Below are 56,991 nucleotides of genomic sequence, written 5' to 3'. Positions count from 1 at the left end.
GAGCGAGTCAGTAGCGAAATCATTGCCGCCGTCCGTGATGGATTAACCGATATCGGCATTTTTGCCGGGCATGTGGCGGCGCCTGACCTCCAGCAGCTCTCCTATCGACATGACCGACTCGTGTTAATGACGCCCATTGATCACCCCTTGGCTGAGCGTGAAAGCATCGCTTTTAATGAAGCGCTGGCTTTCGACTTTATTGGCTTACAGCAGGACGCCTCGCTGCAATCGCTGTTGAATGAACAAGCTAACCTGGCAGGCAAAGTGCTGCGTATGCGCATTCAGGTACGTAGCTTTGACGCTATTTGCCGGATGATTCACCACGGTATGGGCGTTGGCGTACTCCCCGAGCAGACCATCTATCGTGATCTGGGGGATTTGCAGCTCAAAAGCATCCCGCTTAGCGACCCTTGGGCCCAGCGTGAGCTGGTGATTGGCATGCGCCGCTACGCCTCTTTGCATGTCACTGCGCGACACTTGGTAGACCACCTTACCCAGAAGGCGGGCGAGGACTAATTGCAAAAGTCTGCAAATGGCTTCGTGCTTCGTGAAAGCTGGCAAATATCTTGTGGTGGCAAAATGCCTTGAGCAGCGGCGCTGAAGTATGCCTTCACAGCCTGTTGAGAGGGCTTTTGAAAGAGCAGCGAAGGCGGTCAGGTATTCATCTTTGGTCGTATGGCTGCAAGCACCTCGGTCAAAAAGCGCGTCATACCGACGTTTCTAGCCATCGTATTTAACGAAGTCATCCTTCTTGAACGTCGATTTGAGCCCGTCGGCTGCTTGTTTCAAGATCAGGCAAGCGACATAAAGCTCTTGCCTACAGGAGCTATAAAGAACCACACCCAATAACGACAACCGTAGAGAGTCATCCCATGCGGAAACAACTGTTTGCCACGCTGGCTACCCTAGGCATGCTAACGACGGCCCCGTTCGTTTTAGCTAACCCAATCGAAATTCAAGTTAACAACACCATGAGTGAAGGCGGCTCGGAAAGCGCCGCGGTGGAACGCTTTGCGGAATATTTAGAGGAACAGGCCCCCGGGCGCTTTGAAGTTCGCCCCTTTTTAGCGGGTTCTCTGGGCGGTGAGAATGCCGTGTTGGAACTGCTTAACCTGGGCCAAACCCAGCTATCCCTAACCGGTGGTAACTGGCGTCAACAGTATGCGCCTGAATACGACGCTATTACGGTTCCCTTTGTGTTCACTACCTGGGATGAAGTCGACGCCTATATGGAGAGCCCTTCCGGCCAAGCGCTGGTCGAGAAAGCAGAAAGCCAGGGCGGCCTGAAATATTTTGGCCTGCAGCATCGCGGGCCCCGCCACATGACCGCCAATAAAGAGATACATACCCCAGATGATCTGGATGGCTTCCGCCTGCGCCTGCCTTCGCTGCCGGTATGGCTGGAAGTGTGGGAAGAGATTGGAGCTCAGGTAGTCAACGTACCGGCACCAGAGATTTATCTCGCCATGCAGACCGGCCAGGTCGATGGCCACGAGAACTCGCTCTCCTCGCCTTATACCCGTCGTCTATGGGAAGTGCAGGACTACCTGATCATGACCAGCCATGTGCAGTTTCCGTGGAGCTGGGTAGCTAGTTCTCGCTGGTGGGATGGCCTAGAAGAGGAAGATCAAGCGCTGATCGAAGAAGCCATTGAGGTGGCACGCCAGTATGGTTCAGAGCAAGAACGCGAACTCGACGAGTTCTATCTGGAAGCCCTGCAGGATGAAGGCATGACCGTCATTGAGCCGGATGTTGCGCCTTTCCGCGAGGCAGCGTTACCGGCTATCGATCGTGTCATGGCTGACATGGCCGAGGGCGTTCGTGAAGATGCGCTGGGTAACGACAGCGAGTAAAACGCGCTGAACAGAAATTGCGGCGGCCCATCGGGCCGTCGCTTTTCTTCATTACAAATAATTTTTCATGTAAGACTAAAAAGCAGTCAGGGTAAGGAGTTCTCCAGTGGAAGACGCGGTAGCGCCCAGCAAGGGGCCAGATCGAATTGCTTTCTATACGCTGCGCGGCGTTACACGCCTGTGCGATGGGGTGGGCGTGGCGCTTATGGCAGCCATTCTGCTCCTGATCGTGGCGGCCGTAATTGCCCGTGACCTGCTGGGGCTGGGGATGCCCTGGACCGAAGAGGTGGCGTCTATGCTGGCGATTTACGCGATTGGCTTCGGGTCGCTATCCGCCTGGGTACGCAGCGAGCATCTGGTGGTCGACCTGTTCAGCCACAAGCTTTCTGGGCTGGGTAAGAATATCCAGTACCGTCTCACTGCGCTGATCTCCTGCGGCTTTTTTGCACTGGCCGCCTGGGGGGCTTGGGTCATGTCGGACATGAGCGCCAACAATAAAACCGTCTCGTTAAGTATCAGTTTCAGCTATCTCTATTACGGCATCTTTTTCAGCTTTGTGGGCATGGCACTCATTGCCTTTTGGCAAACGTTGCGCGGCCCGGTGGTGTGGTTGGAAACGTCCCATGAAGAGGAGGTCTCACAACCATGACCGAACTACTGATTTTCGTCGGTGGCTTGTTAGTTCTGATGGCCATTGGCTTGCCCGTGGTGGTCGCCATTGGCGTGACCTCGTTTATCGCGTTATTCGCCACCGGTGCCGGCGGGCTACCCGTCGAGTTACTCCCGCTGCGCATGGTGCAAACCCTCAATAACTTTACCCTGCTGGCGATTCCGCTGTTCATCCTGGCCGCCAATATTATGAATATTGGCTCCACCACCACGCGCATTTTCGATTTCGCTACCGCGCTGGTGGGCTTTACCAAGGGTGGTTTGGGACACGCCAACGTGGTGGCCAGCTCTATCTTTGCCACGATGTCGGGCACCGCGGTGGCCGATGCCGCCGGGCTGGGTAGTATCGAAATCAAGGCGATGAAAGAGCGTGGCTACGAGTTGGGTTACTCAACCGGCATCACTGCCGCCTCCAGCGTAATCGGGCCAATTCTGCCGCCCAGTATCGCGCTCGTCGTTTATGGCTGGCTGGCCAATGTGAGTATTGGTGGGCTGTTTATGGCGGGGCTACTGCCAGGTATCTTGATGGCACTGCTGCTGATGGGAATGACCGTGCTGCTGTCTGCCAGCGGTAGGGTGGTGATGCCTAAACCCACGCCTTTTGACGCCTGCGAAGTTGTCCGCACCGGTAAACGCGCTATTTTGCCGTTGATGATGCCAGCGATTATCGTCGGCGGTATCTGGGGTGGTTTTTTCACCCCGACGGAAGCTGGCGCCATTGCATCGCTTTACGCAGTGATTCTGGGCGGCCTGGTGTACCGTGACTTGAATTGGCGGGACCTTTTCAGCGCCTTTCGCCGCACCCTCATGTTCAGTGCGGTCATTCTGCTGATTATCGCGGTCTCCAGCTTCTACGGCTGGATATTGGTACGCATGGGGATTCCTCAGGCGTTAGCGGGTCAGGTCGCCAGCATCGATATGCCGATGTTTGCGTTGCTACTCTGTTTTGCGCTGTTCTTTTTGCTGATCGGCTGCTTTATGTCAGTGATCGAAAGCATCCTGATTTTTACCCCCATTGTGGTGCCCGCAGCGCTAAGCGCCGGATTAGACCCTGTTCACTTCGGTATCGTGATGGTGATCACGCTGTCGGTGGGGGTCATTACGCCGCCATTTGGCACGGTGCTGTTTTTAATGGTGGGCATTACACGGCTGCGTTATGGCCAAGTGGTGACCGCGATACTGCCGTTCCTGCTGCCGATCATAGCAACTATTTTGCTGTTGATTGCCGTGCCAGGGTTGGCCACTTGGCTGCCAGATATCATGGGGTACTAATTCAGAAGGAGCCCGTATGAAAATGCCGCACAACGCGTTTAAGCAACAGCTACTGGCGGGCCAACCCCAAACAGGAATTTGGCTCGGCTTGACCAGTGCTTACACCGCTGAGATTGCCGCCACGGCGGGCTTCGACTGGCTACTGATCGATGCGGAACATTCCCCTAATGATCTAGCCAGCCTACTTGCTCAGCTGCAGGCGCTGGCCCCCTATCAAAGCCACCCGGTGGTACGTCCACCCACTGGCGATGCGGTGCTGATCAAGCGTTATCTGGATATTGGCGTGCAGAACCTGCTCATCCCCATGGTCGAGACTGCCGAACAAGCGGCTGAACTGGTGGCGGCCACACGCTATCCGCCCCACGGTATTCGTGGGGTTGGTCATGTGCTGGCACGCGCCTCGCGCTGGGGGCAGGCAGAAGATTACCTCTCCCGCGCTGATGAGGAAATCTGCCTCATGCTGCAGGTGGAGAGCCCCCAGGCGCTTGCTAACCTGGAGGCTATCGCTGCAGTAGACGGTGTCGATGGGGTGTTTATTGGTCCGGCGGATTTGTCGGCGTCTATGGGGCATCTCGGCAATGCCAACCACCCTGAAGTGACAGACGCGATTAGTGACGCCATTAACAAGATACGCGCTGCGGGCAAGGCAGCGGGTATCGTCACGGTGGACGAGCAGGCCGCCCGCGGCTATCTCGCCGCGGGCTGTACCTTCGTTGGTGTCGGGATTGATACGCTGCTTTACGCCAATGCGCTGCGCGGTCTAGCGGGGCGGTTCAAGCACGAATGAACCAAATAGTGGTGAACCATGCTGGGGATTACTCCCCAGCAGGCAAAATCCTGCCTGGGTTCATCAATCCTTTGGGGTCGAACAGCGCTTTAACGCCGCTGACCATCTCCCGCTCAATCGGCGATAGCCGCGCCAAATAAGGCGCTTGCTTGGTGCGGCCAATGCCATGCTCGGCGCTGATGCTGCCGTGAACACCGTCGAGCACCTCAAAAAGCCGCTCCTCTAGATCATGCAGGTGGGCTTTCTTATCGCTATCCGCTATGGCCGTGGGCGGTAGGATATTGAAGTGCAGATTGCCGTCGCCCACATGGCCGTAGGCAATAATGTCGCACTCGGGTGACGCCGCCATCACCACCTCGCTGGCCCGGCTAACGAAGTCGGGAATCGATGAGATGGGTACCGAAATATCGGTGCGCAGATGCTCGCCGCGCCGCCTCTGGCCTTCCAGCATGCTTTCGCGGAACTGCCACAGCTGGGCGGACTGGGTGTCACTGCCAGCCAGCGCGCCGTCCAGCACCAGCTCGCGTTCCATGCCGGTTTCCAGCAGCGCTTCCAGTAAGGCGGTCAGGTCCACGGGGCCCGTGGCGGCGACTTCCATCAGCACGTACCAGGGGTAGGCGCTATCCAGCGGGTCGCGCAGTTCCGGGGTCGCTTCGATCGCCAGCTCAATACAGCGGCGGGGAATCAGCTCGAAAGCCGTTAGCAGATCGCAGCACTCTCGGCGTGCCAAACCATAAAGGTCAATCACCGCCTGAACGGAGGGCAGTCCCAGCAGCGCCGTCCGGTTTTGGGTGGGGCGCGGTGATAGTTTTAACACCGCCCCGGTGACGATGCCCAAGGTGCCTTCGCTGCCGAGGAACAGCTGCTGAAGGTCGTAACCGCGATTGTCTTTGTGCAACGCATTCAGGCTTTCCCAAACGCGTCCATCAGGCAGCACTACTTCAAGGCCCAGCACCAGCTCGCGCATCATGCCGTAGCGCAACACGTTAAGTCCGCCTGCGTTCGTCGCGATATTGCCGCCAATCTGACAACTGCCTTGAGCCCCTAGCGAGAGGGGAAAGTCGCAATCATGATCAAAGGCGGCCAGCTTAACGTTCTCAAGGATGCAGCCCGCGTCTACTGTGATGGTGAAGTTGACGGGATCAATGGCGCGCACATTGTTTAGGCGTTCCAAGCTGATCACCAGCTCCTGGCCATTGGCGGCGGGCAAGGCGCCTGCCACCAGGCCGCTATGGCCGCCCTGGGGTGTCATCGCGACACCTTGTGCATAGCAGCGCTTTACTACCTCGGCGACTTCAGCGGTATTGGCCGGGCGAGCCACGGCCAGCGGCATGCCCAGCGTATCGCCTGCCCAGTCGCTCACGTAGCGCGCCATGGTGTCCGGTTCGCGCAGTAACCCCCGCTCGCCGAGCAGGCTGGTTAACTCATTTAGAAAGGTGGTGGTGTCGGTCATTAACGTTCTTCCTGCCAGGCTGCACCCTCAGGGAAGCGGTGCTGTGCTTGGGATTCTACGTGCATGGCAATGCTGTACCCCGGCGCTTCGGGCACCTGGTAGCGGCCACGGTTGATGACTACCGGGTCGATAAAGTGCTCGTGAAGGTGGTCTACGTACTCCAGTACGCGGCCTTCAAGGCTGCCGGATACCGCAATGTAGTCGAATAGTGAGATATGTTGGGTGTATTCGCATAACCCAACGCCGCCGCCATGGGGGCAAATCGGCACGCCGAATTTAGCGGCCATCAGTACCACCAGGATGACTTCGTTTAGTCCGCCCAAGCGTGCTGCATCAAGCTGGCAGTAGTCGATGGCATCCGCCTGGAAGAACTGCTTGAACATCACCTTGTTGTGGCAGTGCTCGCCAGTGGCGACGCCGATAGGCGCAACCCGGTGGCGGATTTCGGCGTGGCCGAGAATATCGTCAGGGCTAGTGGGCTCTTCGATCCACAGCGGATCAAACTCGGCCAGTCGGCGCATCTTGATGATCGTCTCGTCGACTTCCCACACCTGATTGGCGTCCATCATCAGCACGTTGTCCCAGCCGATCTCTTCGCGCAGTAGCGCCGCACGGCGGGCATCCTCTTCGATGTCGCCGCCAATTTTCTGTTTGAAGTGAGTCCAGCCTTCGGCCAGCGCTTCACGCGCCAGGCTGCGCACTTTTTCATCGCTGTAACCCAGCCAGCCTGCTGAGGTCGTGTAGCCGGGGTAGCCTTCACTGCGCATTTCAGCTTCCCGTGCTGCTTTTCCAGGAGCTTGGCGGCGTAGCAGGCAGATCGCTTCTTCTGGGGTTAGTGCATCCGTCACAAAGCGGAAATCAAGGCAGCGCACCAACTGCTCCGGCGTCATATCCACCAGCAGTTTCCACACCGGCTTGCCTTCTTTTTTCGCCCACATATCCCACACGGCGTTGACGATGGCCGCTGTGGCTAAGTGAATCGCGCCTTTATCGGGGCCGATCCAGCGTAGTTGGCTGTCGCCGGTGATTTCCCGCCAGAAAGTGCCCATGTTGTCGGTAATTGAGGAAAGCGTTTTCCCTTCAATGAGCGGCGCCAGCGATTGCAGTGCTGTAACGACAATTTCGTTACCGCGACCAATCGTGAAGGTCAGGCCATGGCCTTCGGGGCTGCCGTCATCGGTGTGCAGGATGACGTAGGCGGCGGAGTAGTCTGGCGCGGCATTCATGGCATCCGAGCCATCCAGCGAGCGCGAGGTGGGGAAGCGAATGTCTTGAATCTCGACGCGAGTAATCGTTGTCATTGTGCTCTCCTTGGCGGTGTCATGAGTGGTGTGTTGAGTGTCAGTATCAGCGGCGCGCTAAGTGGCGCATCAGTTCGCGAATGCCGTAGGTCCAGGGCGGTAGCTGATCGCTTCTGCCTACCCGGTTGACCAGTGCGCCCAGGGCTGGGGTGGCGATGGTGACGCGATCACCCAGGTGATGGGTAAAGCCCTGGCCCTGGCCGTCGCGGTCCTGAATGGGTGAAAACATGGTGCCCAAAAACAGCATAAAACCATCCGGGTATTGGTGGTGGGCGCCGATGGTTTGGCTAACCAGATCCAACGGGTCGCGGCTGATCTCACGCATATCGCTTTCGCCCTGGAGCAGGAAGTCGTCGTCTTCGCCCTCGATACGTAGCGATACCTGGCAGTTGCGAACGCTGTCGATATCGAAGTGATCGTCAAACAGCCGAATGAACGGGCCGAGTGAGCAGGAGGCGTTATTGTCTTTCGCCTTGCCGAGCAGCAGGGCGCTGCGCCCCTCGACGTCACGCAGATTGACGTCGTTGCCCAGCGTGGCGCCGCGAACTTTCCCATGGCTATCGACGGCCAGCACGATTTCGGGTTCAGGATTGTTCCATTGAGAGGAGGGGTGCAAACCTACAGGCGTGCCAAAACCCACCGATGAGAGCGGCTGGGATTTGGTGAACACTTCCGCATCGGGGCCGATGCCGACTTCCATGTATTGTGACCAACCTCCGCGCGCCTGAAGCGCCTTTTTCAGCGACATCGCCTCTTCAGAGCCCGGGGCGATCTTGGAAAGGTCGGTGCCAATCAACGACTGTAGATCGTTGCGCAGATCAACAGCGCGCGCCGGATCACCGCCTGCTTGCTCTTCGATCACACGCTCCAAAAGGCTGACGGCAAAGGTGACGCCGCACGCTTTAACGGCCTGTACATCGCAAGGCGCAAGCAGGTAGGGCGCCTGGGGTTGGGATAACTGAGAGTTTTCCAGCAGTGCTTCGACACTGCACAGATGGGGCCCTTCCGCCCGTTGCACGACTTCCTGTAGATCGTCGCGTTCCAGCAGGTCAGCCATGGTGGGGCCAAAGGCGGTAATGTCGATGACCTGGCCGTTGTTAACAGTTACCAGCGCGGGGCCGGGGTGGCTGCCCTCGAGCCAAACGCGGCCAACCAGCAGCGCGTTACCCAGGTCGGCGGGAAGTGTGTCCGTCGATGAAAGTGGCTTCATGTGCTTCTCCATTCGTTCTTAGAATTAGTTTATTAGCAGTGGTAGGCGGCTGGCGCTAAACACGTCATCGCCTATCATGTTATAGATGTCGTGTTGTATGACAGGTATGCCAGTTAATGGCTTACTTTAGCGCACCGTTCCATTTCGGGTCGATAGTTAAATCTATCGCGACGACGCCGGTGCGCTAAGTACAACGCTCACCATAAAACAAAAAGTGGTCAGGAGAATGGCATGTTAGACGAGTGGAAAGGTAAACGCGTATTGATCACCGGCGCCAGCCGTGGCATTGGCGCGGCGGTTGCGAAACAGCTGGGGGCGTTGGGAGCGCACGTAGCGGTGCACTATCACAGCAGTGAAGCGCCCGCGGAAGCAGTAGCCAAGGCGATTTGCGATGCGGGTGGCGACGCTTTTACCCTGAAAGCTGACGTTAGCCACACCAGTGAGACCCAAAAACTCGTCGACGATGCCGCCGAGCGTCTGGGCGGTTTAGACCTGTTGATCAATAACGCGGGGGACATGATGGGCCGTGTTGGCTTAGAAGAGATGGACGATGACCAGTATGACCGGGTCATGGATCTCAATGTTCGCTCGGTTGTCATGGCCAGCCGCGCAGCGCTGCCGCATTTTCGCCGCGCAGGCGGCGGCAATATCATTCACACTACCTCGATTGCCGCGCGTAATGGTGGCGGGGGTGGCGCTGGGTTATACGCCTCTGCCAAAGGCTTTGTGAGTACCATCACCCGCAATATGGCCAAGGAGCTGGCGGGAGATAATATCCGCGTTAACGCCGTTGCCCCTGGCACGATTGCCACCGATTTTCATGATCGTCACTCAAGCGAGGCGCACCTCAACGCAGCGCGGGCATCGATCCCGATGGGCCGGTTGGGCACGTCGGAAGAGTGTGTCGGGGCTTATGTTTTCCTCGGAACAGAGACGCTAAGTGGCTATGTCACCGGCCAGATCATCGAGGTCAACGGCGGGCAGCTAATGCCATGAATAGCTCGCCACCTGTTAAACGTCAAAGCTGTTACGACATTGCGATCACCATGGGCGATCCTGCCGGTATTGGCCCGGAGATCATTTGCCGCGCCTTGAGTGCTATGTCCGCTGCTGAACGCGCCACAGCGATGGTCATTGGTGACCCGGCGATTTATCGCCGGGCGGCGGCAAGTATAGGCGCCGCGCTTGAGTTCGTGCCACTAGAGCAGGCAGAGAGCGGTAAGGATCATGTGGCGGTCGGTGTGGTCGAGATGCCGGAAGGCGTTGAGATTCCCGATGGTCAAATCAGTGCCGGGGCGGGTGATATGGCGTTTCGCTGCGTTCAAAAGGCCGTAGAACTCGTGCAAGCGGGGCGGGCGCAGGTGATTGTCACCGCGCCGCTGAACAAGGCCGCGCTGCATGAAGCCGGGCACCATTACGATGGCCATACCGGGATGCTGGCATCGCTGACCGGTGCGCCCTCGTCGTTTATGCTGCTGGCATCGGAAACGCTCTCAACGCTGCATGTGTCTACTCACGTGTCGCTGCGCGAAGCGATCGACCGAGTTACCCCCGAGCGCATTATCGCCACCGTTGAGGCGGGGCATGCGCATTTGGTCGCGCTGGGCATGCAAGCACCGCGCATTGCCGTGGCAGGCCTTAACCCGCATTGCGGTGAAGGCGGTATTTTTGGCGACGAAGATAGCCGCTGTATCGCTCCGGCAGTGGAGCGCTTACGTGAGAGCGGTTTCGATGTGAGCGGGCCTATCTCGGCGGATACGGTGTTTTACCGCGCCTCAAAAGGCGAGTTCGATTTGGTCATCGCCCAGTATCACGATCAGGGCCATATCCCCGTCAAGCTGATCGCCTTTGATACCACGGTGAATGTCAGCCTCGGCTTGCCGCTTCAGCGCACCTCGGTAGATCACGGCACCGCTTTTGATATTGCCTGGCAGGGCAAAGCCGATGCTACCAATATGGGGTCAGCGATTGCCTACGCCCGTCGATTAGCCAGTGGCGCCAAGGCATGAGTAGCTGTCGATTGGTGATTATTGCCGACGACCTCTCAGGCGCGCTGGACACGGCCGCCCCGTTCGCCGCGCGGGGCGCAGCTGCCCGCGTGGTGATCAGCCTGGAGGCCTTAGCAACAACGCTGGAGGCCTGGCAAGGCCAGTGGCCAGCGGTTATCGCCGTGAATACCGAATCGCGCCATCTGCCATCCGGGGAGGCGGCGCTTCGAGTGAGCGAAGCGGTGCGTTTGCTTACGCGAGTAGCGCCGCAGCAGTGGTTCAAGAAAGTCGATTCCACCCTGCGTGGCCAGGTGGTCGTTGAGTGTAAAGCGCTGCGAGAGGCGCTTGGTTTGCCCCTGCTGCTGGCGCCTGCGGTGCCCGCCCAGGGGAGAACCGTTCGCGATGCAGAAGTATGGGTGGATGGTCTGCCCCTGGCAGAAACAGGCTACCAGCAGGATGCCCGCTCAGCGCCGCTGGCAGGCCCCATCGATGTCGCGTTTGCCGCCGGTGGTTTGCCCCTGCAGCGCTATCGCCCAGGGCGGGAAACGCCGCTCCCTGGCGAAGACTGTATCGCTGATGCCGCCAGTGACGAGGAGATCGCCGCCATTTATGCCCTTTTCGATACCGACAGTCGCCATGCCATGGCGGGGGCGGCGGGATTGGCAACGGCGATGGCTCAACGCTGCTTTGGAGCACCTGAGTCGCCGTGTCGAACGCTCCACAACGTCAATAAAGTGCTTTATGCCGTGGGTTCGAGAAGCGCTCGCGCTGCGGAGCAACTGATACAGCTGCGCCAGCATTTCTCCCATTTGGACGTTATTGAAGCGAGCGCTGATAAGTTCGCTACCAGTGCCTCAAATGCCTGCGTGGTGGTGCCTGAAACTGGCACCCAGCGTACGGCCGGGGAAGTGTCCAGGGCGATGGCCGCTCAGGTGGCGTCGATCACCTCGCACTGGCAGCAGGACGACGAGGGGCTGCTGTTTTTGACCGGTGGGGATATCGCCATGGCAGTGCTCACTCGGTTAGGTGCGCACTATATTTGCGTTGAAAACGAGTGGTCACCCGGCGTGGCGCTGGGGTATACGGATGGCGACAAGCGGCGGCGAGTGATGACGAAAGCGGGAGGTTTTGGCGATTCACACCTGCTGGTGCGTTTACATGAGCAGTTCAGTTTGCCGTCTGAACACTCATAAGCACGACTAAAATCCTTATCTGGATGGTTGCGCGATTGAGGGCGACCAACTAGGTTTGAAAAGGGTGGTATGACACGTATACAGCACTATGATCGGTTACGTTGATTGCCTCCGCTTAAAAAATAACCAATACATCACAATAAGTAGCAGCAAATCACACTATCCAACAATAAATTCAATGGTTGTGAGGAGTACACGATGAGTCACAAAAGCCAACACCAACGCAATATGCCCTACCTGCTGACGGCCACGCTAATTGCCGGTGGTCTCTCAGTGGCCGGTGCAGTGCATGCACAAGAAGAACTCAACTTCGCTCACGTCTATGAGACATCAGAGCCCTACCACGAGTGGGCGCTTTGGGCAGCAGATGAAATCGAGGAGCGCACAGACGGCCGTTATTCAATCAATGTGCATGCGGCGTCTTCGCTCGGTAAAGAGTCGGATATCAACGAAGGTCTGCAGCTGGGTACCGTTGATCTGATCTACACCGGCAACCAGTTTGCTGGACGTTTCTATGGCCCGGTAGGCATCGCCGGTGCGCCCTATATGTTCCGCGATTTTGAGCATTGGCAGGCCTACGCCGATAGCGACCTGTTCGATGAAATCGCCCAGGGCTACCAGGATGAAACCGGTAACGTACCGTTAGCCATGAACTACTACGGCCGCCGCCATGTAACCTCCAACGAACCGATTAATACGCCTGAAGACATGGAAGGCCTAAAAATTCGTACGCCCAATGCGCCCATGTACATGATGTTCCCCGAAGAGGTGGGCGCTAACCCAACCCCGATTGCTTTCTCTGAAGTCTATTTGGCGCTCCAGCAGGGCGTCGTGGATGCCCAGGAGAACCCGCTGCCGACCATTCGCGCCAAAGCGTTTCATGAGGTTCAGGATTACATCAACCTGACCGGGCATATTACCGATTCGCTGATTACCATTGCCGGTGGCCCGCTGTGGAACCGTCTTTCCGAGGAAGACCGCGAGATTTTCCGTGAGGTCTACACCGAAGCGGGTCAGCGCATCACTCAGGATATCCTTGAATCCGAGGAAGAGCTGGTGGCTTGGTTCGAAGAGCAGGGTGTGACCGTCAACGAAGTGGATATCGAACCCTTCCGCGAAGCCACGATTCCGGCCCATAACGGGGAAGCGGCGACGTGGGATCAGGAAACCTACGACCGTCTCCAGGCGATCGGCCAGTAATACCGTGAGGCCTGGTTTTTCCAGAAACCGTACGTTGCCAGGATCGTTTTTTTCGTAGACCAAGACTCGTCCCGCCCAAGCCTTGGGTGGGGCGAAGCGGGAGCCTTCCATGAGCCAAACTGAGCCCACTGACGAGACCAGCCTCGCAGGTCTCGACGATGATTCCTTCAACATCCATGACTATGCCGTGGAGGATTTCCTGACGCTTGGGATCTTCTGGCTGCTGGCACTGGATGTCTTTATGCAGTTTTTCAGCCGCTATGTGCTGGGTAATTCCATCGCCTGGACGGAGGAGATGGCGCGCTATCTATTGGTCATGGTGGGCTTTATGGGCAGCACCATGGCCGTGCGAAAGGGATCGCATATCGCTGTGGAATTTTTCTACCGCTACATGCCGGGGTGGCTGGGACGCGCGATGTCGACGCTGGTAGACCTGATCAACATTGCCTTCTTCGCCAGCATGGCCTGGATCACCTTCAAACTGGCTGATCGCACCAGTGCCATGATGGCCTCGGTGGATATCCCTAAAAGCTGGCTTTACTACCTAGTGATGGTGGGCTTTATCGTCATGCTGGTGAGAGGGGTGCAGGTGGCTATTCGTCACTGGCGCTCGGGCACCAGTGAACTGCTCAATACCCAATAACAATACGCCAACACGCTACTCTCTCGGAGATCACCCCTATGCCCAACATTCTGGCTGTGAGGCGCGGCGGTGCGATAGTGCCGCCATTGGTTGCGGCTGTCGCGATACTCGGCTGTATCGCACTGGCCGTCACCCAGCACTATTTACTGTTCCTGTTTGCGGCGCTCTTTACCTTGCTGGTGATGGGGGTGCCGATTGCCATTAGTCTTGCCGGCTCGTGCCTGCTGTATGTGCTGCTGACCGGCAGAGTGCCCGATGTGGTGGTGATGCACCGCATGATCAACGGCGTCGACAGCTTTCCCCTGTTGGCGATTCCGTTTTTTATACTCGCCGGTAACCTGATGAACAACGGCGGCATTACCGTGCGGATATTTGACTTTGCCAAGGCGTTGATGGGTTGGATGCGAGGCGGTCTGGGTCACGTCAATGTAGGCGCCAGCATCGTTTTTTCTGGTATGTCCGGCGCCGCAGTCGCCGATGCTGGGGGGCTTGGTACCATTGAAATCAAGGCCATGAAAGATGCCGGTTACGACGAGGAATTCTCGGTGGGGATCACCGCGGCGTCTTCGACCATCGGCCCGATTATTCCGCCGAGTCTGCCGATGGTCATCTACGGCGTAATGGCCTCGGTGTCGGTCGGCCAGCTGTTCGTCGCCGGCCTGGTGCCGGGCCTGTTGATGGGGCTGGTGCTCATGGCCATGATCACGATCATATCCCGGCGCCGCGGCTATACCCGCGATGCGGTGTTCTCGCTTCCGGTGCTTGGTTATACGTTCAAGCGTGCCTTCCTGTCGCTATTAACGCCGGTCATCATCGTCGGCGGCATCATGACGGGGGCCTTTACGCCTACCGAAGCGGCGATTGCTGCGGTGGTTTACGCCTTGGTGCTGGGTGGAGTGGTTTATCGTAACCTGACCTGGCGCCGCTTGCTCAAGGTGAGCATGGAAACGATCGAAACCACGGCCGTGATCCTGTTGATCGTCGCTGGCGCCTCGATATTTGCCTGGATATTGACAAGCAACCAAGTCACTCAGCATGTGGTCACCCTGCTTGGGCCATTTGCCGACAATCCTATCGCCACGCTGATCATTATCAACTTGGTGCTGATCGTAGTGGGCTGCTTTATGGAGACCATTGCGGCGATCACCATCCTGGTGCCGGTATTGTTGCCGGTGGCCGTTACTGCGGGTGTCGATCCGGTGCACTTCGGCGTAATCATGGTGCTCAACCTGATGATTGGCTTGTTAACGCCGCCGGTAGGCATGGTGCTGTATGTACTGTCGCGGGTGTCCGGAATTTCCTTCGAGAAATGCATGCGTGGCACGCTGCCGTTCCTGGTGCCGCTGGTCATCGCATTGCTATTGGTCACCTTCATTCCAGCCATCTCGCTGTGGCTGCCGACACTGCTTTATCGTTAAGCATTACCGAGGCTGGCCACTGGTCAGCCAATAGCCCGACTGAAACCAGGAGCTATCGATTAATGAGAGATACATCGTCAAATTATCGCGTCGCTCGTGAAGACCTTGCCCGCTTCATGCAAGCCGTTCTGAAGGCGGCAGGTGCTGATCAAGCATCGGCGAACGCAGTCACTCACGCGCTTATTACCGCCTCACGTATGGGCACCGACAGCCACGGCCTGCGCCTGCTGCCCCACTATCTGCAGGCGCTCAAGGGCGGGCGGATCAACGGCGCGCCCGACATGCAGTTCCACCAACGCCTGGCGGCGACCGGTTTTCTGGACGCTGACGACGGGTTGGGGCACCTCGCGGGGTATACCGCCATGGAGCACGCGATGGCGATGGCCGAGACGGTGGGGATGGGCGCCGTCGCGGTGGGCAACTCGTCGCACTTCGGGGCGGCGGGATGCTATGCGTTGGCAGCGGCCGAGCGCGGTTATCTCGGCATGGCGTTCTGCAATTCGGACCCTTTTGTGCTGCTGCATGAGGGCGCCAAGCCCTTTCATGGCACCAACCCCATCGCCTTTGCGGCGCCGGTGGCGGGCGAGTCGCCTTACCTGCTGGATATGGCGACCAGCTCGGTGCCCTGGAATCGCGTGCAGCAGTTCGGTGCGATTGGCCGCGAACTGCCGGATCAAGTCGCGGCGGATGCTGCCGGGCAGGTAAGCCGCGTTCCTAGTGAAGTGGCCGCACTGTTGCCGCTGGGCGGCAGCGGCTTCGGCTTCAAGGGCGCGGGATTGTGTGGCATGGTGGAGGTTCTGAGCTCGATGCTGTCGGGCATGCAGCATGGCTTCAAGCTGCTGCCCATGGGCGGGCCAGACATGTCGACGCCACGCGGGGTAGGGCATTTCTTCCTGGTCATGAAGCCAGATGCGTTTGTGGAGGCGGGCACCTTTGCGCACGGAATGGCCGAGTACCTAGCCGACCTGCGTGCCCAGCCTGCTGCACCCAATGCCCAGGTAATGGCGCCTGGGGATCGTGAATGGCGCTGCCAAGCCCAGCGCGACGCCGAAGGTATTCCGCTCGATTCTGCCAATCAAATAGCCTATGCCGAGATCGCCGAGCAGTACCAAATAACGCCGCTCTCTCAGCTGGTTTGAAGGATAATGACGAGAAATGCAGTAAAATGGCGGCGAATTCCAGGTTAACCAGGGGTGACTGCCTATGAGCAGATACCGGATCGAGCGTAAAACGCTGTCCGAACAGGTCGCTGAACAGCTCGAGGCGGAGATTCTCGAAGGGCGGCTAAGTGAAAATGATCAATTGCCGTCAGAACGGGAATTGATGGAGCAGTTTGGCGTTGGCAGGCCGGCGGTACGTGAAGCGCTTTTCCACCTGCAGCAGCTTGGACTCATCGCCATCAACAGCGGTACACGGGCCCGGGTGATTCGTCCTACCGCCGAGGCGGTAATGGCGAGACTCTCCGGCGTTACCCGGCAACTGCTTTCCAAGCCCGATGGTCAGCAGTATTTTCAGGAAGCGCGGGCCATGTTCGAGATATCCCTGGCACGCTATGCGGCTCGCCACGCCAGCGAGGAGGACCTTGCTAGGCTTCATGCTGCGTTGGCGGATAATCGCGATGCGATTGGCGACGAGGCTCGCTTCAAACGCTCTGATAACGACTTCCATGGCGTGTTGGCGAGTATTGGCCGTAACCCCATCTTCGATGCCATTCACGTGGCACTTTCCGAATGGCTGGATGATCGCCGTGCGCTCGTGTTGCAGCAAAAAGATGAGGATAAAGCCGCGACCGCTGCCCACACCGAAATCATTGCTGCCCTTGAGTCCCGCGACCCGGATGCGGCCGAGGCGGCCATGCGACGCCACCTTGACCGTCACTACGGCACTTATATGCAACTAAAAAAGCGCCTCTCGGACGCTTCTTAATGCTTTATAAGCCATATAAATAGTCCTGCCGCCTTTTTTATTCGGCGGCAGGGATGGCATTACTCAGTCATTGTCGACTCAGCAATCTCTTGGAATTCTGCTACGAGATCTTCGCCAATGCGCGGTGCCCACTCTTCGTAAACAGGCTGTACGGCTTCCTGGAAAGCGGCAATCTGCTCGTCATTAAGACGGGTGATTTGCATGCCACGTTCTTCAAGCTGCTCGCGCGCCCAGTCGTCGTACTCGCTGGAAAGTTGGATTTCGTAATCGGCAGCCTGCAGCGCGGCTTCCTGAACAAGTTCCTGATATTCAGGGTCGAGTTCGTCCCAAGTACGCTGAGAGATCATTTTGATGAAGGGCGTATAGACGTGGCGGGTTTCGGAGCCATAATCCTGCACTTCATGGAAGTTGGAGGTCAGAATGGTGCTCCAGGGGTTTTCCTGACCATCCACTACGCCCTGCTCCATGGCAGAGAACAGTTCACCAAATGCCATGGGGGTGGGGTTGGCGCCCAACGCTTCCCAAATGGCTAAGTGCACCGGGTTTTCCATGGTGCGAATCGACAAGCCGCGAACATCTAGACCCGCCACATCTTCTGGTGAAGTGACTTCCCGGGCGCTATTGGAGAGCTGGCGGAAACCATTTTCAGAGAACGCTAATGCTTTCAAGCCGGTGCCATCGAACGCGTCAAGCATCTCCTGGGCAGCATCGCTGCGCATGGCCTTAACGGCCGCTTCACGGGTGGGCAGCAAGAACGGTAAGTCGAAAACCGCCAGTTCTTCCACATAGCCCGTGGCGGGAGAAGAAGAAGGATAGGTCATATCCAGCGTGCCGGTCTGCAGCATTTCCATCATCTGCACGTCATCGCCAAGCTGGCTATTAGGGAAAATATTAACGGTAATGCGCCCCTCACTGCGCTCGTCAAGAATATCCGCAAAATATTGGCTAGAGAGGTATTGTGGCGAGCTTTCGGCCAACCCAAGCCCCATGCGTAACGTGACGCTACCGTGGTCACCTACGGTGTCGCCCTCAATCTCCGGTGGGTCGGATAGATCGGGTGTTTGCGCGTAAACCATGCCTGAGCTGAGCAGCGTAGCGCCGGTCACTAACAGAGTGCGCTTCCAAAGATGATGCATAATCGTCATTCTCCTGGCGTGCTGTAGGCCGCTTTACTAAGGGAGTCTAGTCTTCTAAGCGAGCTACAGCTTGGTGGCTGTTGTTGTTGTCTGGCAGCGGCGCTGGCTTTAACGCGTCAGCACCGCGACCCTTAGGTGAATGTGTAACGTTTTTCGTATATGTTCAACATATACTTTTGTATGTATCGACGCCGCAATAAAGAAAGCGTACCTTCGTGGCAATCTTTCTTTCGTTCTTATAGCAGTTTTTACAACTGTTCTTATAAACGTTCTTACAACCTTTACTTTAGGCGTGGAGTGTCCCCATGGCCAATTTTCAACGCATAACGCCTGAGCAGCTGCGTTCACGCTATTGGTTCGATAACCCTGATCACCCCGGTACCACGGCGCTGTGCATTGAGCGCTATCTCAATTACGGCATCACGCTGGATGAGTTGACCAGCGGTAAGCCGATTATTGGTATTTGTCAGTCGGGTTCGGATTTAACCCCATGTAACCGCCACCATATTGATTTGGTCAAGCGGGTGAAGGACGGTATTCGCGCCGCAGGCGGCGTGCCGTTTGAATTTCCCATGCACCCGATTCATGAGAACGTGCGGCGGCCCACTGCGGCACTGGACCGTAACCTCGCCTATTTGGGCATCGTGGAAGTGCTCCACGGCTACCCACTAGACGGCGTCGTATTGACCACCGGCTGCGATAAAACTACTCCCGCCGCGCTAATGGCAGCGGCAACGGTGAATATCCCGGCCATCGTGCTTTCCGGCGGGCCGATGCTCAACGGCTGGCGCGGCGCCGAGCGGGTCGGCTCGGGTACGATTATCTGGGAGCTACGCAAGCGCCTAGCAGCGGGTGATATCGACTACGCGGAGTTCCTTTCCCGCGCCAGCGATTCGGCACCTTCCATTGGCCACTGCAATACCATGGGCACCGCCTCCACCATGAACTCCATGGCGGAAGTGCTGGGAATGAGCTTGCCCGGTTCCGCAGTGATTCCCGCGCCCTATAAAGAGCGGGCGATGGTCGCCTACGACACCGGCACGCGGATTGTCGATATGGTCTGGGAAGATCTGCGCCCGCTGGATATCCTAACCCGCGAAGCGTTTGAGAACGCGATTGTGGCGTGTTCCGCGCTGGGCGGCTCTTCAAACGCACCGGTGCACATTAATGCGATTGCCCGCCATGCGGGTATCGAGATTAATAACGACGACTGGCAGCGTCTGGGCCATGAAATCCCGCTGCTGGCCAACGTGATGCCTGCGGGTGCCTTTCTGTGCGAAGAGTTCCACCGTGCTGGCGGCGTTCCCGCGATTCTCCACGAGTTACAAACGGCGGGTAAACTGCACGGCGATGCGCTGACGGTCAACGGCCGCTCGATAGGCGATAATCTACAGGGTCGCGAAACCCAGGACCCCGATGTGATTTGTCGCTACGGCGATCCGCTGGTCGAGCATGCGGGCTTCCTCAATCTCAAGGGCAACCTGTTCGACTCGGCGCTGATGAAAACCAGCGTGATCTCCCGGGATTTCCGCGAGCGCTTTCTGAATGATCCCAACGACCCGGAAGCCTTTGAAGGTAAGGTTGTGGTATTTGACGGCTCGGAGGATTACCACGCCCGTATCGATGACCCGGCGCTTAACATTGATGCCCGTACTATTCTGGTGATGCGCGGCGCAGGCCCGGTTGGCCACCCCGGCGGTGCCGAGGTCGTCAACATGCAGCCGCCAGAGGCGCTGATCAAGCAAGGCATCGAGTCGCTGCCGTGCCTGGGCGATGGGCGTCAGTCAGGCACCTCTGGCTCGCCGTCGATCCTTAATGCCTCCCCAGAAGCCGCTACCGGCGGCGGCCTGGCGCTGCTGGAAAGCGGTGATCGGCTGCGGGTTGATCTCAAACGTGGTGAGGTACAGCTTTTGATTGAAGCCAGTGAGCTAGAAGCACGCCGGACGCTTTTGGCTGAGCAGGGTGGCTACCGCTACCCCGGCCACCAGACTCCTTGGCAAGAGATCCAGCGCAGTATGGTCGAGCCGCTGGATCGCGGGATGACCCTGGAGCCCGCCACCAAGTATCGCGATGTCGCTCGCCAGCATCCGCCTAGAGACAATCACTAAAGGATTTGTTACCACACATGAGTCGTTGGAGTACCTTTTCGCATCGTCAGCAGGGGCTGCTGTTGACCGGCGGCGGCGCGATAATCATGGCGCCGGATGCCTTGCTGATCAAGGTAGCTGACCTGCCCGACGCGGAAATACTGATGTGGCGCGGTTTTCTCTCCGGGCTGGGTTTTCTGCTGATTGCCTTGGCGCGCTATGGCCGAGGCACGCTGGCAGCCTACCGTCGCTGTGGCTGGACCGGCATCGCCGTGGCGCTGCTATTCAGCCTGACCACCTGTGGCTTCGTGCTGGGCAACCAGTACACCAAGGCAGGCAACGTGCTGATGATACTGGCTAGTTCGCCGATTATCGCCGCTGTTCTCTCCTGGATTATCCTCAAAGAGCGGTTGCCCAGGCGTACTTGGCTGGCAATTTGTCTCTGCATGGTGGGTATAGCGATGATCGCGCTGGATGATGCGGGTGCCGGCTCGTGGGTGGGGAACGCTTTCGCCTTGATGGCAGCAACCACCCTGGCCATTAACTTCACTCTCTGCCGCACGCGGCCGGGGGTGGACATGAGCCCGATGCTAGTATTTAACGGACTTGTCGTCGGTAGCGTTGCGGGAATCTTTTGGCTGGCGGGCAGTGAACCGAGCCTGCCAGCCACCAACCAACTCGCCGTGGTTATCCTGCTGTGTCTGATTATCGTGCCCTGCGGGGTGACGCTACTACAGCGCGGGCCGCTCTATCTACCGTCTGCGGAAGTGGGCCTACTGCTATTGCTTGAAGTGGTGGTGGGGACGCTATTAGCTTGGTGGATTTTAGGCGAGCAGCCCGCGCCGATCGCCATGGTCGGCGGCCTTCTGGTACTGGGCACACTGAGTGCGAAGGGCCTCTATGAAAGGCGCCTTGAGCTACGCATGCGCGCCGGATTTGAACCTGCCTCACCGATAACAGTAGACCGGTCAAGTACGTTATGATGGGCAGGAATCGAAATAGGGTCTTAACGTAGTGACGTCATCTCTCAGCAAGCCAGCCGCTCGCCCCAGTATCGCCGAATACCTCGCCGAGAAGATCTTTGGCGGGCGCTATCATCCCGGCGATCTTGTGCCGCGTGAAATGGATCTATGTGAACGCTTTGCGATCAATCGCTCGGCGGTGCGCAGCGACCTGCGCCAACTGGTGGAGGCGGGCATTATCGAGCGTATCTCTGGGCATGGTTCCAAAGTACGCGAGTATTCAGAGTGGCATATTCTCGACGCTCAGGTGACCGACTGGCTGACCCGCTACGCCGCCCCCAATCCGGAAATACAGCGCGAAATCCTCGCCTTTCGTTTGGATGTAGAACCCTATGTGGCGATGACCGCCGCCAAGCGCGCCAAGGCGCGGGATCTGGTGGCCATCGAAGAAGCCTTTGAAGGGCTGGGGCAGAACCTGCGCAATGCCACCTGCGAAGAGGAGCGGCGGCTGCATAGCGAGTGTGATGTTGCCTTCCATGAGGCGATCTTCAAAGCGACCCACAATATTGTCTGGGCGCAGCTATCGCATATCCTGCGGCCCTCTATCTTTATGCTGGTATCCATGTCCAACGAGAATGCCGTTGACCCCGATGAAAGCCTGGAGCGTCATCGTCAGCTGATGGAGAGCATTCGCCTGCGCCGCCCCCGCGAAGCATTTTTAGCGGCTCAGGCTGTATTGGCAGGCACCGCCGCTGCGTTGGGCTTAGAGCACAGCGCCAGCTCACTGGGCCGTAGTGTCGAGTTGCCGCATAACACCCATTGACTCTGCCCCCTCTTAGCCACTTTCAGTTAAGCGATTCTTGATTCGTTTTTTCCATTAAAAAGGCAAGCGTATGTCTGACTTCACCCTTGGCCTGGTGGGCGTGGGCAAGATTGTTCGCGACCAACACCTACCGGCAATCGCCGCTACTCCAAACTGCCACCTTGTTGCCACGGCAGACCCTCACGCCTCACTGCCGGATTTACCCGCTTATCAAGGCCTGGAGGCGATGCTTGACGCACATCCTGACATCACCGCCGTCGCCATTTGTACGCCAACGCATTTGCGCTATTCACAGGCGCGAGCAGCGTTGATGCGCGGTAAACACGTACTGCTGGAAAAACCGCCAGGGGCGACGTTAAGCGAAGTAGAGGACTTAATTGCCTGCGCTAAGCAACAAGGCGTCAGCCTGTTCGCGGCTTGGCACTCGCGCTTTGCGCCCGGCGTAGCGCACGCACAGCAGTGGTTAGCCGACCGTCAGGTGCAGCGGGTTGAGATCGAGTGGAAGGAGGATGTGCGGGTGTGGCATCCGGGTCAGGCATGGATCTGGCAGCCTGGTGGCATGGGCGTGTTTGATCCCGGTATTAACGCGCTGTCGATTGCGACCGAAATCCTACCTCAACCGTTTTTTCTGCAACAAGCGCGGCTGCTAGTGCCGAGCAATGCGCAAACGCCGATTGCGGCGGAGCTCTCCTTTACAGACCCTGAAGGCGCAGCCATTGCGGCAGCCTTTGACTTTCGTCAGAGCGGTCCGCCCACCTGGGATATGCATGTCGAGAGTAGTGATGGCAGTCGCTTGAGTCTTACCCAAGGCGGCTGCTGCTTGATGATTGACGGCGAGCTCGTGGTGGAAGCCGAAGAGCGCGAGTACCAAGGCCTCTACGCACGTTTTGCTGAGCTAATCGCAAACAGGCGCAGCGAGGTGGATGTTGCCCCGCTACGCCAAGTCGCCGATGCGTTTCTATATGGTCATCGAGAAACCACCGACGCCTTCATTGAGTAACGTCTTGAGTGACGCTGGTTTATTCCCGCTTACCATCGACCAAGCGTGATACGCCAGCCGGGTTACCATCACGAATCGCTTCCGGCAGCAGGCCTTCCGGCAGCGCCTGGTAGCACACCGGGCGCAGGAAGCGGAAGATCGCTGCGCTACCTACCGAGGTGGTGCGTGAATCCGACGTCGCCGGATAAGGGCCGCCATGTACCATGGCGTGGCATACTTCTACGCCCGTCGGCCAGCCGTTGGCCAGAATGCGTCCAGCCTTGCGCTCTAGCGTCGGCAGCAGTTGCTTGGCAGTCGCCAAGTCACCGTCATCTATCTGCAGCGTAATGGTGAGCTGGCCTTCCAGCTGAGCCGCCACACGGGCCACTTCCTGAGCATCGGCACAGGCGATAACCAGTGACGTGGAACCGAATACCTCTTCCTGTAACGCGGGGTCGCTCAGGAAAGCATCCGCCTGGGTGACAAACAGCCCCGCTTGGCAGGGGTGCGCTGTCTCACCGGCCTGGCCGCGCGCCACCTCGGTGACCTTGTCATGGCTTGCGAGCCGACTAACGCCCTGCTGATAGGCGTCATGAATACCCGGCGTCAGCATGGTTTGGCCTGCGCTACCCATAACGCCTTCACCGGCTGCCGCAACAAAGGCATCCAGCTCAGGGCCTTCGATTGCAATCACTAGCCCAGGGTTGGTGCAGAACTGTCCAGCGCCCATATTGAGCGAGCCAACAAATCCTTCGGCAATCGCTTTACCGCGCGCCTTGAGCGCTTCGGGCAGCAGGAAGACCGGGTTGATCGAGCTCATTTCAGCATACACCGGAATCGGCTGGGGCCGTGCCTGGGCGGTGGCCATCAAGGCCGTGCCACCACTGCGTGAACCGGTAAAGCCAACGGCTTGAATGCGCGGGTCAGCGACCAGTGCCTGACCGATCTCTTTGCCAGAACCGAATAGCAGCGAGAAGACGCCCTCGGGGAGATCGCACTTGGCCACGGCGCGCTGAATCGCGCGGCCTACCAGTTCGGAAGTGCCGGGGTGGGCAGAGTGGCCCTTGACCACGACCGGGCAGCCAGCCGCTAGCGCAGAGGCAGTGTCGCCACCGGCCACACTGAAAGCGAGCGGGAAGTTGCTGGCACCAAACACCGCCACGGGGCCCAGCCCGATATGGCGCTGGCGTAGGTCGGCGCGCGGTAGCGGCTCACGATCGGGCATGGCCGGATCGATACGCACATCCAACCATTCACCAGCGCGGACGACTGAGGCGAACAGACGAAGCTGGCCACAGGTGCGCCCCCGTTCGCCTTCTATACGCGGGCGGGGCAGGCCGGTTTCGGCCATGGCACGCTCAACCAGCTCATCACCGATTCCTTCGATTTCAGCGGCAATCGTCTCAAGAAACGTTGCCCGTGCCTCTAGGCCGGTTTCGCGATAGCTATCAAATGCTGCCTCGGCTAACGCACAGGCCTGTTCGACTTCGGCTTTGCTGCCGCCAGGGTAGGCAGGGCTAAGCGTTTCGCCAGTGGCGGGGTTTACGGCTTGAATGTCAGCCTGTTGGCCGCTGACGGCTTGCTGACCAATTAGTAGTTTGCCTTCCAGATTCATATAACCTCCTGCTGGTGCTAAAAAATGGTGTTAAAACGATTGTGTTAATAAGACTGTGTTACAAAGGCTGAGTTAAAGCGATTGAACGGTAATCGCCGGTGCGTCCGCCTCCACCTGAAGTGGATTGCGCAGGGCGCGCCCAAACGCATCAATACGAATCTCAAAGCGGTCACCTTCGCGTACCTTGACGTTGTCAGCAAAGCTTAGTGTAGCAGTGCCGAAAAAGTGTACGTGGATATCACCAGGGCGTCGGAAACCGGGGTATTTAAAGTGATGGTATTCAAGGTTGGCTAGGCTGTGGGCCATGTTGGCCTCGCCGGTCAAAAAAGGCTTTTCCCATACGGTCTCGCCGTCGCGCTGAATCGAGCTGGTGCCCTCTAAATGAGCGGGCAATTCGCCAATCAAAAGCTCCGGACCAAAACTGCAGGCGCGCAGTTTGGAGTGAGCCAGCCATAAGTAATTGAAGCGCTCGGTGACATGGTCAGAAAACTCGTTGCCAAGCGCATACCCGACTCTCCAGGGTAGACCGTCCTCGCCAATCACGTAAAGGCCTGCCAGTTCGGGCTCTTCGCCGGCATCTTGCGCGAACGCTGGCGAGGGGATCGCTGCTTCCGGCGCTACCACGCACTGGCCATCGCCTTTGTAGAACCACTCCGGCTGCGCGCCGATCTCGCCCGGGTTGGGTTTGCCGCCTTCCACGCCCAGCTTGAACATACGCATGGAGTCGGTTAGGTCTTCTTCCGCGGCCTGGGCTTTTGCGTGCATCGCCGAGCGAGTGTCGGCACTGCCCAAGTGGGTAAGGCCAGTGCCGGTGACCAAGCAGTGCGCTGGGTCGGCATGGGTCAAGGGCGGCAGCAGGCGCTTATCGTCGACTAACGCTTGGTAATCCAAACGCGTGTCGGTCAGCGCGGCGGTCACTGAGTCACTAATTGACTGACCAGCACTAATAGCGCGGTTGGCTAGCGTATAGGTATCGCAGTCGAGCAGCCTAACCTGTTGTTCACTCTCTACCAGCGCGGCGCGAACTTGGCCTTGGTAGTCACACTGAATCAGTCGCATAGTGATCTCCTTATAAAACCTATTGTCGTCGTTATCAAAGCGGCCAGATGGCGAGTTGCGGCCACATCAATAGCGCCGCGAGTATGCAAAGCTGAATGGCCATAAAGGGTAGTACAGAAATGTAAATATCTTTCAGGCTAATATCCGGGGGTGCCACGCTCTTAAGGTAGAAGGCAGCGGGGCCGAAGGGCGGTGACAGGAACGATACCTGCATATTGACGGCGAATAGAATGCCGAACCAGATCGGGTCGAAACCGAGCTGAATAACAATAGGCAGAAAGATCGGCAGGGCCAGCATGGCGATCCCGATCCAATCGAGGAATAGCCCCAGCACCAGCATAATCGCCATCATTACCAGGATAATCACAATCGGTGCTACATCAAGCCCCAGGATCAAGCTTGAGACAAAGCGGTTGCCCCCCATCAGATTGTAGACACCCACCAGGGCGGCGGCGCCGATACCGATCCAGATGATCATGCCGCAGGTATTCATGGTTTGGCCCAGGCTGTGGTGCAGCATGCCAGGGGTGAACTCGCCGCGCACAATAGTGGCGAGCAGTACGCCGAAGACGCCCATGGCCGCTGCCTCGGTGACCGAGGCGATACCGCCGTAGATAGTGCCTAACACCAAAAAGGCAATCAGCCCAGGCAGCAAAATGGCTTTCACCGCGTCCAGCTTGGTGGCGAAGGGGTTATCCTGGGTGTCTCTATCTAATGGCGGCCCTAGCGCGGGATTTCTTAAGCAGCGCACCAGCACATAGGCAATATAAGACCCCATCAAAATCACCGCTGGCGTCACGGCCGCAGCGAACAGGTCGGCAATCGATACGCTGGCGATCAGGCCATAGATAATCAGTACGATTGAGGGCGGCATCATGGTGCCCAGGGCGCCACCGGCACACACGACCCCGATGGAGAGATGCTTGTCGTAGCCCAGGCGAAGCATTTGTGGCAACGCCAGAATCCCCAGCAGCACGATCTCGCCGCCGATAATGCCCGAGAGCGCCGCCAGGAAAAACGCCACCACGATGGTCTGTACCGCCACGCCACCCGGCAGGCGCCCGGCAAAAACGCGCATGGCGTTAAACAGGTCTTTGGCGATGCCAGAGCGGTCCAGCAGCGATGCCATCAAGACGAACATGGGCACCGCTACCAGCGAATACTCGGTGATAAATCCATAAACGCGGCTGGTGACCAGCGGCAGCGCCGCCTCGCCGAACCAGCCGAAGGTGAACGCCATCGCTACCAAGCCGGTGATAAACGCCAGCGGCAGACCGGTGACTAGTAGCGCGAAAATGGCCCCGACCATGAGGATCGTTGCGGTTGAGATATCCATCAGCGAGGCTCCTCAGTGCTGGCATTAGGCTTGGCCTTAAGCGATTGCCATAAATGCAGTAAGGCCTGGAGGGTCATTAATGCCAGTGCAAATAGAATCATGCCCTTAACCATGGCGGGAAAGGGCGGGTTCCAGGAGGTGCCAGAGCGCTCCAGCGACCATTCGCCAAGTGGGTTATGGGAAGCGCCCCAAAACATATGAAAAGCGGCGTAGCTCATTGACAGGCAGAAAATCAGGGTGAGTAGGTCGTTGAAGCGGTCCATCCAGCATTTTAAGCGTGGCCCGGCGCTGTCGTAGAGCACTTTGACGCGGATATGGCTGTTGCGCGCCATGGCCGCTGGTCCGCCCAGCACAAAGATGACGGCGATGAGAAACACCACGGTTTCGTGCACCCACGAGGTCGGGTTGTTAAAGCCGTAACGCATAAAGACTTCGACGACGCTGATACCCATTGCCACCAGCACCAACCAGGAAACAGCTTGGCCACCACGGGCGATCAATCGGTCAAGCGCATTACGCTCGGGAGAGATCTCCTCTACCGTTTCGAGAATCTCGGGAAGATCATGTGTGGGAGGAGAGCGATATTGATTGTCAGGCGTTTTTTGAGACATGGCGCGACTCTACGCGCATCGCTCGGGATGTTTCCCGAGCGATGCGTTGGTTAGGTTAGTGAGGCAGAAAATTGAGAACAGGGCGTTAGAGCAGATTGCGCGAGCGCAAAAAGGCGGTCGCCGAGTCATAGACTTTCTGGGTCATCTCATTTTCACCCGCCCACTCTTTCCACTCCTGCTCAGCCGCGGTGCGGAATTTCTTACGCTCTTCTTCGGGCAAGTTGAAGGGATGAACGTCTGGGTCATCCTGAAGCCGCTGCAAGGTCTCAATATCCTGCTCTTTGAGGCGCGCAATCAGGTCATACGCCATGCCATCAAAGGCGGTATTTAACGTCGTTTGTAGCTCCTCGGGCAGGCCATCCCAGATATCCTTGTTGATCGAGACAGCGATCATTGGCATGGAGTGAAAGCCAGGGTAAAGCGGGTAAGGGGCGAAGGCGTGCAGGCCCATGGCGTCGTTGTTGGAGAGCACCGTGGAGTCGGCAGCGTCGATCACGCCTTTTTCCAGACCGGTATACACCTCAGAACCCGGCAGATTGACGGGCGTGGCGCCAATGCGCTCGAAGATGTTGTACACCATGCCTTGCGGGGCGCGAATCTTAAGCCCTTCAAAATCGGCGATGGATTCGATAGGTACCGTGGAGGGTACTGACTCCAGCGGAAAGGTCGCTGCGCTGATCAAATGCGCGCCATAAGGTTCGACTAGTTCGTTGTACAGATCTTCGCCGCCGCCGTACTTCATGTACTCCAAGAAGTCGTAGGGATTCTGCCAGGCGCCAACAAGGTTGCCGAGCATGCCGAACGCGGGATCCTGGCCAGAAAAGTAGCTGGGGTCGGTCATATGACCCTGCAGAATACCGGCACTGACCGCCGAGAGCGTTTCGGTGGGGCCAACCACGGCGTTAATCGGCATTACCTCAATCTCAACACGACCATCGGTCATTGCCGTAATCTTATCAGCCCACTCCTGTTTGATCTTAAAGCTGGGCTCGCCCGAGGTTTCTGACGCCTGAAACTTCCACTCGTACTCGGCCGCCTGAGCCGTTGAAAGGCCTAGCAGCAGCGCTGAGCCAGTGAGTAGCAAACTGTATTTCGATGTGAGCATGGCACTATTCCTCAAGATTCTTGTTGTGGAGAAAGTGGTGGTGAACGGGGTCAGCGACCCATATGGAGAGGGTAATGTTGAACATTAAGAGCAATTGTTCAACATATACTTTTGTATGGTCGACTATCTCGTAAAGGTGGTTTAGTGTCGTGCAAATTCAAAACAGCCATCGACACATACCACTAGGCCGTCAGCTGTCACCGAACTAAAACAAGGAGTTAACTTCATGGGCCAACGTCAACGTCCGCTGCGCAGTGCTGAATGGTTTGGCACGGCTGATAAGAACGGATTTATGTACCGCAGTTGGATGAAAAACCAGGGCATTCCCGACCATGAGTTTCAGGGCAAACCGATCATCGGTATCTGCAACACCTGGTCGGAGCTCACTCCTTGCAATGCGCACTTTCGTAAGTTGGCGGAGCACGTGAAGCAGGGCGTGCTGGAGGCGGGGGGCTACCCGGTGGAGTTCCCGGTGTTCTCCAACGGCGAATCCAACCTGCGCCCCACCGCGATGTTTACCCGCAACCTGGCCAGCATGGACGTGGAGGAAGCGATTCGCGGCAACCCCATCGATGCGGTGGTGCTGCTGGTGGGCTGCGACAAAACTACCCCGGCGCTGCTGATGGGCGCGGCGAGCTGCGATATCCCCACCATCGTGGTCACCGGCGGGCCGATGCTTAACGGCAAGCACAAGGGCAAGGACATTGGCTCCGGCACCGTGGTCTGGAAGCTCTCCGAACAGGTCAAGGCAGGCGAAATATCGCTGCACGACTTTATGGCCGCGGAAGCCGGCATGTCCCGTTCGGCGGGCACCTGTAACACCATGGGCACTGCCTCCACCATGGCCTGCATGGCTGAATCGCTGGGCACCTCGCTGCCCCATAATGCGGCGATTCCGGCCGTCGACTCCCGCCGCTATGTGCTGGCGCACCTCTCGGGTAACCGGATTGTCGAGATGGTCAACGAAGACCTGCGGCTCTCCAAAATCCTCACCAAGGAAGCCTTCGACAACGCCATTCGCACCAATGCGGCGATTGGCGGCTCCACCAACGCGGTGATCCACCTCAAGGCGATTGCTGGGCGTATTGGTGTCGACCTCACCCTGGACGACTGGAGCCGGGTAGGGCGTGGCACCCCGACGGTAGTGGATCTGCAGCCCTCCGGACGTTTTCTGATGGAGGAGTTCTACTACGCTGGTGGCTTGCCTGCCGTGCTTAGGCGCCTGGGCGAGGCCGACCGGCTGCCCTTCAAGGACGCGCTCACCGTTAACGGCAAAACGCTTTGGGAGAACGTTCAGGACGCACCGCTCTACAACGACGAAGTGATTCGCCCGCTGGATAACCCGCTTACCGCGGACGGCGGCATCTGCGTGGTGCGCGGTAATCTGGCCCCCAACGGCGCGGTGCTCAAGCCCTCGGCGGCCACCGCCGAGCTGATGCAGCACCGCGGTCGTGCGGTGGTGTTTGAGGACTTCGACGACTACAAGGCGCGCATCAACGACCCGGATCTCGACGTGGAAGCCAATGACATCCTGGTCATGAAACACTGCGGCCCGCGGGGTTATCACGGCATGGCGGAAGTAGGCAACATGGGCCTGCCGCCCAAGATTCTTGCTCAGGGCATTACCGATATGGTGCGCATCTCCGACGCCCGTATGAGCGGCACCGCCTACGGCACCGTGGTACTGCACGTCGCGCCCGAAGCCGCCGCCGGTGGCCCGCTGGCCGCGGTACGTAACGGTGATTGGATCGAGCTTGACTGCGAAAGCGGGCGACTGCATCTGGAAGTCAGCGATGAAGAGCTGGCCTCGCGTCTGGCCGAGAGCGACCCCACCGCTGCTTCAACACTAATCGCCAGCCAGGGCGGCTACCGCCAGCTCTATATCGAGCGGGTGCTCCAGGCCGACGAGGGCTGCGACTTCGACTTCCTGGTGGGCTGCCGCGGGTCTGATGTGCCGCGTCATTCGCACTAACTGACGAAGCTGGCCTGGCTCTCCGACAGCGTCTCGCCATCGGTAGCGTGTAGCGCCATGGCGATGCCGCCCATGCAGGTCATGTCGCGATCCCAGGCGCAGCTTTCGAGGCGGGTGGTGCCTCTCAGTTCGGCCACCAGGGCTTCATCAATGGCGCTGTGCATGGTGGTCTGCATGGCGTCAAAACCGCGCACGCCGGCGCCGGTAATCAGCACTAGATCGGGGTTAAACAGCGCCAGAATATTGGCGATGCCATAGCCCAACGCGCGGCCCGCTTCGGCGTAGATACGCTGCATCGCCGGGTCGCCGTTCAACGCCTGTTGGGTTAGCGCCTGCATCTGCTGCTCTGAAGGGTGAGCGCTGTCGCCACCGCTAGGTAATGCTATATGGTCGGCGGCGGCGCGATAAAGCGCATAGTCGCTGGCATAAGCTTCAATGCAGCCTCGTCGGCCGCAGGCGCACAGGGCGCCATCGGGTTGGTATTTGCTATGTCCAAACTCGGCCGCTGAGCCATTGGCGCCAAGATAAGGCACGCCGTTAATCAGTACCGACATGCCGATACCGTAGCCCAGCATAATGACCACCAGGTTGGGGCAGTCTGCATAGTCAGGTTTTGCCGCGAGCACCCCGGCAATGCAGTTAGCATCGTTTTCCAGTAGAACGCTGCAGTGAAAACGATCGGCTAATTGTGCCGATATCGGTGCGTTGCGAAAGCTTAACGCGGGTGACCAGATAATCGACCCGCTTTGCGAAGATACCACCCCCTGCACGGCCAAACAGATCCCCGCCAAACGTTTAAATCCGTTTAGCTGTTGCGCACAAATAGCGCTGATCTTCTCTTCCAGCAGCGTTTCCAGGTCGTTGGCGCTCAGCGTCAGGGTGGGCACCGCGTGGTGCTCGCTATGGCGTACCTGGCCCGAAAAATCGCCCACCACTAACTGAATCTCATTGATCGATAGCTTGATGCACACCACGCAGGCCGCTTGCGGGTTGAGCTCAACCAGCGTCTTGGGCCGCCCACGCCCGGAGGGGCGGGGTGTTTCTGGCGGCCGTTCCTTGATCAGGCCCTGCTGAAGCAGCTCGGCGCTGATGGAGGTCACCGTGGCGGAGCTGATGCCATTCAGCGCACCCAGGTCAACACGTGCAACCGGTCCTTGGTCTCGCAGGGTACGGATAACCGCCAGCGTGTTGTCATAGCGGCTGGTATCAGTCGACGTAAGCGCCATAAAAATGCCGTTATTGTTTGAGGTGAAAAATCGCAAAATGCGACCTAAGTTGCATATGCGTTTATTTATTTTAGCACCTAAAGTAAATAAAGCATCGCACGGCATATAAATAATATTGGTAAGCCTTAAACGCATAATAACAACAGTAACAACAGGTGGCTCCATGCTCTTATCAGCGCGCAAACTCTGTCGCTCGTTTGGCGAAAACCAGGTCTTATTCGACGTTGATCTCGACCTTCAGGCAGGTGAAGTGCATGCCCTGTTGGGTGAGAACGGCGCTGGAAAATCGACGCTGGTCAAAATTCTGGCCGGCTACCTTAGCGCGACATCTGGCGACGTGTTGGTGGACGGCCGCCAACGGCATTACCGCTCCAGTGGTGAGGCGGAAGCCGACGGTGTGGTGATGATCCATCAAGAGCTAGCGTTGGCTGAACAGCTCAGCGTGGAGGAGAACATCTTCCTGGGTCGCGAACTGCGCCGGGGGCTTTTTCTGGATCGGCGAGCCATGCGGGAGCGTAGCCGTGAGGCGCTGACAGAACTCGAAACCGACGTCGATCCACGCGCTCGAGTGAAAGATCTCAGCACCTCAGACCAGCAGATGGTGGAAATCGCCAAGGCGATCACCCGCGATGTGCGCGTGCTGATTATGGACGAACCCACCGCGACCCTCACGGAAAATGAAGTAAAAGTGCTGTTCGCACTCATCGACCGTTTGCGCCAGCGGGGCGTGGCGATTCTGTATATCTCCCACAAGCTGCGTGAAATTGAGCAGATTGCCGACCGCGTGACGGTGCTGCGCGACGGCCATTTGGTGGATAGCGGCTCCATGGCCGGGCGTAGCAAAGAGGAATTGGCGCGACTGATGGTGGGGCGTGAAATCACGGACATGTACCCACCGCGCACGCAGCTTCCTGACGATGCGCCGGTGGTGCTGGAAGCGCGGAATATGGTGGTGCCCGGCGCCGTTAAACAGGCCAGCTTTACCCTGCGCCGGGGAGAAGTATTGGGGTTTGGTGGCATCGTGGGGGCCGGGCGAACCGCGCTGCTTGAAGCCGTGCTAGGTCTGCGTAGTAAAAGTGCCGGTCAAGTGCTGCGCAACGGGCAGCCGGTGGTGTTGCGCCATCTTCGCGATGCGGTACATCAGCGGATTGCCTATCTCACCGAGGATCGCAAGGGCAAAGGTCTGGTGCTCAACATGGATCTGCGCTCCAACGTTACCTTGCTCAACTTGCGCGCTCACTGCCACCCGCTGATTGATCATCGCCGTGAAGAGCAAGCCTTTCAACAGGCGATTGAGCGCTTCGATATTCGACTGCGCACCGCTGCACGCACCGCCGCTGAGCTCTCCGGCGGCAACCAGCAAAAGCTGCTGCTCGCCAAGGTGATGTCTATCGACCCGGAAATTGTGATTATCAATGAGCCGACGCGGGGCATCGATGTGGGTACCAAGCACCAGATTTATCACTTTATCCGCGAGTTAACGGATTCAGGCTGCTCGGTGATTCTGATCTCGTCGGAGATGGGTGAGCTGATTGGTCTATCCCATCGAGTGGCAGTGATGTGTGCCGGCGTGCTCACTGGCGTACTTGAAGGCGAGCAAATTAATGAAGAAGAAATCATGCAGTACGCATCCGGTATTAAAGGAGCAGGGGTCGATGAGCAGTGTCATGGCTAATAACAAAACGACTAATAAAGCAGCGAATAAAATGATTACTCAAAAAGGCTTCGCGATTGACCTGAAAACCTGGGGGCCGTTTGTGGCGCTGGTGGCTTTAGGGCTACTCGGCGTGCTGATTAACCCGGCGTTTCTGGGGCTGGATAACCTTTCGAACATGCTCACCCGCAGTGCCTTTATCGGCATTATCGCCATTGGCGCCACTTTTGTGATTACCGCCGGTGGGTTGGACCTTTCGGTGGGGGCCATGGCGGCCTTTATTGCCGGAGTGATGATTATTCTGATGAATAGCCTCGTCGAGCAGTTCGGCGCGGGGTGGACCACCATACTGCTGGGTATTGGCGCTTCGTTGTTGCTGGGGATTTGCGCAGGCTTTATCAACGGCATTGTGACGACGAAAGGCAAGATCGAAGCGTTTATTGTCACCCTTGGCACCATGGGGATTTACCGTTCGCTGGTGACCTACCTTTCTGATGGCGGAACGCTGACGCTGGATTGGGCCGTGCGCGATATCTACCGCCCGGTGTACTACGGCAGCTTTTTGGGCATCACCATACCTGTGTGGGTATTTTTGGCAGTGGCCGTCATCGGCTACATCTTGCTCAACCATACGCGCTTTGGTCGCTACTGCTTTGCCATCGGCTCTAATGAAAAGGTCGCCGAATACAGTGCCATCCATGTGGATCGCGTGAAAACCCTGACCTACATGCTGCAAGGCGTGTGTGTGGCGCTAGCAACGATTATTTATGTGCCGCGTTTGGGTTCTGCCTCGGGGGCTACCGGGGTGCTCTGGGAGCTTGAAGCGATTGCCGCGGTGATTATTGGCGGCACCATGCTGAAGGGTGGGCATGGGCGCATATGGGGCACGGTGGTGGGCGCCATCATGCTCACCATGATTGGCAATATTCTTAATCTGACCGATGCCATTTCCAACTATCTCAACGGCACGGTGCAAGGGATCATTATTATTGTGGCGGTCTATCTGCAGCGTGCATCGTGGAGGAAAACAGGACCATAAACACACTCACTAATAGCGCAACATCAATGACAAGCAGCGAAACATAACAAGTACAAACACGAAAGGAGCATCACCATGCGAAGCATCAAGACAGCAGTGAAGGCCTGCGTCACTACCGCAGCACTTACTTCAGCGATAGGGCTTTCCGGCGCCGCCGTTGCCCAGGAGTATACCATCGGTGTTTCCATCCCGGCCGCCACTCATGGTTGGACAGGCGGCGTTAACTACCACGCCGAAGAGGCCAAAAAACGCCTTGAAGAGCTCTATCCCGATATTGAAATCACCATCTCCACCGCGGGCACCGCTGGCGAGCAGGCCAATGACCTAGAGGACTTGGTATCGCTGCGCAACATCGACGCGCTGGTGGTGCTGCCGTTTGAGTCTGGCCCGCTGACCGATCCGGTACGCCGGGTTAAAGAGTCCGGGGTGTTCGTTACCGTGGTGGATCGGGGGCTGACTGAAGAGGGAATCCAGGATCTCTATGTGGCGGGCAACAATCATGAGTTAGGCCGCGTGTCCGGCGAGTACATCCGCGAACGCCTTGATGATGAAGGCGACATTGTCGTGCTGCGCGGCATTCCCACGGTGATCGACGATGAGCGCGTGCAAGGCTTCCAGGAAGCGATCGAAGGTTCCAACGTCAATATTCTCGATATGCAGCACGCCAACTGGAACCGCGACGATGGCTTTGAAGTCATGCAGGACTACCTGTCTCGCTTCGATAATATCGACGCAGTCTGGGCCCAGGATGACGATATCGCGCTAGGGGTCATTGAAGCCGTGCGCCAGGCAGATCGTGAAGACGAGCTGTTTATCGTTGGTGGCGCGGGCATGAAGGACATCATCAAGCGGGTCATGGAAGGCGACGAGCTGGTCCCGGTGGACGTGCTTTATCCGCCCGCCATGATCGCCACGGCCATGGATCTTACCGTGCAGCACTTTGTCTCCAATGGCCCGGTATTGGGTGAGTACATTCTGGGCTCGCCGCTGATCACCGAGGAGAACGCCGAGCAGTACTACTTCCCCGACTCGCCGTTCTGATCTGACCTAAAGCGCGGGTGAAGTCGCCCGCGTTCCTCTACTCACGCCATTTAGATTTCACTGAGAGAGTCCTATGAAAACCATCAAAGGGCCAGCGCTCTTTCTCGCCCAGTTTGCCGGTGATGAAGCCCCCTTTAATAGCCTCGACAGCATTGCCGCCTGGGCGTCGGGGCTGGGTTATAAAGGCGTGCAGATCCCCAGCTGGGATGCACGCATGATCGATCTCAAGCGTGCCGCCGAGAGCCGCACCTACTGCGACGAGATCAAAGGTACTCTGGCCGAACACGGGCTGGCGCTCACCGAACTCTCCACCCACCTTCAGGGTCAGTTAGTCGCCGTGCATCCCGCTTACGATGAGATGTTCGACGGCTTTGCGGTACCCGAAGTGCGCGGTAATCCCAAGGCGCGCCAGGCCTGGGCAGTTGATCAGCTCAAGCTGGCCGCCAAGGCATCGCAAAACCTCGGCCTCACCGACCACGGCACCTTTTCTGGATCGCTGGCGTGGCCGTTCATCTATCCCTGGCCCCAGCGCCCGGCAGGATTGATCGAAACCGCGTTCGATGAGCTGGCGAAACGCTGGCGCCCGATCTTGGACGCCTTTGACGAGGCAGGGGTTAACCTCTGCTACGAGATTCATCCTGGCGAAGATCTCCACGACGGCATTACCTTTGAGATGTTTCTCGAGCGGGTCGGCAACCACCCGCGCTGTCACATCCTTTACGACCCCAGCCACCTGATCCTGCAGCAGCTCGACTACCGTGGTTTTCTGGATGTATATCGCGATCACATTCAGATGTTTCATGTTAAAGATGCCGAGTTTAATCCCAGCCCCAAACAGGGCGTTTACTCGGGTTATCAGTCGTGGACGGAGCGCGCAGGGCGTTTTCGCTCCCTGGGCGATGGTCAAATCGACTTCAAGTCGATCTTCTCCTGGATGGCGGCCAACGACTACCACGGTTGGGCGGTGCTGGAGTGGGAGTGCTGCCTGAAGCATCCGGAAGTCGGTGCCCGGGAAGGCGCAATCTTTATTCGCGACCACATTATTGAGGTAACCGAGCGGGCGTTTGATGACTTCGCCGGCGGCGGCTCCGACCAAGCCGCCAATCGCCGCATCCTCGGTGTTTAATAACGTGCCTCAATTAATTAAATGCCATTAATTCAACGACAGCGGAGAGCAACACGACATGAGCACTCAACACGACACGCCGCGTCGGCTGCGCCTGGGCATGGTCGGCGGTGGCCAGGGAGCGTTTATCGGCGGGGTACACCGCATCGCCGCACGGCTGGATGACCACTATGAACTGGTGGCCGGGGCTTTTGCCTCGGACCCCGAGCGCAGCCGGGCCGCGGCCGCAGAACTGCACGTGGCCGCAGATCGCGCTTATCCCGACTACCAAACCATGGCCGAAGCGGAGCGCAAGCGATCGGATGGCATCGATGTGGTCGCCATTGTGACCCCCAACCATGTGCACTTCGACGTAGCGCGCACCTTTTTGGAAGCGGGTTTTCACGTGATCTGCGATAAGCCAATGACGATCACCCTGGACGAGGCGCAAACCCTGGCCGAGCTGGTGGAAAGAAAGGGGCTGTTCTTCGGCTTGACCCATAACTACTCCGGCTACTCGTTGGTTCGCCAAGCGCGCGAGATGGTGGCCAATGGTGAGCTGGGAGATCTTCGCGTCGTCCAGGTGGAGTACCCGCAAGATTGGCTCTCCACCCGCTTAGAAGAGAGCGGCGTCAAGCAGGCTGAGTGGCGCACCGACCCCAAACGCAGCGGCCCGGCGGGTTGTTTAGGGGATATCGGCACTCATGCGTATCACCTGGCGCGTTATGTCACAGGGTTGCAACTGGAATCACTCGCCGCCGATATGCACACCTTTGTCGAAGGGCGAGCATTGGATGACAACGTACATATGCTGCTGCGCTTCAAGGGCGGCGCGCGGGGCATGCTGTGGTCGAGCCAGGTCGCGCCGGGCAACGAAAACGGTCTGCAACTGCGCGTTTATGGCAGCAAGGGTGGCCTTGCCTGGCGCCAGGAAAATCCCAACCAGCTAATGCACTCACCACTGGGTGAGCCCACGCGGCTATTGACTCGCAACGGCCCCGGCCTGGGGGATGCCGCCTTGGCAGCCGCGCGTATTCCACCAGGGCATCCGGAAGGCTATCTCGAAGCCTTTGCTCAACTCTATCGTGATTTCGCTGTGCAAATCCATGCCCATCAACGCGGGGAAAGTGCCCACGCATTGGCGATGCCAACGCCCGGCGTCACCGATGGTGTCGATGGTTTGACATTCATTACCCGCGCCCTGGCGTCGTCCGCCGCCGGTGGGCAGTGGGTGGATATGTAGAAAAGGTCTTCGGCAATAACAATAAATGGAAGAGAGACACCTATGAACCAACCTTCAGCGCGCTATGCGAGCCTTGAGCAGCGGGTGGTCTTTATTACCGGCGGTGGCAGTGGCATCGGGGCTTCGCTTACACGCGCCTTTCATCATCAGGGCTCACGGGTGGTATTTGTCGATATCGACGATGAAGCGAGTGAGGCGCTGGTCGAAGAGCTCCGCGTCGAGACAGGCGAAGCGCCGCGCTTTCATCACTGTGATATTCGCGACGTAGCAAGCCTACAGCAGGTCATCGCCGAGACCGGGCAGCACCTCGGGCCAATACATACCCTGATTAACAATGCGGCTAGTGATGACCGCCACGCCTGGCAGGATGTGGATGTTGCCTATTGGGATGAGCGCATGTCGCTCAATCTGCGGCCGATGTTCTTTGCTGCTCAAGCAGCCGCTGAACAGATGATGCAAGCGGGTGGTGGTTCGATCATCAATTTTGGCTCGGTTAGCGTGCAAATGGCGCTGGGTGGTTTGCCCGCTTATGTAACGGCCAAAGCGGCGGTGCACGGCTTAACCCGCAGCCTGGCACGCGACCTGGGTGAGCATAATATCCGCGTTAATACGCTGGTGCCCGGCGCGGTGATGACCGAACGTCAGCTCGAAAAGTGGATTAGTCCCGAGGACGAAATCACCATTCAAGAGCGCCAGTGCCTAAAAATACGCCTTGAGCCCCAGCATATCGCACCTGCCGTACTGTTTTTAGCCAGCAACGAAAGCCAGGCAATCTCAGGCCAGGCATTGACGGTAGATGCTGGCTGGGGTTAGGTGAAAATGCAGGCAATGATGTAAATAATCTTGGCGTTAAGAAAGGAGTGGATGGCTACTTGATGAGTTACTACAGTGAGTATTTATCTCATGCTGTTAGTGGTGACATATCGACTGTGGTAGGTGATGGAAATTTTAAATTACTACCTACTATCGCTTGACCGATACAGATTCATCTACTAGTTTAACTTCTGTACAGGTAGAGTAAGTTAAATCTTACCTTGCAAGTGAAGCCAAATAGGAGAAGGTATCATGATGAAGAAGGATTCTTTCAAAAAACTAGGCATTCTAGGCGTATCTTTTGCTTTGATGGCCAGCCCGTTAGCTTTTGCAGAGATGCAGGATGAAGACGAGCCGAAAATTGGTACTACGCAAGAAACTGATATAAATAATGAGGAAGGTTTAACGAATTCTTCTGAATTTGAAGAAGGCTCAGACCAAGATCCTACCATCGGTCACGATGTGGACGAACCGAAAACAGGGACTCGCCAGCAATCTGATCTAGATGAGCAAGGTGTAGAGGTTTCCACTGGCGATGAAGGCGACGACGAACCTATTCCTGGTACTGGCGGGCAAACTGACGTAGATACCGGAACGCGTGGCCAGCCTGATCTTGATGAAGATGATGATGAAGAATAAGACTTTGTTATAGGTTTTGAGGATATTATTAGCAGCAATTGTTTTAGATGAATCCAATAAAGATTCGATCTGTTATTTGTTGCAATGCTATTTATTTAAAAGTGTAATTCCTCAAATACCCATGATAAGTCTCAAATGCCCCGCCCTAGCGGGGCATTTTGCGTTTAGCGCCATGCAGAGCGCAGCTTTCAGGGGGATGCGCGCGTGCTGTTTTAGCCAGCGCCGAAAGCTAGGCTATTACCGGCCAGGAACTAACGGTAGATGCGGGGTGGGGTTTAGGAGAAGCCTCGCTATGGTGTAACGCCTCGTTTTGCGTAATGATTTGATCCTTGCCCCTACAAGGATGTTTCGATGCCGCTGAATTGGATGCCTCTGAACTGGACAGAAAAGCCCCAACTGCCCAAAGCTGAAGGCCGTATAGAAGCGATTGATTTGGCCCGTGGCATAGCCATTGGCTTGATGATCTTGAGTCATGCCATTAGCGGTCTCGTCGGCATTCGAAATGTGCCCGATTGGGGAATGGTGCCGATCCATTTTCTGACCAAATTCTCCTCATCGCTGTTTATTATGGTGTTTGGCATCGCGCTGGCCGTGGCGTTTCTTTCGCATACCCAAAGGGACGATTGGCCAAGGCGCCGCTTAAAGCTCTGGCTACGTGCCGTAGAAGTATGGTTTTGGTACAAAGCGCTGACTGTTTTTGAAATGCTCCCTTACTATCCACCCAGTGAAATTGTCGATGCGTTGCTCTATGGGCGTTTTGCGATTTGGGTCGAAATCTTAGGCTTCTACGCCATTGCGCTGTTATGGGTGCCTTTGATGCTGCCGCTATGGGCGCGAGCGCCGCTGTGGAGTCGCCTAGCGACGATTGGTGTGTTAGCCGCGCTGACTATTTGGCTGCAGAGTCTAACGTTTGGTGGCAACGATATTCTGAAAGCCTTATTGGTGGATCATGAAGACCACTACACCTGGGGGCAAATTAACCGTGCGCCGTTGATTCTAGTCGGGCTGCTTATCGGCGAGGCGCTACTCCGCTGCTATTTTGAACCCACCTCTCGCCGACGCTTAGTGCTTACGCTACTGGGGCTGGGTGCGCTGATGGTGGCGGGGTTTTATGCATTGGCGTTTGCCAGTGGCGATGTCGATGCGGCGATGCTCGCCGTGGCCAACAATGTCGGTAAACACCCACCAGGGCTTGAGTTCATGTTGTTTAGCTTGGGCGGTGCGCTGGTGCTGTTAGCGCTGGCGTTAGCCGGAGGCACCAAAGCTGCAAAGGCACTTTTGCCGCTGACGATAGTCGGTTCAGATGCCCTTAAAGCGTTTATTTTTCATATTGTGATGATTTTTTTGGTGCTGCGCTTTTTGCTAGAAGGCGAAGGAATGTATAGCTATCCACAGGCGCTTGGCATTGGCGGGCTGTTGATAGTTGGCGCCGCCGCGTGGATTTGGTTAACTCGCTGGATGGCGGCCCATCGTTAAGCGCGATTAATAATTTAGGGAGCTTATGGTTTGCGATACTGGATAAAACGCGGACTGGTCGCGGTAGCGTTGATGTTGGCTCTACCTGCTTATGCAAACAGTGACGAGACAAACGGGTACGATGCTCATTGGTACTACGAGGTAGATAAAAAGAGCCCCTGGCAGGGCGATTTAACGGTGCGCTTGAAGGCTATCGAAGGCGTCTTTGAGGGCGAGCTCGGCGTTTATGTACAAAACCTTGCCAATGGCGAAGCGTTTTCCTGGCGTGCCGATGCCCCTTGGTATTTAGCCTCGCTGATTAAAATACCGGTGGCGGCGCAAGTGCTGGCCGAACGTCAGGCAGGCACCCTGACGCTGGATGAGCGGCTAACGCTTGCCCAGAGTGACTTTGTCGATGGCGCGGGCCCCACCAATTGGCACGACCCCGGTACGCCTATCTCCATCCGTTACTTGATGGAGCAGATGATCACCGTCAGCGATAACACCGCTACCGATATGTTGATTGATCGAGTGGGGCTGGATGCCGTCAACGAGCGCGCTCGTACCATGATCGCGGCAAGCGGCGGCAACCCTGACGAGATCGGGCCTATCTCAAAATTGGTCGGTGTGCGCCAGGGTGTTTATGGCGAGCTTCACCCTGATGCGCGCGCGCTTGGTGGAATGGATTTTATCGCTCTGCGCCAGCATGCGGTAAGCCAGCGTGCTCAGGCGTTGGCCCGCGCGCTAGGCGTTAGCACAGAATTTTTCACCCAGCCTGATTACGATCACGCCTTTGATGCCTATGAAGCCACCGGCGAAAACGTGGGCACCTTACGCGCCTTTGGCGACCTTCTAGCTAGCCTGCACGGCGGCATGAATGACTTAAGCGCCGAGCAGCGGCAAACGCTGTTAGCGGTGATGCAGCGAACCAGTTCTGGCAAGCGGCGTCTTAAAGCGGGTCTGGGCAGCGGCGTAAGCTTCGCCCATAAAACCGGCACTCAGCAGCGGCGCAGTTGCGATGCCGGTATTGCCAAGCGTGACAACGTTGAGAAAACCACCGAAGGGCCGTGGGTGATCGTTAGCTGTGCTCGCGGGCCAGTGGCGGTAAGCGCTCACGAACGCGCCTTGGCCAGTGTCGGTGAAGCGTTGCGTTATAGCGGAGCCCTGGGTAAGCCGTGGTAAACTACTGCCCCGAATGATTCTCAGAACCTACTTAGTCAGGAGCAATTGATGACACAAGCCAGCGCCCGCCACATTCTAGTCAGCAGCGAAGAGCAGTGCCTAGCACTCAAGAAAGAAATCGAAAACGGCCGTGATTTTGCTGAAGTCGCCAAAGAGCACTCCAGCTGCCCCTCCAGCCGCCAAGGCGGCGACCTCGGCAGCTTTGGCCCCGGTCAAATGGTGCCTGAGTTCGATAAGGTCGTCTTCAATGACGAGGTCGGCCAAGTGCACGGCCCGGTGAAAACCCAGTTTGGTTATCACCTGCTAGAAATCACCAGCCGCACTTAACTTTTCCTAACCAAACGCTCTTAATTTCGCCTAAAAGGCCGTCAAGCACCGCGGTTGTTCAATCGCGGTGTGAGGAGTACGCCTTGAACGACCCGATTATTACCATTAATGCCCTGAACAAAACCTACGAAGGTGGCTTTCAGGCGTTAACCCACATTGATTTAACCATTCAGCGCGGTGAAATCTTTGCCCTGCTTGGCCCCAATGGGGCAGGAAAAACGACGCTGATCAGCGTGGTCTGCGGGTTGGTCAATCCTACAGCCGGTCATGTGCTGGTGGATGGGTTCGATAATATTACCCACTACCGCCAGGCCCGTGAACGCATTGGATTGGTGCCCCAAGAGCTGACCAACGAAGCGTTTGAAACCGTCTGGAACACCGTCAGTTTCAGCCGTGGTCTGTTTGGCAAAGCGCCTAATCCGGCCCATATCGAGAAAGTGCTTAAATCGCTGGCGCTCTGGGATAAGCGCAACAACCGGCTAATGACGCTCTCGGGCGGCATGAAACGCCGTGTGCTGATCGCCAAAGCGCTCTCCCATGAGCCGCGCATTCTGTTTCTGGATGAGCCCACCGCCGGGGTCGACGTTGAACTGCGCCGCGAGATGTGGGACGTCGTGCGCCAACTGCGCGATAACGGCGTGACGATCATATTGACCACCCACTACATCGAAGAAGCCGAAGAGATGGCCGACCGCATCGGCGTCATTAATCGTGGTGAACTGGTGTTGGTGGAAGAGAAAGCCGCCTTGATGAGCAAATTAGGCAGCAAGCAGCTAATACTGAACTTGCACAGTCCGCTGACAGAGATACCTGCGAACCTACAACGCTTTGAGCTAAGCTTAGCCGCTGAAGGGTTTGAGTTGATCTATACCTACGATGGCAGCCAGGAAGAGGACGGTCACGCGATTTCAGAGTTTTTAACTGCGCTGGAGCGGGAAGGGATCACTTTTAAAGATCTCAATACTCGGCAAAGCTCGCTTGAAGATATTTTTGTCGATTTGGTTAAGGAGCGCGCATGAACCTTCATCCCGTTCGCGCCATCTATATGGCCGAAATGGCCCGTACGCGCCGTACGTTACTGCAGAGCATTGTCTCGCCTGTCATCTCCACATCGCTCTATTTTGTGGTGTTCGGTGCCGCGATCGGCTCGCGGATCAGTGAGGTCAATGGGGTTAGCTACGGCGCCTTTATCGTGCCGGGTCTGATTATGCTAATGCTGCTGACGCAAAGCGTTTCCAACGCCTCCTTCGGTATCTTTTTCCCGAAGTTTTCCGGCAGTATTTATGAGCTGCTTTCAGCGCCTATTTCACATTTAGAGATAGTGATTGGCTACGTGGGCGCGGCAGCTTCAAAATCGATCTTGCTGGGGCTGATTATCCTGGCGACCTCAAACTTCTTTGTGCCGCTGGAGATTGCTCATCCATTTTGGATGCTTTTCTTCCTGGTGCTAACGGCGGTCACCTTTAGCCTGCTCGGCTTTATCATTGGTATATGGGCGGATGGCTTTGACCGGCTACAGCTGGTGCCGCTGCTGGTGATCACGCCGCTGACCTTTTTGGGCGGCAGCTTCTACTCTATTGATATGCTGCCGCCGTTTTGGCAAACCATCACCTTAGCCAATCCTGTGGTGTACCTAGTGAGCGGCTTTCGCTGGAGCTTTTACGGTATTAGCGATGTTAGCCTAGCGGCCAGCGTTGGCATGATCACCCTGTTCCTGGTCGCTTGCTTGGCCACGATTGGCTGGATTTTCCGCACCGGCTATCGCCTTAAACCGTAAGCTCGGCCGTTATTTCTCTCTTTAAACCAGGATGTTAGTCAACTCTTATGCCGCTACTGCAGAGTATTGTGCACCGCCTTGATCCCACGCTGGACGGTGAGCGCCTAACCCTAACCGCCGCCCCGCAATCGGAACAGGCGGCGCCCAGCGATGATCCGGTGATGGCGGGCCTAGTCGGTGCGCTGAACGACACCTACAACACCAAGCCCAAAGGCTGGGGGCGCTTTGCCGACGAGGGCGAATCAGCAGGGCCGCTTGCGGTGTGGCTGCGTGCTTATCTTGCCGATGAACAGAGCTTTGCTGAGCTTTCTGTGGCACTGGCCGAACGGCTGGCCAAGCAGCTTCAAGAGCAGTTGTCAGTCAGTGGTTACCTAGTGATCAGCCACCAGCGCCAGGGCGATACGGAAACCCTGTTGATAGCCTTGGTGCACCAGCGCGAAGGTATTGGCATTAATTCGGAGCACCACGCGGTGCCCGCGGCCCAGCTCAATACCAGCCAGCTTACGCTGGCGGCGCGCATCAATCTTACCCAGTGGCAGAGCGATGCCCCGAGTGCGCAGTATGTCTCGTTCCTAAAAGATCGCGGCGGCAAAAAACTCGCCGAGGGCTTGGTTGCCTTACTGGGCATGGAAGAGGGCGTTGATGCCCCGGCGGAAACCCGCACGCTACTAAAAGCGTTTAGCGACTATGTCGAGAAAGAGGATTACGACGACGAAGTGAGCCGTGAAAAAACCGACACGCTAGTGGACTACGCCAATGAACAGCTGCGCCGTGGCGAGCCGATGACCCTGGAAGAACTTTCCGGCTTGGTCAACGAACAGCAGCCCAAAGCGTTTTATGAGCATATCCGCAACGCCGATTACGGGCTCTCGCCGGAAATCCCCCCCGATAAGCGCACCTTGAGCCAATTTCGCCGCTTCACCGGGCGTGCGGGCGGCGTCTCGATTAGTTTTGACTCCCACCTGCTTGGTTCAAGCATTGAGTACGATGCTGCCCAGGATCGCTTGATCATTAAGCAAGTGCCCAAGCAATTAAGAGAGCAGCTCACCAAGCAGGATTGAGGTAAGGATATCTAGCCAGAAGAGCTCTATGCTAGATTCGAGTAGTTGAAATAGGAGCTTGCATGAGCGAAGCGGATACCTCCCGACCCGCCGACCACGACAGCCCTTGGAAGATGGCGCTGGAAGGGTACTTCCAAGAGTTTTTGGCGCTATTGTTCCCAGCCATTCATGAACAAGTGGATTGGGCGAAAGGCTTTAGCTTTCTCGATAAGGAGCTACAGCAGATCACGGCGGATGCCAACAGTGGTAGGCGTTACGCTGATAAGCTGATCAAGGTCTATGCACAAGATGGCAGCGAGACTTGGGTGCTGATCCACGTTGAAGTGCAGGGAGAGCCGGAGGAGGCTTTTGCTGAGCGAATGTACACCTATCAGTACCGGCTCCGTGACCGCTACGGGGTGGACGTGGTGAGCCTGGCGGTGCTGGCTGATACCCGCGATAGCTTCCGACCCACTACTTTCCGCTATCAGCGTTGGGGGTGCGAGCTGATCTTTACCTTCCCCACGGCTAAACTGATTGATTGGGAAGCTCGCTGGACGGAGCTGGAAACCAGCGACAATGTCTTTGCGCTGGTGGTGATGGCCCAGATCTACGCCAAGCGATTGAAGGACGGCGCTACGCGCAAAGATGTCAAGATTGCTCTCATTCGGCTGCTGTATGAACGGGGCTACAGCCGTGAACAGATTGTACGGTTGTTCAATATTATCGACTGGATGCTCCAGCTACCGAGAGCACTGGAGTCCGAGTTTGTCCAGGCGGTCTACGCCATACAGGAGGAAAAACACATGCCTTATGTCAACACTGTTGAGCGCTTTGAGCGAGAGAAAGAGCGTCAAGAAGGGCGTCATGAAGGAGTGGAAGGAACGTTGCGTAAGCAAATCGCCTTAAAGTTTGGCGAGATGCCCGATTGGGCAGATCAGCGCCTAACATTGGCTTCAGACGCACAGCTAGATGAATGGGTAGTGCAGATTCTGACGGCAGATAGCTTGGAAGTTCTGCTTGATCAGCACTAACCATGCTAAATGGAGACCCCAATGCTGAATGCCATTAGTGATTTTTTCCAGCGCACGCTGGCGCAACCTGAACAGCGTGAAAACCAAACGCTGACGCTGGAGCTTGCCACCGCCGCGCTGCTGTGTGAAATCGTCCGCGCTGATTACGACACCACCGACGAAGAGCTGGCCACACTGCGCAGCATGCTAATTGAGCGCTACCGACTAAGCGAAAGCGATGTAGAAGAGCTAATGTCGCTTGCTCAGGCGGAAGTAGATGAGGCCGTTGATCACTACCAGTTCGTTAGCCTGATTAAAGAGCACTATAACTACGGCCAGCGCTGTGAGCTGGTGGCACAAATGTGGCAACTGGCTTGGGCCGACGGCAATGTTGACCCGCTAGAAGAGCACCGCATTCGCCGCCTCGCGGATTTGCTACATGTCAGCCACAGTGATTTTATCCGCACCAAACTGCACGTAGAGGAGCGCAATAACCACGATGCATAACCGCAATGAAGACTCGAATTTAATGGACCTAATTGACTCAATAGAGAACATGGAGCAGGACGCTCCTCGAATCAGCGTTGATGATGTGGTTTATGCCGTAGGTCGGCGCTCGTTTGGGCCGCTCCTGCTGGTGGCTGGCTTAATTACCCTGACGCCGATTATTGGCGATATACCCGGTATGCCCACGCTGATGGCCGCGCTGGTGTTGCTGGTGTCAGTGCAATTATTAGCGGGTAGTGAAACGTTTTGGCTGCCTAAATGGCTATTAAAGCGCTCAATTTCGCGCCAAAAGTTTGATAAAGGCATTCATTACATGAAAAAGCCCGCCCGCTGGGTGGACGGGCTGCTGAAGGTTCGTCTGCCGTGGCTGACCGGGTATATCGGTATCCGCGTAACGGCGGTTGTGTGCCTGCTTATCGCACTCGCCATGCCGCCCATGGAGTTTATTCCCTTTTCAGCCAACGGCGCGGGGCTGGCGCTGTCGTTGCTGGGGCTAGGCTTGGTTGCCCGCGATGGGGTGGCGCTGTTGCTGGGGTTTGCGCTGTTTGGCGCTACCTGCGCCTTTATCGCGATGAATCTGTTATAAATTGAAGCGTTTTATTGTGTCCGGCGTTTAACCGGGAGCTACTGCGGGTCTTGCGCCAATAGCTCCTCCACCAGCCCATTCAGCCGCTGCTGGAACTGCCCGCCCGGCGAGGGTGGGTTGGGGTCTGAGGTGATCACGACTGTCATTTCACGCTCGGGAATAACAAACAGCGCTTGACCACCATAGCCGCGCCCGTAGTAAACATCTTCCCCCGCCAACTGGGTAATAAACCAACCGAAGCCATATCCGTCGCCGGTCCAGCGAGAGGTGCCGCGGGGCTGCCACGATGTTTCTACCCAGCCTTCCGGCAGAACCCGCTGCTCATTTCCAGACTCATCAATGACTAACCCATTGTTGCGATATAGCTCACCCACCTCAATCAGTGCGCGTGGAGAAAGCTGCATATCATTACCGCCAAAATAGATGCCTTGCGGGTCGCGCAGCCAAGGGCGGATAGTGATATTGAGCGGGTCGCCCAGCAGGCGTTGTGCAAGCGCATGGGTCGTCTCGCCGCTGGCATGGGTAAGCGCGGCGGAAAGCAGATGGCTGGTGCCGGTTGAATAGAGCATTTCCCCGCCGGGTTCATCCACAAAAGGGCGAGTAATGGCATCGTTAACCCAGTTGTCACTGGCTACCCAAGCGCCATAGTGACTGCCGGAGGTGCGCTCAAGCCCCGCTTGCAGTGCGAGTAGATGGGCCACCGTGATCTCGCTGACTTTTGGATCAACACCGCTAGGAAGATGCTCACCAAACAAATCCACCATGGGCTGCTCGACGGAGTCGATAATATCCGCCTCAATCGCCGCACCAGTGATCGCTGCCAGCACGGTTTTGGACAGCGATTTAATATTGGCAGGCGATGCCACACCCGGCCCACCTTGATGATGCTCATGGATAATCTCTCCATCGTAGGCCACTACCAGGCTGTGAATGCGTTCAAGCAGGCTGGTTTGTTGGTCTAGTGCCTGAAGTGCTGTTGCTGATGGTTTATTTGCTGCTGCGGCAGAAGTAGCGAACAACGACATAACAGCAAACGAAACAAGTAAAGCAGTAACGCGCATCGCAATACCTTCAGTAATAAGTGGCAAGGGTTCGAGGCTAAGAAGCCGAAGAGGTTCCGCAACAGATAGCCGCGAGCATTAAGGTTAGGTGGTACTTTCTGCGCCTGTGACTGGAACTGAATATTTATATGAATGGCTCATTTTTGAGCTTTTATAGCCAATTTTAGTATATAGTAGTTTATAAATGACCCTTTATTTAGAGAGCTATTATGGCCCTGATTCACTCTCTGCTTGCTCCTGGCGAACTGGCCCAGCAGGTCGGTGCCAACGCACGGGCAACCCGATTGGCGCAGAACCTTTCCCGTAGAACTTTGGCGCAGATGGCGGGTGTTTCCGAGTCCACTATTAAACGATTCGAGTCTCATGGGCAAATAACCCTAGAAGGACTTGTGCTCATTGCCACGGCACTGGGCGCAACAGGTCAAATTGCCGAACTATTCAAGCATGAACACCCAGTATCCCTTGAAGAAATCAAACGGACAGGTCGCACCCGGGGGCGAAAATGAAGCGGATCAACACCGTAGAGGTGCTGCTAGCAGGTAACCCAGTAGGGGAACTGGTCGCTAGTCGACAGGGGATCTACTTTGCCTATTACCCCCAGTGGGTGGCGGAAGGCTTCAATTTGTCGCCCTTGAATATGGATTTTACTACTCAACCACAAAAGGCGGCCGATCCACTTCTTTTTGCTGGTCTGCCGGGGGCATTTGCTGACTCGCTGCCAGATGGTTGGGGAATGCTGCTCATGGATCGTTATTTTCTTGCCGAATATGAAAAAGACCGGAGAGACATTTCTCCTCTTGACCGGTTGGCTTACATGGCCGACAGGGGAATGGGAGCGCTAGAGTATCGCCCCGTTCTCGAGCGTACCGTCGATGAAGACAATATCGACTTGGAACAACTTTATCAGGCCTCTCATGCTGTCTATGAAGGTGAGACTTCCTCCACTCTGGATGTCCTAAGGTTGGCTGGTGGTTCTCCGGCCGGTGCCCGGCCCAAGGTTGTCGTCGCTTTATCTCCTAATGGACGTCATTGCAGTACCTCTTTCAAAGACCTTTCGGCGGGCTACCAGCACTGGCTAGTGAAATTTCGTGCACCAACCGAGCATCGGGACACTGGTGCCATTGAGTACGCTTATTCAGTGTTGGCAGAGCTTGCTGGGGTGAAAATGGCTGCGAGTAGGCTGATTGAGATCAGCTCTGCAACGGGCATCGAACGTTTCTTTTCCGCTCAGCGTTTTGATCGCAATGGTAATAGCAAAATTCACATGATGACGGCTAGCGGTATTCTCTATGCTGATTACAGCGCTCCATCGCTGGACTATTCAGACCTATTGAAGGCAACTAATGCGTTCACCCGTCATTCAGAAGACGTTGAGCGAATGGCGAGGCTGATGGTGTTCAATGCCCTAACCCACAACCACGATGACCACGCAAAGAACTTCGCTTTTTTGCATGATCAGGGGCGGTGGAAATTGGCGCCAGCTTATGACCTTACTTATGCCCCTGTTCGGGGTTATGCCGATGAACACACCACCTCTATCAGCGGTGCAGGTGTGGCTACCCGGAAGAAGCTAAAACAGGTGTGCGCACCCTTTCGGTACTTAGATCCGGATCTCTACATTGAGCAAACCCTTGATGCCCTTGCTGGGTGGCCGACCCTTTGTCATGAATTAGAGATCGATAACCAGCAGCAGACGCTTATTCAGCGCGCCTTTGACGAAAAATACCAACGCCTTGGATAGCACAAGAGTAGTCACTTTCGACTAGAGGGAGGCAGTGGAATTACGCAAAACAAGAAAAAGCCTGCTAGGATGGGGGTGTTGGCTCATGGGTAAGCAACCCTTTGATTTTACCTAAAACGCAATAAGCAAGGAGTGCCCTATGCGTAATATTATCTACATTATTGGCCTGATCGTCGTTGTGCTGTTCATTCTGTCAATGCTTGGCCTGCGCTAAGCCCCAAGCAATAAGCCAAGCAAAAAACCGCCCACAAGCGAAAGCTGTGGGCGGTTTTTTATGCGCAATCAGCAGCACCCTGACCAAACATATCAAACATCAGCTCGCGGCCAAGGCTGGTCAATACAAAGCGGCCATACTCATTAAAAGTGGCGGCTTCGCTCGTTTCCATCACTTGCTGGCAGGTCGCCCAGGTGGGCGCAGCTGCGCTAAGCGCGACAAGCTCGCGTTGGGCTAAGCCGCGCTGGGGCAGCGTAATGGTTTCTAGCACATGGCCGTGGTCGTAAAGCAGTTCAGCGGCAATCGACAAACATTGGCGAAGGCTGCGTTGAACGTTCGCAGCGGTTGGCAGCCCACGAGACGCTTGGAGAGGGCGTTCAGTTGCCAGCTCGGGAAGACTAAGCTCTAAAGACATTAGTTCTGGAGGCATCGAATGATCTCCTGCGGTCAGCCCAATAGGGGCGTGTTGCAGCGCATTATAGACTAAGGGCGATGTTAGACCAAGGTCTATAATCTACGGCAGCAGTCGTGCGCTAGCGCTCATCAACCGCAAGCCGATGTGCTACGCTCGCTGCCACGTATCTTATCGAGTCAATGTGTCATGCATATCAGTGTATTCGGAACCGGTTATGTCGGCCTTGTCGCGGGCGCTTGTTTAGCCGATGTGGGCCATCAAGTTACCTGTATGGATGTTAATGCCGAGCGGATTGCGCAGCTTAATGCGGGCGACGTACCGATTTTTGAGCCAGGGCTTAGCACTATCGTTACCCACAACGTAGCCGCAGGGCGCTTACGCTTTACAACCGATGCGGCTCAAGCCGTAGCGGAGGGCGAGTTGTTATTTATCGCCGTGGGAACACCGCCCGATGAAGACGGCAGTGCCGACCTGCGCTATGTGTTAGAAGTGGCGCGCACCATTGGCCAGCATATGGATAGCTACAAGCTGGTGATTGATAAATCGACCGTGCCGGTGGGAACCGCCGAAAAAGTCCACGCCGCTATTAGCGAGGTTCTTGAACAGCGCGGCGTCTCTCACGCCTTTGACGTTTGCTCCAACCCGGAGTTTATGAAAGAAGGAGCGGCGATTGAAGATTTTACCCGTGGCGCACGCATTATTGTCGGCACGGAAAGCGAGCGGGTGAAAGCGCGGATGCAAGAGTGCTATGCCCCCTACAATCGCAACCACGAAAAACTGATGTTTATGAGCGTGCGGGCCGCCGAGCTGACCAAATACGCGGCCAACGCCATGCTCGCCACCAAAATTAGCTTTATGAACGAGATCGCCAACCTTGCTGAACGGCTGGAAGTCGATGTCGAAGACGTACGCCGGGGCATTGGCAGCGACCCACGTATTGGCTACCACTTTATTTACCCAGGCTGTGGCTACGGCGGCTCCTGCTTCCCCAAAGATGTGCAGGCGTTAGAGCGTGCCGCGCGCCAGTTAGGCTATACGCCGGAACTGCTCAGCGCCGTCGAAGCGGTTAATTTGCGCCAAAAGCAGACCCTATTCACAAAACTGCAAGACAACCTAGGCAATCTAAGTGGCAAGACCATCGCGGTGTGGGGCTTGGCGTTTAAACCCAACACCGATGATATGCGCGAAGCCCCAAGCCGCACCTTAATGGAAGCGCTCTGGCAAGCGGGCGCGAAGGTGCAAGCGTTTGACCCAGAAGCAATGGCCGAATGCCGCCGCATTTATGGCGAACGGGATGACCTGATGCTAGCGGGTGACCGGATTCAAGCCGTGAAAGGCGCCGATGCCCTGGTGATTTGCACCGAGTGGAAAGAGTTTCGCAGTGTCGACTTCACTTGGCTAGCCGAGCAGCTAGCCGACAACGTCGTTATCGATGGGCGTAATTTGTACACGCCTGACGCCGTTCAAGAGGCAGGGCTGCGTTACATTGGGGTAGGGCGTAGAAGCCGTGACTAGGCGGCTAACGTGAAATTAAGAGAAAGTGCTACACCTTCGGTTACTTTTTGACACGCAACAAAAGCGACAAATCCTTAAGTTAGATGTTAAATGGCCGAAAGATTAGTTAACACATTGATGAGTTTCTGCATGGGCAGTAAAAGCATTAGCGTCACGACGTTATAAAAAAGGACGGTACAGCATGGCTTCCATTTCATCACTCGGTATTGGCTCAGGCCTCGACCTCAACGGCTTATTGGATCAGTTGCAAGACGCCGAACGCGAGAAACTTGAGCCCATTGAGCGGCAACTGGAAACCCAGGACACCAAAATTTCTGCCTACGGCCAGCTGCAAAGCGCGCTTTCAGCGTTTCAAGATTCTGCTGATGCGCTCAATGACAGCGCACTTTACGAGAGCCTTTCGACCAACGTGGGTGGAGAAGCGATCACCGCTACCGCCGATGCAGAAGCGCAGCCGGGCAGCTACAACGTAAGCGTTGAAACCCTGGCAACCCGCGGCACGCTTGCCTCTACCGGGGTGGACGCTGCCGATACGCCTATAATTGATGCAGATGCAGATCAAACACTGACCCTGACCTTTGCTGAAGTTAATGCTGAAGGTGAAAACCTCACTAAAGATATCACGCTAGCCGCAGGCAGCACCCTTGAGGAGGTTCGGGATACTATCAACGCCAGCGGAGATTCGGGCGTTACCGCTACTATTGTTAATGATGGCACCAACTTTCGCTTAGCGCTTAGCTCCAGCAATACCGGCGCCGATGCATCAATTAAAAACTTCAGTTTTGAGGGAGCTGCACCTTTCACCGCGGATACGGGTGAGACGCAACAGTTGGGCACTGACGCAGTGCTAAACGTTAACGGCATCGAAATCACCAGTCCTAATAATCAGGTCGAAGGCGCGATTCAAGGCGTAACGCTGAACCTTCAAGAAGAAGGCGACAGCACGGTTAAAATAGAGCAGGACACGCTCGCCGTACGCGAAGCCGTAACTAGCTTTGTGGATGCCTACAATGACCTGAAAGGCACCATGGGTGAGTTAACCAGTTTTGATGCTGAAACCGGTGCAGCGGGCGAATTGCTAGGCGATAGCGCCGTACGTACCGTTGAATCACGCATGCGTAGTGTGCTCAGCGGTGGTGTGGAAGGTGAGTTTTCGATGCTCAGTGATATCGGCATTTCACTGCAGACGGATGGCACGTTAGAAATCGATTCTGACGAACTTGATAACGCTATTTCCAGTAATCAAGACGCGCTGTCAGCCTTTTTCGTTGGTAGCTCCGATGAAACCGGTATGGCGGGGCAGGTTAATACGATGGTTGAGCAATTGCTCAGCACCAACGGGACTGTTACTGGGGCGATAACGGGGGCGGAAAATCGCTCAGAATCGCTTGTTGAACGTTACACCCGCACGGAGCAATCCATTGATCAAACCATCTCGCGTTACCGCACGCAATTTGGTCAGTTGGATGGAATTATTGCGCAAATGAACCAAACGAGCAGCTACCTCACTCAGCAGTTTGATGCCTTAGACGCCCAGCTAGGTCGTGATTGATATTGAACGCTAGGAATTGACTTTTCTGACGCCTGCGTAAGCAGGCGTTTTTGTTGATAAAAACAAAATAGCCCGGCTAGCGGAAGAAAAAGCGCTAAAGTTGCCCTCTGTTCAGTCGATAAGGTTACTATCAACTTACAAGCGCCCAAGGATGCGCTTCTCTATTTTGGTTTAGCCTTTTCACTGAGGAACACCCAGTATGGCGACAATAACCTCCCTTGGCGTTGGTTCGGGTCTTGACCTGACCGGCCTGTTGGATCAACTACAAGAAGCCGAACGCGGCAAGCTCGCCCCCATCACGCTTCAAAAAGAGCAGCAGCAGGCCAAAATCTCCGCTTACGGCCAACTCCAAACCTCGTTGAACTCCTTTCAAGACTCCTTGGAGAAGATTAACGACCCCAAACTTTACCAAAGCCTTTCCGCTAATGTACGTGGTGATGGTATTACCGCCACCACCACCGCGAGTGCACTGCCGGGCAGCTATCGAGTAGAAGTCAGCCAACTGGCGACCTCTGGCACGCTAGCCTCCGCGCGTGTAACTACCAACGACCAACCGCTTGACCTGCAAGGCGCTACTACGCTCAAACTCAATTTTGGTGAACTTGGCGCGGACGGGACGGTAGAGATTGATATAGCCGCTAACAGCTCATTAAATGATATCCGTGATGCCATTAACGCCCATAAAGAATCCGGTGTTAATGCGACTATTATCAATGACGGGGAGGGCTACCGGTTAGCGCTAAGCTCTAAAGCAACGGGTGTTGATGCTTCTATTCATAGTTTTAGCTTTGTAGACGCCGCAGATGCGCCCGTCACCGGCCCATTCGGTGAGGCGGCAGAAGTAGGTGCCAAGCAACAAGGGCAAGATGCCGCGTTAACCGTTAATGGCATCGCTATTACAAGCGCCAAGAACCAGATCGAAGGCGCGATTCAAGGTGTTACCCTGAACCTTGGCGAACTCAGCATTGCTGAGGGCGAAACCGCCACCAGTACAGTCACGGTAGAACGTGACACACTAAAGCAGCGCGAAGCGATCAACGGTTTTGTCAAAGCGTTTAACGATTTAAAAGGCACCATCGGCACGTTGACGGCCTTTGACGCCGAAAGCGACACCGTGGGCAAGCTGTTAGGCGACAGCACAGTGCGCACGATTGAATCACGCCTGCGCAGCGTACTCACCGGTGGTGTAGAAGGTGGCGAACTTTCTACCTTGAGCCAGCTAGGTATTTCACTCCAGCGTGACGGCACGTTAGAAGTCGACGACGACAAACTTAGCGATCTGGTGGCCAATAACCCCCAAGCGCTCAGCGACTTCTTTGCCGGGGCAGATGATGCGGGTGGCTTGGCGGGCAAGTTAGGTGCCTCCGTCGAACAGATGCTGGGAAATAACGGCGTGCTGAAAGGCGCCATTACCGGCGCAGAAAACCGCGTTAAAAGCCTCGATACCCGCTATGAGCGCATGGAAAAAAGTATTGAAGGCACCATTTCCCGTTACCGCAGCCAGTTTAGTCAACTGGATGTGATGATCGCGCAAATGAACAGCACAAGCTCCTACCTTACACAGCAGTTCGATGCCCTTGATGCCCAGTTGGGCCGCGACTAAGCATTCCGCCAGCCCGATTTAAGATGCAGATGCAATTTTCTTCGTTATAAAAATGACCGCTTAATGTATTACGTCTCACAAAAGCAGCGCTTAGCGCTGCTTATGCCTTTGCAGCCTAGAATGAAGCTGTATTCAGGAGTGGCTGTGCCATCGCGCAGTGAAGCAACCCCACACTTTCGGTGCCTCCTAGCCTAAGCATGAAAACCCTCACCTTTCAGTTACCTACTTTTACATCTTTTTTTACGACTTTCCCTAAAGATTCTCCTCGCGGTGCCGTTAATTAATATAACGGCACAAACAGTGGCCGAAAGCAAGGAGTCTCACACCATGTCAGTGATCAATACCAACATCACATCCATGATCGGCCAGCAAAATGATTTGGCGACTTCTATGGAACGTCTGTCCTCTGGCCTGCGTATCAATAGTGCCAATGACGGTATCTCCGTTGCCCAAACGACTGAAGGTGCCCTGAACCAGGTTAATGATAACTTACTGTTCAAGCGCAAAACGATACTAACTCCGAGAAAGATTTAACCTCTATCCAGGCGGAAATCAATCGTATTTCTGAAGATCGTGAGTTTAACATTCAAGTTGGCGCTAACGATGGGGAGACCATCACAGTTAACTTGCAAGAAATCAATCGCGAAACCTTAGGTCTTCAAGGTTTCAATATCGACGGTGCTTCTTCTGACAACGCAAAAGCAGGTAGTAGTATTGCTGACTGAAAATGCTGCGCTTACCGGATCTCAAGTACTTGGTGAGTTAGCTTCAGGTGATACGGTTACTTTTGCTGGTGAAACTCCTTTTGGTGTTGCCGCTACCGGTAATACTTACACTTCTGATGGTGAAGGTGGATTTACTTACGCTACCACCGTTGCAACTGGTAGCTCAGCTGATATATCTGCTGCCATCGTTCCGAGTACTGGCTCTATCAGCGCCACCTATGAATTAGATGGTGGTAATACGATCGATAGTGAGGGTACTATCACTGTTTATTACCGACACTGGTGAGCTTTCAGAAAACAGTAATGGCGGTACCGCTGCGACTGTCGATAATTTGATGGCCAAACTCGACACCGATGCGACCAATAACTTATCAAATGCCAGCCTAACATTGGAAGATGGTACAACTTTTACTGGTACTGATACCGCTGCTATTAGTGCAGTCACTGATGCTCAATCAGGTTTTGGTACAGATCTTGAAATCGCTGGTGAGAATGCTGTTACTACTGATGGTACAACACAAGCTTATCAAGATGGTGAAGCAGCAGCCGGTACTTTTGCTGCCACAACTGCTGCAAGCTTTGAAACAGAGCTTTATGTAGGTGAAGATGGCACTGTGACCGATAGCGAAACTGGTAATGGCGCTACCCTGTTTGTTACCGACTCTGGTGACCTAACCTTCGAAGAAGTTAACGAAGATGGCCGTACAGCTGATCCGCTGGCAACTTTAGATAGTGCGTTGAGCCAAGTAGATGTTCTGCGCTCTGATTTGGGTGCGATTCAGAACCGTTTTGAGTCTGCTAAGTGCCTATTCAAAATTAATCGCGTGATCAGTTCCGTAACCACCGAGTAAGCGGTGTACCTCTTCATGTAGACGTTCAAACGAGAGATAGGCACTCAAGGGCAGCCAGGTGTACTTCAT

The 56,991-nt window shown here is 56.3% G+C and carries 54 protein-coding genes and 1 pseudogene (1 of these 55 only partly in view); 42 read left to right on the top strand and 13 right to left on the bottom strand.

The annotated features are described in order from the left end of the window. The 5 genes from V8L71_RS08875 to hpaI form a co-directional block, all read left to right on the top strand. Positions 1-516, top strand: partial view of a LysR family transcriptional regulator gene (locus tag V8L71_RS08875; RefSeq protein WP_336273867.1) — the 3' portion only. It extends 384 nt beyond the left edge of the window; 516 of the gene's 900 nt are visible here — the last part of the coding sequence; its start codon lies beyond the left edge, outside the window; it ends in the stop codon at positions 514-516. 356 nt (positions 517-872) lie between these two features. After that, positions 873-1,853, top strand: a complete 981-nt coding sequence (locus V8L71_RS08870) for a TRAP transporter substrate-binding protein (RefSeq protein ID WP_101148071.1) — start codon at positions 873-875, stop codon at positions 1,851-1,853. Positions 1,854-1,959: 106 nt separating this feature from the next. Next, positions 1,960-2,502, top strand: coding sequence for a TRAP transporter small permease (locus V8L71_RS08865; RefSeq protein ID WP_336273866.1), 543 nt, complete (start codon positions 1,960-1,962; stop codon positions 2,500-2,502). After that, complete coding sequence (locus V8L71_RS08860) at positions 2,499-3,794, top strand: TRAP transporter large permease (RefSeq protein ID WP_336269070.1); 1,296 nt, start codon at positions 2,499-2,501, stop codon at positions 3,792-3,794. Before V8L71_RS08865 ends, V8L71_RS08860 begins: the two co-directional genes overlap by 4 nt. A 16-nt stretch (positions 3,795-3,810) precedes the next feature. Next, positions 3,811-4,581, top strand: coding sequence for a 4-hydroxy-2-oxoheptanedioate aldolase (gene hpaI / locus V8L71_RS08855; protein WP_336269071.1), 771 nt, complete (start codon positions 3,811-3,813; stop codon positions 4,579-4,581). Between the two features lie 28 nt (positions 4,582-4,609). Here the strand turns inward: hpaI and V8L71_RS08850 are convergent, their stop codons facing one another. Genes V8L71_RS08850 through V8L71_RS08840 form a run of 3 tightly spaced genes read right to left on the bottom strand, consistent with a single transcriptional unit; the run spans position 4,610 to position 8,545 of the window. Then, a complete protein-coding gene (locus tag V8L71_RS08850) occupies positions 4,610-6,034 on the bottom strand; it encodes an FAD-binding oxidoreductase (RefSeq protein ID WP_336269072.1) in 1,425 nt (474 codons plus the stop codon). Continuing rightward, complete coding sequence (locus V8L71_RS08845; RefSeq protein WP_336273865.1) at positions 6,034-7,335, bottom strand: L-fuconate dehydratase; 1,302 nt, start codon at positions 7,333-7,335, stop codon at positions 6,034-6,036. Before V8L71_RS08845 ends, V8L71_RS08850 begins: the two co-directional genes overlap by 1 nt. Positions 7,336-7,381: 46 nt before the next feature. Further along, entirely contained in the window at positions 7,382-8,545 is a 1,164-nt protein-coding gene (locus tag V8L71_RS08840) for a fumarylacetoacetate hydrolase family protein (protein ID WP_336273864.1), read from the bottom strand. 231 nt (positions 8,546-8,776) lie between these two features. On the opposite strand from V8L71_RS08840, the gene V8L71_RS08835 reads away from it, so the two are divergent. The 8 genes from V8L71_RS08835 to nanR all read left to right on the top strand — a co-directional run bounded on the left by V8L71_RS08835 (position 8,777) and on the right by nanR (position 16,913). Then, positions 8,777-9,541, top strand: a complete 765-nt coding sequence (locus tag V8L71_RS08835; protein WP_336273863.1) for an SDR family NAD(P)-dependent oxidoreductase — start codon at positions 8,777-8,779, stop codon at positions 9,539-9,541. Then, entirely contained in the window at positions 9,538-10,554 is a 1,017-nt protein-coding gene (gene pdxA / locus V8L71_RS08830; protein ID WP_336273862.1) for a 4-hydroxythreonine-4-phosphate dehydrogenase PdxA, read from the top strand. Before V8L71_RS08835 ends, pdxA begins: the two co-directional genes overlap by 4 nt. Further along, positions 10,551-11,726: a four-carbon acid sugar kinase family protein gene (locus V8L71_RS08825; RefSeq protein WP_336273861.1), complete on the top strand. Its 1,176-nt coding sequence runs from the start codon at positions 10,551-10,553 to the stop codon at positions 11,724-11,726. Before pdxA ends, V8L71_RS08825 begins: the two co-directional genes overlap by 4 nt. A gap of 198 nt (positions 11,727-11,924) precedes the next feature. Continuing rightward, a complete protein-coding gene (locus V8L71_RS08820) occupies positions 11,925-12,926 on the top strand; it encodes a sialic acid TRAP transporter substrate-binding protein SiaP (protein ID WP_336273860.1) in 1,002 nt (333 codons plus the stop codon). Between the two features lie 109 nt (positions 12,927-13,035). After that, positions 13,036-13,569 (top strand): TRAP transporter small permease, encoded by a 534-nt coding sequence (locus tag V8L71_RS08815; RefSeq protein WP_336273859.1) that lies wholly within the window; start codon positions 13,036-13,038, stop codon positions 13,567-13,569. Positions 13,570-13,607: 38 nt separating this feature from the next. Continuing rightward, a complete protein-coding gene (locus V8L71_RS08810) occupies positions 13,608-14,987 on the top strand; it encodes a TRAP transporter large permease (RefSeq protein WP_336273858.1) in 1,380 nt (459 codons plus the stop codon). Positions 14,988-15,049: 62 nt separating this feature from the next. Then, positions 15,050-16,126, top strand: coding sequence for an Ldh family oxidoreductase (locus V8L71_RS08805; RefSeq protein ID WP_336273857.1), 1,077 nt, complete (start codon positions 15,050-15,052; stop codon positions 16,124-16,126). 64 nt (positions 16,127-16,190) lie between these two features. After that, positions 16,191-16,913, top strand: a complete 723-nt coding sequence (gene nanR, locus V8L71_RS08800) for a transcriptional regulator NanR (RefSeq protein WP_336273856.1) — start codon at positions 16,191-16,193, stop codon at positions 16,911-16,913. Positions 16,914-16,972: 59 nt separating this feature from the next. On the opposite strand, the gene V8L71_RS08795 is transcribed toward nanR, so the two are convergent. Then, positions 16,973-18,049 carry a TRAP transporter substrate-binding protein gene (locus V8L71_RS08795; protein WP_101148057.1) on the bottom strand — a complete coding sequence of 359 codons (1,077 nt, stop codon included), beginning with the start codon at positions 18,047-18,049 and terminating at the stop codon, positions 16,973-16,975. Between the two features lie 305 nt (positions 18,050-18,354). Between V8L71_RS08795 and V8L71_RS08790 the strand changes: the two genes are divergently transcribed. The 4 genes from V8L71_RS08790 (at position 18,355) to V8L71_RS08775 (ending at position 22,921) form a co-directional block, all read left to right on the top strand. After that, positions 18,355-20,157, top strand: coding sequence for an IlvD/Edd family dehydratase (locus V8L71_RS08790; protein ID WP_035561423.1), 1,803 nt, complete (start codon positions 18,355-18,357; stop codon positions 20,155-20,157). A 17-nt stretch (positions 20,158-20,174) separates the two neighbouring features. Beyond that, positions 20,175-21,119 carry a DMT family transporter gene (locus V8L71_RS08785; RefSeq protein ID WP_035561426.1) on the top strand — a complete coding sequence of 315 codons (945 nt, stop codon included), beginning with the start codon at positions 20,175-20,177 and terminating at the stop codon, positions 21,117-21,119. Between the two features lie 31 nt (positions 21,120-21,150). Then, positions 21,151-21,921, top strand: coding sequence for a FadR/GntR family transcriptional regulator (locus V8L71_RS08780; protein ID WP_035561428.1), 771 nt, complete (start codon positions 21,151-21,153; stop codon positions 21,919-21,921). 70 nt (positions 21,922-21,991) lie between these two features. Continuing rightward, positions 21,992-22,921, top strand: coding sequence for a Gfo/Idh/MocA family protein (locus V8L71_RS08775; protein WP_336273855.1), 930 nt, complete (start codon positions 21,992-21,994; stop codon positions 22,919-22,921). A gap of 19 nt (positions 22,922-22,940) precedes the next feature. Here V8L71_RS08775 and V8L71_RS08770 read toward each other — a convergent pair whose 3' ends face one another. The 5 genes from V8L71_RS08770 to V8L71_RS08750 all read right to left on the bottom strand — a co-directional run bounded on the left by V8L71_RS08770 (position 22,941) and on the right by V8L71_RS08750 (position 28,626). Next, a complete protein-coding gene (locus V8L71_RS08770) occupies positions 22,941-24,515 on the bottom strand; it encodes an aldehyde dehydrogenase (NADP(+)) (RefSeq protein ID WP_336273854.1) in 1,575 nt (524 codons plus the stop codon). A gap of 72 nt (positions 24,516-24,587) precedes the next feature. After that, positions 24,588-25,574 (bottom strand): AraD1 family protein, encoded by a 987-nt coding sequence (araD1, locus tag V8L71_RS08765; protein ID WP_336273853.1) that lies wholly within the window; start codon positions 25,572-25,574, stop codon positions 24,588-24,590. Positions 25,575-25,608: 34 nt separating this feature from the next. Then, positions 25,609-26,910 carry a TRAP transporter large permease gene (locus V8L71_RS08760; protein WP_336273852.1) on the bottom strand — a complete coding sequence of 434 codons (1,302 nt, stop codon included), beginning with the start codon at positions 26,908-26,910 and terminating at the stop codon, positions 25,609-25,611. After that, complete coding sequence (locus V8L71_RS08755) at positions 26,910-27,521, bottom strand: TRAP transporter small permease subunit (RefSeq protein WP_336273851.1); 612 nt, start codon at positions 27,519-27,521, stop codon at positions 26,910-26,912. Before V8L71_RS08755 ends, V8L71_RS08760 begins: the two co-directional genes overlap by 1 nt. Positions 27,522-27,606: 85 nt before the next feature. Further along, positions 27,607-28,626, bottom strand: coding sequence for a TRAP transporter substrate-binding protein (locus tag V8L71_RS08750; RefSeq protein WP_336273850.1), 1,020 nt, complete (start codon positions 28,624-28,626; stop codon positions 27,607-27,609). 226 nt (positions 28,627-28,852) lie between these two features. Between V8L71_RS08750 and V8L71_RS08745 the strand changes: the two genes are divergently transcribed. Beyond that, complete coding sequence (locus tag V8L71_RS08745; RefSeq protein WP_336273849.1) at positions 28,853-30,598, top strand: IlvD/Edd family dehydratase; 1,746 nt, start codon at positions 28,853-28,855, stop codon at positions 30,596-30,598. On the opposite strand, the gene V8L71_RS08740 is transcribed toward V8L71_RS08745, so the two are convergent. Further along, positions 30,595-31,824, bottom strand: coding sequence for an ROK family transcriptional regulator (locus V8L71_RS08740; protein WP_035561640.1), 1,230 nt, complete (start codon positions 31,822-31,824; stop codon positions 30,595-30,597). The genes V8L71_RS08745 and V8L71_RS08740 overlap by 4 nt on opposite strands. A gap of 163 nt (positions 31,825-31,987) precedes the next feature. On the opposite strand from V8L71_RS08740, the gene V8L71_RS08735 reads away from it, so the two are divergent. From V8L71_RS08735 to V8L71_RS08660, 16 genes are all read left to right on the top strand, one after another. After that, positions 31,988-33,499, top strand: a complete 1,512-nt coding sequence (locus tag V8L71_RS08735; protein WP_035561451.1) for a sugar ABC transporter ATP-binding protein — start codon at positions 31,988-31,990, stop codon at positions 33,497-33,499. Continuing rightward, positions 33,492-34,517: an ABC transporter permease gene (locus tag V8L71_RS08730; protein WP_035561643.1), complete on the top strand. Its 1,026-nt coding sequence runs from the start codon at positions 33,492-33,494 to the stop codon at positions 34,515-34,517. Before V8L71_RS08735 ends, V8L71_RS08730 begins: the two co-directional genes overlap by 8 nt. Before the next feature lie 75 nt (positions 34,518-34,592). Then, complete coding sequence (locus tag V8L71_RS08725; RefSeq protein ID WP_035561454.1) at positions 34,593-35,558, top strand: ABC transporter substrate-binding protein; 966 nt, start codon at positions 34,593-34,595, stop codon at positions 35,556-35,558. Positions 35,559-35,631: 73 nt separating this feature from the next. Next, entirely contained in the window at positions 35,632-36,684 is a 1,053-nt protein-coding gene (locus tag V8L71_RS08720; RefSeq protein ID WP_035561456.1) for a sugar phosphate isomerase/epimerase family protein, read from the top strand. A gap of 58 nt (positions 36,685-36,742) precedes the next feature. Beyond that, positions 36,743-37,906 carry a Gfo/Idh/MocA family protein gene (locus tag V8L71_RS08715; protein ID WP_035561460.1) on the top strand — a complete coding sequence of 388 codons (1,164 nt, stop codon included), beginning with the start codon at positions 36,743-36,745 and terminating at the stop codon, positions 37,904-37,906. 42 nt (positions 37,907-37,948) lie between these two features. Then, complete coding sequence (locus V8L71_RS08710) at positions 37,949-38,719, top strand: SDR family NAD(P)-dependent oxidoreductase (RefSeq protein ID WP_035561463.1); 771 nt, start codon at positions 37,949-37,951, stop codon at positions 38,717-38,719. A gap of 252 nt (positions 38,720-38,971) precedes the next feature. Then, complete coding sequence (locus V8L71_RS08705) at positions 38,972-39,358, top strand: hypothetical protein (RefSeq protein WP_035561467.1); 387 nt, start codon at positions 38,972-38,974, stop codon at positions 39,356-39,358. A 351-nt stretch (positions 39,359-39,709) separates the two neighbouring features. Continuing rightward, on the top strand, positions 39,710-40,834 hold the full coding sequence (locus V8L71_RS08700; RefSeq protein WP_035561470.1) for a heparan-alpha-glucosaminide N-acetyltransferase domain-containing protein: 1,125 nt from the start codon (positions 39,710-39,712) through the stop codon (positions 40,832-40,834). 72 nt (positions 40,835-40,906) lie between these two features. Beyond that, the gene (locus V8L71_RS08695; RefSeq protein WP_045812227.1) at positions 40,907-41,995 is read left to right on the top strand and encodes a serine hydrolase; all 1,089 of its coding nucleotides are present in this window, start codon (positions 40,907-40,909) and stop codon (positions 41,993-41,995) included. Positions 41,996-42,040: 45 nt separating this feature from the next. Then, on the top strand, positions 42,041-42,322 hold the full coding sequence (locus tag V8L71_RS08690) for a peptidylprolyl isomerase (RefSeq protein WP_144408558.1): 282 nt from the start codon (positions 42,041-42,043) through the stop codon (positions 42,320-42,322). Positions 42,323-42,405: 83 nt separating this feature from the next. Next, positions 42,406-43,341, top strand: a complete 936-nt coding sequence (locus tag V8L71_RS08685; protein ID WP_035561476.1) for an ABC transporter ATP-binding protein — start codon at positions 42,406-42,408, stop codon at positions 43,339-43,341. Then, on the top strand, positions 43,338-44,099 hold the full coding sequence (locus tag V8L71_RS08680; RefSeq protein ID WP_008959452.1) for an ABC transporter permease: 762 nt from the start codon (positions 43,338-43,340) through the stop codon (positions 44,097-44,099). The genes V8L71_RS08685 and V8L71_RS08680 overlap by 4 nt, the downstream gene beginning before the upstream one ends. A 47-nt stretch (positions 44,100-44,146) precedes the next feature. Next, the gene (locus tag V8L71_RS08675; protein ID WP_035561479.1) at positions 44,147-45,160 is read left to right on the top strand and encodes a nucleoid-associated protein; all 1,014 of its coding nucleotides are present in this window, start codon (positions 44,147-44,149) and stop codon (positions 45,158-45,160) included. Between the two features lie 62 nt (positions 45,161-45,222). Beyond that, positions 45,223-46,173, top strand: coding sequence for an RpnC/YadD family protein (locus tag V8L71_RS08670; protein ID WP_035561483.1), 951 nt, complete (start codon positions 45,223-45,225; stop codon positions 46,171-46,173). Positions 46,174-46,194: 21 nt separating this feature from the next. Further along, the gene (locus V8L71_RS08665) at positions 46,195-46,659 is read left to right on the top strand and encodes a tellurite resistance TerB family protein (protein WP_035561485.1); all 465 of its coding nucleotides are present in this window, start codon (positions 46,195-46,197) and stop codon (positions 46,657-46,659) included. After that, positions 46,652-47,245 (top strand): exopolysaccharide biosynthesis protein, encoded by a 594-nt coding sequence (locus tag V8L71_RS08660; RefSeq protein ID WP_035561488.1) that lies wholly within the window; start codon positions 46,652-46,654, stop codon positions 47,243-47,245. The genes V8L71_RS08665 and V8L71_RS08660 overlap by 8 nt, the downstream gene beginning before the upstream one ends. A gap of 38 nt (positions 47,246-47,283) precedes the next feature. Here V8L71_RS08660 and V8L71_RS08655 read toward each other — a convergent pair whose 3' ends face one another. Further along, positions 47,284-48,306 (bottom strand): serine hydrolase domain-containing protein, encoded by a 1,023-nt coding sequence (locus V8L71_RS08655; protein WP_035561490.1) that lies wholly within the window; start codon positions 48,304-48,306, stop codon positions 47,284-47,286. Between the two features lie 209 nt (positions 48,307-48,515). Here V8L71_RS08655 and V8L71_RS08650 point away from each other — a divergent pair, with 209 nt between their 5' ends. Next, complete coding sequence (locus V8L71_RS08650) at positions 48,516-48,812, top strand: helix-turn-helix domain-containing protein (protein WP_035561493.1); 297 nt, start codon at positions 48,516-48,518, stop codon at positions 48,810-48,812. After that, complete coding sequence (locus tag V8L71_RS08645; RefSeq protein WP_035561497.1) at positions 48,809-50,047, top strand: type II toxin-antitoxin system HipA family toxin; 1,239 nt, start codon at positions 48,809-48,811, stop codon at positions 50,045-50,047. Before V8L71_RS08650 ends, V8L71_RS08645 begins: the two co-directional genes overlap by 4 nt. 272 nt (positions 50,048-50,319) lie before the next feature. Here the strand turns inward: V8L71_RS08645 and V8L71_RS08640 are convergent, their stop codons facing one another. After that, positions 50,320-50,691 (bottom strand): hypothetical protein, encoded by a 372-nt coding sequence (locus V8L71_RS08640; RefSeq protein WP_235272503.1) that lies wholly within the window; start codon positions 50,689-50,691, stop codon positions 50,320-50,322. A gap of 171 nt (positions 50,692-50,862) precedes the next feature. Here V8L71_RS08640 and V8L71_RS08635 point away from each other — a divergent pair, with 171 nt between their 5' ends. The 6 genes from V8L71_RS08635 (at position 50,863) to V8L71_RS08610 (ending at position 56,922) form a co-directional block, all read left to right on the top strand. Continuing rightward, positions 50,863-52,191 (top strand): UDP-glucose dehydrogenase family protein, encoded by a 1,329-nt coding sequence (locus V8L71_RS08635; RefSeq protein ID WP_035561500.1) that lies wholly within the window; start codon positions 50,863-50,865, stop codon positions 52,189-52,191. Positions 52,192-52,372: 181 nt separating this feature from the next. Next, positions 52,373-53,743: a flagellar filament capping protein FliD gene (gene fliD / locus V8L71_RS08630; RefSeq protein ID WP_035561503.1), complete on the top strand. Its 1,371-nt coding sequence runs from the start codon at positions 52,373-52,375 to the stop codon at positions 53,741-53,743. Between the two features lie 199 nt (positions 53,744-53,942). Further along, complete coding sequence (gene fliD / locus V8L71_RS08625) at positions 53,943-55,346, top strand: flagellar filament capping protein FliD (RefSeq protein ID WP_035561506.1); 1,404 nt, start codon at positions 53,943-53,945, stop codon at positions 55,344-55,346. Between the two features lie 327 nt (positions 55,347-55,673). After that, positions 55,674-55,880, top strand: coding sequence for a hypothetical protein (locus V8L71_RS08620; protein ID WP_052703724.1), 207 nt, complete (start codon positions 55,674-55,676; stop codon positions 55,878-55,880). A gap of 180 nt (positions 55,881-56,060) precedes the next feature. Next, complete coding sequence (locus tag V8L71_RS08615; protein WP_035561509.1) at positions 56,061-56,357, top strand: hypothetical protein; 297 nt, start codon at positions 56,061-56,063, stop codon at positions 56,355-56,357. Continuing rightward, positions 56,320-56,922, top strand: coding sequence for a hypothetical protein (locus V8L71_RS08610; protein WP_144408559.1), 603 nt, complete (start codon positions 56,320-56,322; stop codon positions 56,920-56,922). The genes V8L71_RS08615 and V8L71_RS08610 overlap by 38 nt, the downstream gene beginning before the upstream one ends. Here the strand turns inward: V8L71_RS08610 and V8L71_RS08605 are convergent. Further along, a pseudogene (locus V8L71_RS08605) lies at positions 56,878-56,991 on the bottom strand (IS630-like element ISHsp2 family transposase); the annotation flags it as partial. The gene V8L71_RS08610 and the pseudogene V8L71_RS08605 sit on opposite strands and share 45 nt — an antisense overlap.

Origin of the sequence: Vreelandella indica (assembly GCF_037070225.1) — a bacterium.
GTDB classification, from domain to species: Bacteria; Pseudomonadota; Gammaproteobacteria; order Pseudomonadales; family Halomonadaceae; genus Vreelandella; species Vreelandella arctica.
Note: the sequence above shows the minus strand (reverse complement) of the source record. Positions and strands in the feature narration are given on the sequence as shown.

Excerpts from the sequence above, each read along its gene's own strand:
- V8L71_RS08645 (WP_035561497.1), top strand. The coding sequence starts at position 48,809 with ATGAAGCGGATCAACACCGTAGAGGTGCTGCTAGCAGGTAACCCAGTA.
- V8L71_RS08635 (WP_035561500.1), top strand. The coding sequence starts at position 50,863 with ATGCATATCAGTGTATTCGGAACCGGTTATGTCGGCCTTGTCGCGGGC.
- V8L71_RS08655 (WP_035561490.1), bottom strand. The coding sequence starts at position 48,306 with ATGCGCGTTACTGCTTTACTTGTTTCGTTTGCTGTTATGTCGTTGTTC.
- V8L71_RS08670 (WP_035561483.1), top strand. The coding sequence starts at position 45,223 with ATGAGCGAAGCGGATACCTCCCGACCCGCCGACCACGACAGCCCTTGG.
- nanR (WP_336273856.1), top strand. The coding sequence starts at position 16,191 with ATGAGCAGATACCGGATCGAGCGTAAAACGCTGTCCGAACAGGTCGCT.
- V8L71_RS08795 (WP_101148057.1), bottom strand. The coding sequence starts at position 18,049 with ATGCATCATCTTTGGAAGCGCACTCTGTTAGTGACCGGCGCTACGCTG.
- V8L71_RS08715 (WP_035561460.1), top strand. The coding sequence starts at position 36,743 with ATGAGCACTCAACACGACACGCCGCGTCGGCTGCGCCTGGGCATGGTC.
- V8L71_RS08845 (WP_336273865.1), bottom strand. The coding sequence starts at position 7,335 with ATGACAACGATTACTCGCGTCGAGATTCAAGACATTCGCTTCCCCACC.
- hpaI (WP_336269071.1), top strand. The coding sequence starts at position 3,811 with ATGAAAATGCCGCACAACGCGTTTAAGCAACAGCTACTGGCGGGCCAA.
- V8L71_RS08710 (WP_035561463.1), top strand. The coding sequence starts at position 37,949 with ATGAACCAACCTTCAGCGCGCTATGCGAGCCTTGAGCAGCGGGTGGTC.
- fliD (WP_035561506.1), top strand. The coding sequence starts at position 53,943 with ATGGCGACAATAACCTCCCTTGGCGTTGGTTCGGGTCTTGACCTGACC.
- V8L71_RS08640 (WP_235272503.1), bottom strand. The coding sequence starts at position 50,691 with ATGCCTCCAGAACTAATGTCTTTAGAGCTTAGTCTTCCCGAGCTGGCA.
- V8L71_RS08650 (WP_035561493.1), top strand. The coding sequence starts at position 48,516 with ATGGCCCTGATTCACTCTCTGCTTGCTCCTGGCGAACTGGCCCAGCAG.
- V8L71_RS08775 (WP_336273855.1), top strand. The coding sequence starts at position 21,992 with ATGTCTGACTTCACCCTTGGCCTGGTGGGCGTGGGCAAGATTGTTCGC.
- V8L71_RS08695 (WP_045812227.1), top strand. The coding sequence starts at position 40,907 with ATGTTGGCTCTACCTGCTTATGCAAACAGTGACGAGACAAACGGGTAC.
- V8L71_RS08805 (WP_336273857.1), top strand. The coding sequence starts at position 15,050 with ATGAGAGATACATCGTCAAATTATCGCGTCGCTCGTGAAGACCTTGCC.
- V8L71_RS08735 (WP_035561451.1), top strand. The coding sequence starts at position 31,988 with ATGCTCTTATCAGCGCGCAAACTCTGTCGCTCGTTTGGCGAAAACCAG.
- V8L71_RS08760 (WP_336273852.1), bottom strand. The coding sequence starts at position 26,910 with ATGGATATCTCAACCGCAACGATCCTCATGGTCGGGGCCATTTTCGCG.
- V8L71_RS08725 (WP_035561454.1), top strand. The coding sequence starts at position 34,593 with ATGCGAAGCATCAAGACAGCAGTGAAGGCCTGCGTCACTACCGCAGCA.
- V8L71_RS08660 (WP_035561488.1), top strand. The coding sequence starts at position 46,652 with ATGCATAACCGCAATGAAGACTCGAATTTAATGGACCTAATTGACTCA.
- V8L71_RS08750 (WP_336273850.1), bottom strand. The coding sequence starts at position 28,626 with ATGCTCACATCGAAATACAGTTTGCTACTCACTGGCTCAGCGCTGCTG.
- V8L71_RS08730 (WP_035561643.1), top strand. The coding sequence starts at position 33,492 with ATGGCTAATAACAAAACGACTAATAAAGCAGCGAATAAAATGATTACT.
- V8L71_RS08835 (WP_336273863.1), top strand. The coding sequence starts at position 8,777 with ATGTTAGACGAGTGGAAAGGTAAACGCGTATTGATCACCGGCGCCAGC.
- V8L71_RS08745 (WP_336273849.1), top strand. The coding sequence starts at position 28,853 with ATGGGCCAACGTCAACGTCCGCTGCGCAGTGCTGAATGGTTTGGCACG.
- V8L71_RS08840 (WP_336273864.1), bottom strand. The coding sequence starts at position 8,545 with ATGAAGCCACTTTCATCGACGGACACACTTCCCGCCGACCTGGGTAAC.
- V8L71_RS08620 (WP_052703724.1), top strand. The coding sequence starts at position 55,674 with ATGTCAGTGATCAATACCAACATCACATCCATGATCGGCCAGCAAAAT.
- V8L71_RS08785 (WP_035561426.1), top strand. The coding sequence starts at position 20,175 with ATGAGTCGTTGGAGTACCTTTTCGCATCGTCAGCAGGGGCTGCTGTTG.
- fliD (WP_035561503.1), top strand. The coding sequence starts at position 52,373 with ATGGCTTCCATTTCATCACTCGGTATTGGCTCAGGCCTCGACCTCAAC.
- V8L71_RS08665 (WP_035561485.1), top strand. The coding sequence starts at position 46,195 with ATGCTGAATGCCATTAGTGATTTTTTCCAGCGCACGCTGGCGCAACCT.
- V8L71_RS08850 (WP_336269072.1), bottom strand. The coding sequence starts at position 6,034 with ATGACCGACACCACCACCTTTCTAAATGAGTTAACCAGCCTGCTCGGC.
- V8L71_RS08720 (WP_035561456.1), top strand. The coding sequence starts at position 35,632 with ATGAAAACCATCAAAGGGCCAGCGCTCTTTCTCGCCCAGTTTGCCGGT.
- V8L71_RS08870 (WP_101148071.1), top strand. The coding sequence starts at position 873 with ATGCGGAAACAACTGTTTGCCACGCTGGCTACCCTAGGCATGCTAACG.
- V8L71_RS08675 (WP_035561479.1), top strand. The coding sequence starts at position 44,147 with ATGCCGCTACTGCAGAGTATTGTGCACCGCCTTGATCCCACGCTGGAC.
- V8L71_RS08820 (WP_336273860.1), top strand. The coding sequence starts at position 11,925 with ATGAGTCACAAAAGCCAACACCAACGCAATATGCCCTACCTGCTGACG.
- V8L71_RS08705 (WP_035561467.1), top strand. The coding sequence starts at position 38,972 with ATGATGAAGAAGGATTCTTTCAAAAAACTAGGCATTCTAGGCGTATCT.
- V8L71_RS08860 (WP_336269070.1), top strand. The coding sequence starts at position 2,499 with ATGACCGAACTACTGATTTTCGTCGGTGGCTTGTTAGTTCTGATGGCC.
- V8L71_RS08790 (WP_035561423.1), top strand. The coding sequence starts at position 18,355 with ATGGCCAATTTTCAACGCATAACGCCTGAGCAGCTGCGTTCACGCTAT.
- V8L71_RS08815 (WP_336273859.1), top strand. The coding sequence starts at position 13,036 with ATGAGCCAAACTGAGCCCACTGACGAGACCAGCCTCGCAGGTCTCGAC.
- V8L71_RS08810 (WP_336273858.1), top strand. The coding sequence starts at position 13,608 with ATGCCCAACATTCTGGCTGTGAGGCGCGGCGGTGCGATAGTGCCGCCA.
- V8L71_RS08755 (WP_336273851.1), bottom strand. The coding sequence starts at position 27,521 with ATGTCTCAAAAAACGCCTGACAATCAATATCGCTCTCCTCCCACACAT.
- V8L71_RS08700 (WP_035561470.1), top strand. The coding sequence starts at position 39,710 with ATGCCGCTGAATTGGATGCCTCTGAACTGGACAGAAAAGCCCCAACTG.
- V8L71_RS08825 (WP_336273861.1), top strand. The coding sequence starts at position 10,551 with ATGAGTAGCTGTCGATTGGTGATTATTGCCGACGACCTCTCAGGCGCG.
- pdxA (WP_336273862.1), top strand. The coding sequence starts at position 9,538 with ATGAATAGCTCGCCACCTGTTAAACGTCAAAGCTGTTACGACATTGCG.
- araD1 (WP_336273853.1), bottom strand. The coding sequence starts at position 25,574 with ATGCGACTGATTCAGTGTGACTACCAAGGCCAAGTTCGCGCCGCGCTG.
- V8L71_RS08770 (WP_336273854.1), bottom strand. The coding sequence starts at position 24,515 with ATGAATCTGGAAGGCAAACTACTAATTGGTCAGCAAGCCGTCAGCGGC.
- V8L71_RS08740 (WP_035561640.1), bottom strand. The coding sequence starts at position 31,824 with ATGGCGCTTACGTCGACTGATACCAGCCGCTATGACAACACGCTGGCG.
- V8L71_RS08680 (WP_008959452.1), top strand. The coding sequence starts at position 43,338 with ATGAACCTTCATCCCGTTCGCGCCATCTATATGGCCGAAATGGCCCGT.